Consider the following 57,252-nt stretch of genomic DNA (forward strand, 5'->3'; position numbering starts at 1 on the left):
GATCCGGATTCCATGCTGAACCACTACAAAGAGCTGTTGAGCTGGCGCAATGAGCTCCGCGCGCTGAAAGACGGCGATGTGGCGGAATATGACACCGGCAACAACGGTGTAGCTTCCTACATCCGTATGACGCAGGACGACAGCGTCCTGGTAGCAACGAACCTGACTGGAAACGAAATCACCGTGGAAGTAAAACCGGATGCAGAATTTGGTTCCTTCAGCAAGATCCTGAAGAAATTCAGCGTGGATACCGTTTCGAAGTTGGAAGATGGCATGTTGACGATTGCCCCGTATAGCACCGTGGTACTCTCCGGCGATGTAAAGCCTGGCCAGTACAGCGTGGCATACAGCAAAAATGTGAAGCTCTCTGTGGATGGAGAGGAGCAGAAACTCGCAAACCTGATCGGCCTGTATACGGCGGATGCAGAGGATGGAGTTGTGACGCTGGAATTTGTACCGGCAGTCGAAGGAAAAGAAATTGCCGGCGTCTTGGTCAATGGCGAAAGCGTTGATTTTGACGATAGCGCTGTGTTTACATATGAACTCAATCCCAGCGAACAGATGCATACAACCTTTGCCTTTACAGTTGTTGATAAGCGTGTTCTTCGTATGACCCTGGAGACGGCGCAGAAGGCACTGGATGAGGCGGATAAGGATGCAATGCTCCCCGCTGTACTCGAAGCAATGGAAAATGCAATTGCAGCAGCCCAGGAGATTATTGATAACCCGACCGCAACGCAGACGGAGATTGACCAGGCGTGGAGCGGACTGTTGGATGCGCTGCACTGCATCGACTTCGTCAAGGGAGACAAGACCTATCTGGAAGAATTGGTAGCAATTGCAGAGCAGATCGACCTCAATGAATTCACCTCGGCGTATAACGAGGAATTCAACACCGCTTTCGTAGACGCCCAGGATGTTTTGGCTGACGAAAATGCGATGGAAGACGAGATCAACGCGGCTGCGGATGCACTGGAGCAGGCACTTCTTGGCCTGGTCCGCAGAGCGGATACCTCCGAACTGGAAGCGGTGATTGCAAAGGCAAAGGGCCTGAATCTGGACGAATATATCGAAGCCGGAAAGGCTGAGATGGCTCAGGCGCTGGAAGCTGCAAATGTGATCGTAGAAGATCGGGACGCTACGCAGGAAGACGTGGATAACGCAGCGATTACCTTGACGGAAGCTTTGGCGGCCATGCGTAAGATCGCCGATAAAGATGCTCTGCGTGCACTGATTGCCTCTATGGAGACGGTCGACTTGAGTGGGTTTACAGCAAAGAGTGTAGCAGCATTCCAGCAAGTGCTCAACACGGCGAAGGCTATGGCAAATGACGCGGCCCTGAGCGAAGACGATCAGGACAAGGTTGACGCAATGAGCGATGCCTTGCAGGATGCATATAATAGCTTGGAGAAAAAGGAGACGACTACGCATAACAGCTCTTCTGGCAGCTCCAGCTCCTCAAGCAGCAACAAAACGGCGTTTACAACCGCTACAGCGGTGGCGATCACTGCGGGGCAGAGTGTGGGGACTTCCTCCGCTGTCCGTTCGGTGATCTCTGATACAACCCTTCCCTTTGCTTTGAAACGCGGCAGCGCTTATTGCTTCAAGATGACAGTAACCAACGGTAGCACGGTGATGCCAAGCTTTACAGTTGGCAATGGGGATGTGTTTAAGACTCAGTTTGTAGCGAAGATCGGCAATGACTATTACTTCCGCATTTGGGCGATCGGCGCACCTGGACAGAGCGCTGGCATTTACACCCAGATGCCGGGTGAAGCACCGCAGTGCCATTGTGTGGTAACGGTTGCGTAAGCCATTGGTCGATTGGAAAGAAGCGGGAATGCTTTTTTCCGAACCCGATAAACAGACAACAAGTTTCATTTTCTCTTCATTTTCCTAATCTCTAAGGAAAACATACGATGTTTTTCTCCACCTGAGGAGAACCCCGCAGTTTACAGAGTCACTCCCTGTAAGCTGCGGGGGTTCTTTTTGTGATCGAAAACGATAAAAAAACAGCGCGATATTCCCAATTAGGATTTCGCGCTGTTATAGTCTATGAACCTACCCAATTAGGAACTCGGGCAGTATCAATCCTGAGAAAGGCTCGCGAGCTTTTTCAGACAGTTTTGACAGATGTTGTGTCCGCGGTAGGTTGTAATATTGACGAGGCTGTTGCAAAAGATACATGCCGGTTGATATTTCCGCAAAATGATGTCAGAGTCCTCAACAAAAATTTCCAGAGGGTCCTTTTCTTGAATATTTAAAGTACTGCGCAATTCCTTTGGCAGAACAATTCGTCCAAGCTCGTCAACTTTACGGACAATTCCTGTCGATTTCAAAATAGAATGTCCTCCTTTATGGATGATTTTGGAAGTTTTGTCACTTCCTGTAAAGATGGTAACATTATTTACCATTTTTGTCAATCTATTCAAGCTAAAAAATATACTATCCGTTATTGAAAATGAATACAGATTGGAATAGAACACAACAGGATGGAGGAACCCGAATGCTGAACAAGGTATGGGCGGCGATGATCGCAGTGAGTGTTTTTTGTGCTTTGGCGACCGGCCGCATGCAGCAGCTTTCGGAGGCTGTATTGGCGGGGGCCGGGAATGCGGTGCAATTAATTTTCGGGATGATGGGGATGATGTGCGCCTGGACAGGGCTGATGAAAATTGCAGACGCCGGAGGGCTCACCGCGATCCTTTCGCGCCTTCTGGCGCCGGTTTTGCGCCGTTTATTTCCCGCCTATCCGCCGGAAAGCCCTGCGGCAAAGGCCATCTGTATGAACATTACAGCGAATCTTTTGGGATTGGGGAATGCAGCGACCCCGATGGGGCTCGCCGCTATGAAAGAGATGGCCGCGCAGAATCGCGGTTCGCATGTGGCGGATAATTCCATGGTGATGTTCGTCGTGCTGAATACGGCATCGCTTCAATTGATTCCAACGTTTATGGGGACGCTCCGGGCGCAGTATGGGTCCGCAGCGCCGTTCGACATTTTGCCCGCCGTGTGGATGGTTTCCGCCATCGCACTGGTTGCCGGCCTTTTGGCGGCGAAATTATTGGAGGGCTGCTCCATTGGATAAACTAGGAATATATGTGGTTCCGGTCGCCGTGCTGTTGATGGTGGCATTTGGTGTGGTCCGGCGGGTGCCGGTGTTTGACACCTTTGTAGAAGGGGCAAAAGAGGGATTGCAGTCGTGCTTTTCCATCCTTCCCACATTGGTGGGGCTGATTATGGCTGTCACGATGCTGAACGCATCCGGCGCTTTGGATCTACTGGCTTCGTTCCTTGCTCCCGTGGCAACATTTTTGGGGATTCCAGCAGATGTACTGCCGCTTGCACTCATTAAACCGGTTTCAGGAAGCGGGGCGACTGCGCTGTTGACACAGATCTTTGCAAAGGACGGGCCGGACAGCTTTGCGGGCCGCGTCGCCTCCGTAATGGCCGGGTCAACCGAGACGACCTTTTATTGCATCGCCGTTTACTATGGGGCGGTACAGATCAAAAAAACGCGGCATACTATTCCTGCGGCGTTAATCGCAGATCTAACTGCATTTTTCGTCGCTGGGCTTGCAGTGCGGTTGTTTTTTGGAACTTAATCGGGGAGGAAGGACGCATGCAGGAAGGAGAAAAGAAACTCCGCGTTGTATTGGCAGGAAATCCAAATTGTGGAAAGACGACGTTGTTTAATCGGCTGACGGGGGATCACCAATATGTGGGGAACTGGCCTGGCGTGACCGTTGAGAAAAAGACAGGAGGACGACGGGTTCATGGGGTACAACTCGAAATAACGGATTTGCCAGGGGTATATTCCTTAACGCCCAATTCCCCCGAGGAAATGATCGCGGACCGCCTTTTGCAGAGAGGGGAGATGGAGGTCGTCATCGATGTGGTTGACGCCACGAACCTGGAGCGGAACCTCTACCTCACCATGCAGCTTTTGGAGCGAAGGCTTCCAGTGGTGGTCGCCCTCAATCTGATGGACGAATTGCGGAGGGAGGGTGGAAGTATCAACCGGCCGGCTTTGGAAAAGGCATTGGGGGTTCCGATAATTCCCATTTCGGCAGCAACCGGGGAGGGGATGGAAGAGCTCCTTTCGGGGGTGGTACATAGAGGGGAAATGTCTTCCTCATGTGCGAGGCCATTGTATCCCATTCCAGCACCGGACATGCCTGACTATGAAGAACAATTAGCGAAACGGCGGTACGGTGCGGCGGAATATGCCGTGAAACAGGGACTTCTTTTTAAGAAGCATCCAGGAAAACGTTTGAGTGACCGGGTTGACGCGATTGTCATGCATCGGTTTTTTGCGATCCCCTTGTTCCTAGTGCTGATTTTCCTCGTCTTCTACCTTACCTTTGGCAGCGTAGGGGCCTTTTTCTCGGAAGGGCTGTCAGCCGGGTTTGTAGCGGTTTCGAAGCATGTGGAATGGCTGCTTACAATGGCAGGGGCATCGGAATGGGTGCGCAGTTTGGTCGTAGAGGGCATCCTCGCCGGACTGGGGGCGGTATCGGCGTTTTTTCCACAGATTGTCCTGCTGTTTTTCCTTCTCTCCCTGTTGGAAGACAGCGGCTATATGGCGCGGGCCGCCTTTATAATGGACGCGCCCATGCGAAAGCTCGGCTTATCCGGGAAAGCCTTTGTACCGCTGTTGATGGGGTTTGGATGCACGGTTCCAGCGGCAATGGGAACCCGAATTCTGGAAAACCAGAAGGATCGCCGCCTGACGCTCTTAACGCTTCCGTTTCTATCGTGCAGTGCGAAAATGCCCGTCTATTCGCTGTTTATCGCCACCTTTTTTTCCAGGTGGGGACCGGTTGTGATGTTTGGCGTTTATCTGCTGGGAATTCTGCTGGGAGCGCTGTCGGCGTGGCTTTTCCAAAAGACGGTTTTAAAAGGAGAAGAGGCACCCTTTGTAATGGAATTGCCTCCTTACCGGCTACCCACTTGGAAGAGTTTGCGCATCCATGTTTGGGAGCGCGTCAAGGACTTTTTCAAAAGGGCAGGGACGGTTCTGCTGTGTGCAACCGTTTTCGTCTGGGTTCTGCGTTCATTCTCGCCTCAATTGCAATATGTGACGGATAGCTCACAGAGCATCCTCGCGGTAGTGGGTGGGTGGATTGCTCCCCTATTCCGGCTGTGTGGGTTTGACGATTGGCGTGCCGCCGTGTCCCTGGTGACCGGATTGGTGGCAAAGGAGAGCATTGTCAGTACAATGGGGGTGCTGTACGGCGGGGAGATGGGGCTTGCAGGCGCCTTGGCCGAGGCATTTGCCCCGCTTTCGGCCGGTTCCTTTCTGCTGTTTGTACTGCTCTATACGCCGTGTGTAGCTGCCATTTCCGCGATTCATCGGGAGATGGGCAGCTTCAAATGGACGGCTGTATGCGTGGTTTGGCAGCTGTCCGTGGCGTGGTATGTTTCCGCGCTCTTTTACCAGACTGGTATGCTTCTCCTAAAACTATTTTCATAATAAACAAAGCAGCTTCGTGGAAAACTTCCGTGAAGCTGCTTTTTAATCGCTATTCGGAGTAGAAAAAATGTCAGACCAAGAACCGCCGAAGAAGTGCGGGAAGAACCGAGAACTGGAGCGATAATGCCGGGCATCAAGCAGAATGTCCATCTTCATGTAATGGTCACGGAGGACGAACTGGACTTTGTCCATACGCGGATGGCCGAGCCCGATATCTCCGATATCGGGGCCTATGTGCGGAAGATGAAGCTCAACAGCTACATTCTCCATGTAGAAGAACTTACCCCGGTTAAAGTACTGGTATCCTTGCAGCGCTACTGTTCCAACAATCTTAATCAGGTGGGGATTCACGCCCACACCTACAGGAGGGAGTCGAATGTACTTATAGAATTATCCGCGCTAGTGAAAGATAATAAGGAGGATCAATCTCTGCGAGACAATCCCCTCCTTCTCACTATAATGTTTCTTTTATCAGCCAACCAATAAAATTAATAGGCGAGAAATTAACAGCTTTTTTGGAAAATGTAAAGTCATATTCTGCCTGTAGCTTTATTTGGATTTGTTCAGGCGTACATCTGATACTAACAAAAAAATTACTATCATATTCAATAGTTGCACCATCTTCAAAATCGTATGAAATGATAGAGTAGTTATCTTGAATCCGTTGCATACACCTTTTGTCAAAGTCGCTTTCTTGAAACGGTAACGAGAAAATATAAGATAATGAAGTAACATATAATTTGTCTAATTTACTTTTTACCAACTCATCGAGTTTTTTTGCGTCAGGATTAAAAACCGTTGCTTTAGCCATTACTTTTTCGCAGATACTTGAAGTTGTACTTCCTGATATTTTTTCTACAGATTCATCATACACACCATTTTTGTATTTGGGTATAGGGGACTGCAAATCAAAATCACTCAACGGAACAAAGTTCATCAATATTCCATTAGCTCTCTTGCGAAGTAGTCGTTGTACTTTTTCCCGATTATTCACTAAATCATCTTTTGTAAACCCATCGCAAAATGGGCCAATAGAAATATCAGTTTCTTTGCTTAACCCAAATATGACTTCTGTTAAAATGGGACTTTGAGAAGAGATGATCGTATTTGCGCTGTTTACGTCGATATGTCGAAAATTTTTGTATAATTGTTCCAAAGCACTCTGAATTGATTCGCGAGCATCCAAGTATAAACGCCCTGACAAAGCTGACGGGATACTACAATCATCCAACAGTACAGGGATAATTTGTGGCTTTTTATTCTCGATGTTCTTAGTTAGAGCAATATTTAATTCTTCTGTTACCCAAGGGGATTTACTCGAATTGTGGGAAATAAAAATCATATATATATCTACATTACTTAGCCCCTCTGCTATTGCTGAAATTATATATTCTCCAAGTGAAATATTTTTCACATCCATCCAGATATCAAAACCATTTTTAGCCATCAAACTTGCAAATAGAGAGACTCTTTCTTTATCTTTTTGGCTATAACTTATGAATACCATTTGCTTATTCATACTTTTCCTCCATTCTATGAGCGGTAATTCTTATTAGCTTATCAATAATCACGAAGCAATTTTTTGTATTTCATTAACTTTGCGCACGTGCAAGACATAAGCGAGCGATAGGAGTCCCAAAAGGAGAAGCACGCCTTCACAAATCCATATGTTACTGTATTGTACCAAGAATGTAGCGGCCACATTGAACGCTGTATGGGCGAGCAAGGCGAACAGCCAGTAGCGGAACGAATGCCCGCGATTGACACCGTAGAAAATCAGCACAGAAGCAAAAACATGGAAGAGCACCGCAGAGATGCGCTCCACAATTCCCAAATAGATGCTAGCGGTGGACACGGAGGCCAATGCAGCTGTGATCTGCTGGAGCATCTCAGCGGAGCCTGATGCGGCCGCTCCCAAAGAGCCGCTGTTAATCATCACACAGTAGAGGAGGTTGCCGATGGAGCTAAGGCCCACCAGCAAAACCACCTCGCAGAGCCCATGCCCCAAGCCAAAAGAGACTGCGTCGCGGTAGCTGCGCCGCCCCTTGCAGAAACATTTTGCGCCCAACAGGCGGGCAGATTCTTCAAACAGCCCGGCGGAAGCACTGAGTAAAATGAGATACAAAAGCATCTGTTGTTGCGCAAAAGTAAGGAACCAGCCCTGTGTGGAGAGAATACTTAAAAGCGGGATACGCAGTAGAATCTGTGAAACAAAAAACGCGAGTACACCGATGAACAAAGGGCGTAGCGAAATTGCCCGCCGGATCGCAAGGAGGACCAGAAGTAAAAGGGGGAATAGCACTGTAAAAAAAGAAGAAATTCCAAATGCAATAAGTATTTCTGTTGGAATCATGACGATTCATCTCCTTTGTGCCCCATTTTAGCATGGTTATTATAAAAATACTAGAGGGAATGCGATCGATTGGGCAATTTCCTTTTGATTAAGTTAGCAAACAATTCTCTACATGCGGCCAGCCGATGTAATTTTCCCAAAATCGGTTTCTGCAATCTGAAAAAATGGTGAACTTTTGTAAAAGAAGACAAGTTGGGCCTTGCGTTTTTGCGCAAAATACGATATAATATCCAGGTCAAGGGATGACCCTTGGAGAAGCAAGGCAGGAATTGCGTGTAACAGGATATGCAGGCGGGCGGGCTCTGTGCGACGGAGCGCCGTGAACCATGTCAGGCGGGGAACCGAGCAGCATTAAGCGGAAGAGCCCGTGCGATGCAGGTGGTCCGTTCGTCTGCATATCCCGGTACACGATACCGTCGCGAGGCGGCTGTCCTTGCTTTCCGTTTGTATACGGGCTGTCCGGAAGATACAGGAGGCGGTTGTGCGTCTTAGATTGGCGTATTCTTTTGTGACGAAGGTGTTTGTTTAAGAAGAGCACAGCGGGTTGATAGGCTTCTATTCGCGGAAATCTAGAGAGAGGTGCGCATATGTATAAGGTCTTGTACCGAAAGTGGCGGCCGCAGGTCTTTGCGGACGTAGTAGGGCAGCCACAGGTCACCGTAACGCTCAAAAATGAGCTGATGGCTGGCCGGATTGCGCACGCGTACCTCTTCACAGGATCGCGCGGAACAGGAAAGACCACCTGCGCGAAGATTCTGGCAAAGGCGGTCAACTGTCTCGAGCTGCACGGCGGCGACCCTTGTGGGTCGTGCGAAATCTGCCGCGGAATCGAAAATGGTTCCGTGATGGATATCGTGGAGATTGACGCTGCCAGCAACAACGGCGTGGATAACATCCGTATGTTGCGGGAAGAGGCGAATTTCACCCCGGCTGCCGCCAAATACCGTGTTTATATCATCGACGAAGTACACATGCTGTCCACAGGGGCGTTTAATGCGCTGTTGAAGACGCTGGAAGAGCCGCCAGAGCATGTGATTTTCATCCTTGCAACCACAGAGGTCCACAAGCTTCCCGCCACAATCCTGTCCCGATGCCAGCGGTTCGACTTCCGGCGGATTCCTCCGCAGGAAATCGCCGGGCGGTTGGCCTATGTAGCGGAGCAGGAAGGGGCTGTTTTGGAGGAGCAGGCAGGCTTGCTGCTTGCTCGATTGGCGGACGGCGCTCTTCGCGATGCGCTTTCCCTCTTAGATCAGTGCCTTGGGCGGAGCAAACAGGTTACGCTGGACGTTGTTCAGGAGACGGTTGGGCTTGTTGGGCGCGACCATCTATTTGCCTTATCCGAAGCCGTGCGCAAGCAGGATTCGTCTTCCGCATTGGAGACGATCGACCGCCTGCACAATGCGTCCAAGGACATGGCGCGCCTTTGTGAGGAGCTTTCCTCCCACTACCGCGGGTTGATGTTGATTAAAACGATGAAGGACGCGCGGGGTATTCTCGCTGTATCGGACGATGAATTTGAGCAGATGACCAAGCAGGCGCTTTCCACCCCTCTATCGGAGATCTTACACGGTCTCGATACGCTGCAAGGGGCTTTAGACAAGATGTATCGCGGCGGCGACCGCCGTGTCGAGCTGGAAATGGCGCTGATCAAGCTTTGCTCGCCGGAATTGGATGATTCGAATGCCGCTTTGATCCGGCGGATCGAGGCATTGGAGCGGGGCAATCCCCGCCTAGCGGCTTCGAAGGCAAAGCAGACGGAGCCTATTGTGCAAAGCCCTGAGGAACCAAAACAGGAAGGGCAGCCAAGCGTAGTTCCATTGCCGGACGAGCTTCCCCCCAAAAAAGAGGAAGCTGTTTTACCTCCCCCTATAAGGCCATCGGTTGCGGCCAACCCCCAGAAGCCTCTTGAAGAAGGTGCAACCCGCTTGGCTGAATGGCCGGAGATTTTGCGTATCTTAAAAGAATATTCGGTTGCGATATCAGCGGCGTTCACCGGTTCTTCGGCATATGTCAACGGCGATTATGTGTTGATTGACGCCAAGGAAATGGCCTTTGAGCTGCTCCGCAAGTCTTCGCAGCGCGATAAGATGCGCGAGGCGATCCAGCAGGTCACCGGACGCGTCTATAAACTAGGCCCTTATCGTGCAAAGAAACAGGAAGAGGCCGAAGTTGACCCTCTATTGAAATTGGCTGGAGAAGCGGAAGAGGCGGGAATCCCTGTGACACGGACGTAACTGCGGCCGGACAAACGGGAAATGAAGATGTGTTCTCATCAATTTGATAAAATAGAACGCCCATTTGGGCAAAGAATCTTTTGAAAAGGAGTTTTGATTTATGAAGGCAAGATTACCCCAGGGATACGGCGGAGGCGGAGCAGCAAATATCCAGCAGCTCGCTCGTCAGGCCCAAAAAATTCAGGAGGAGATGGATGCGGCCAGCGCAGAGCTGGATCAGAAGTTATATACAGCGACTTCCGGCGGCGACGCTGTGAAGGCTACAGTCAGCGGCAGCTTGGAAGTACAGTCCATCGAGATTAAGCCTGAAGTGGTCGATCCCGAAGATGTAGAGATGCTGGCGGATCTGGTCCGTGCAGCTGTCAACGAGGCGCTGCGCGCGGCTTCCGAAGAGAAGGCGGAGAAGATGGAAAAGATCTCCGGCGGCTTCAACATGCCGGGCCTCCTGTAAAGAATGCCCTCATATAATGTTGCCCCGCTGTCGCGTCTGATTGAGCAATTTGAGAAATTGCCCGGTATTGGGCATAAAAGCGCTCAGCGGCTGGCCTACTATGTTTTGGGCCTATCCAAAGAAGGTGCAGAGGCATTTGCCAATGCCATTTTGGATGCGCATGAAAAAATCCATTATTGCAAAATTTGCTGCAACTTAACCGATCAGGAATTGTGCCCTGTGTGCCGCAACGAAGCGAGGGACAAGTCCATCATTTGTGTGGTGGAGGACCCGCGTGATGTGATTGCACTGGAGCGCACCAACGAATTCAATGCCACTTACCACGTCCTTCACGGCGTGATTTCCCCGCTCAGCGGGGTGGGGCCAGATCAGCTCTGCATCAAGGAGCTACTGGCGCGCGTTCATGCGGGTGGGGTCCAGGAGGTCATTATGGCCACCAATCCCACGGTGGAGGGGGAAGCGACCGCCATGTATATTTCCCGGCTGCTCAAGCCGCTGGGGGTAAAGGTGACACGCCTCGCATATGGGATCCCGGTGGGCGGCGATTTGGAATATGCGGATGAAGTAACCCTATCCCGCGCGATCGAAGGGCGCAGCGAGATTTGAACAGAATCACTAATCCCCGGCAGGGAAGGAGAAATCCTTCGTTGCCGGGGATTTTTCGATCATAGGACTGATTGCTCGAAACGAAATAATGATAAAGTATAGAAAAAATTGTAAGGGACTAACTTTTGCCAGTGTTCGCCGATCTAAAGAGTAGAAAAAGCAACAGGAAGGAGGGGCATTATGAAGGAGGAGTTACGCGAACAAATTGTTAGCTATTTGCTGGAAAATCAGGATAAATTTTACCGGCTTGCCTTTTCCTATGTCCATAATGCGGATGCAGCCCTCGATATTGTACAGAATGCGATTGTCAAGGCATTGGAGCATTATACCTCGATTCGCAACGCCGACTATGTGAAGACCTGGTTCTACCGGGTTTTGGTCAATGAATGCTTAACCGCGCTGCAGAAGGGAAAACGGGAATATTCCTATGAGCCAGGGGATTTGCAGCGCATTCAAGATACGCCGGTGGAGGAAGACCACCAGGCGATGGAAATTTATGAACAGGTGCAAAAGCTCCCGGAAAAGATGAAAACCGTAGTGGTCCTGCGTTTTTATGAGGATTTCTCCTTGGCAGAGATCGCCAAGGTAACGGGGGCGAAGCTTAGCACAGTGAAATACCGTCTCTATTCGGCGCTGAAACAAATCAAGATGACTTACGAGGAGGGATTGGCATGAACAAAGAAGATCGTATCCGTGATTCCAAAAAGATTTATGATGCGACAGAAATTCCCAGCGAACTTTCAGAGACGGTTCATCAAGCCATACAACAAACACAATTGAGAAAAGGAGGAAACGAAATGCATCTATTCAAACGGTATGGAAAACGAGTAGCGGCTACGGCAGCGTGTTTGGTGATCTGTTTCGTTGCAGCATTGAATGTCAGCGAACCCTTTGCAGCAGCAGTTGCCAAGGTTCCGGTGGTGGGAGGCATTGTCCAAGTCGTCACCTGGAGAAGCTACGTTCAGGAGGACGAGGATAAGACCATTCAGATGGAAGTCCCTCAGATTGAAGGAGAAGAAGACAGCGGCGTTGTAGCCGATGTAAATGCAGAAATCCAGAAGATTGTGGATGACTACAAAGCGCAGGCGGAACAGCAAATCGCGGAGTACAAAGAGGCGTTCATTGCAACAGGAGGCACGGAGGAAGAATTTGCACAGAAGGATATCAAGGTTGATGTTCAGTACGATGTGAAATACCAGTCGGATACGCGCCTTTCTCTGGAACTTACGGCAAACGAGAACTGGTGCAATGCGTATAACGTGCAATATTTCTACAACATCGACTTAAAAGACGACAAGGCGCTGACCTTGGAGGATATCCTGGGAGAGGATTATGTCTCTATTGCGAATGCGAGCATCCGAGAGCAGATGCAGCAGCGTATGGCAGAGGACGAGAATCTGGTTTACTGGGATGGCAGTGACGGAATCGAAGGATTTACCACGGTGGATGAAAATACCAAATTCTATTTGAATGAAAAAGGAAATCCGGTTGTGGTGTTCGCCGCTTATGAGATTGCCCCGGGTGCCTTCGGTGCACAGGAATTTGAAATTGTTCCGTAAAACAAAAATCTTCAGTAGGATTTCTTCCTACTGAAGATTTTTTGCACACTTCTTTCCCTTTCCTCTTTGGATTATGCTATACTGGGTATACAATGTTACGAGGAAAAGGGGAGTGCATATGGAACCGCTTGATCTGCGCTTTTTGGAAGAGACGTTCCCATTTTGGAAAGGGTTGACTCTGCGGGAACAGCAGAAACTTTTATCGCAAACGCGGTGCTATGTGTATCCAAAAGGCAGCCGAATTCACAGCGGTTTGGAGAGGTGTACAGGGGTGCTTGCTGTAAAACGCGGGCAGCTGCGGGCGTATCTGATGTCTGACGAAGGAAAAGAAATCACTTTATATCGCTTGCTCGATGGAGATGTCTGTTTCCTCTCTGCATCGTGCATCCTGAAAAATATTTCCTTTGACATCTATGTGGATACTGAAGAAGAGACGGAACTCTATCTCATCCAAGCTTCCGCCTACGATGCCCTTGGCAAGAGCAATCTGGCGGTGCAGACATTTTTGCAGGAGACCATTTCCGCACGCTTTTCAGACGTGATGTGGGTCGTCGAGCAGATTGTTTTTATGAAGTTCGACCGCCGGTTGGCGATTTTCCTATTGGAACAAGCCGCTCTGGAAGGGAACGACGCCGTCACGCTGACGCATGAACAGATCGCCCACCATATGGGCAGCGCACGGGAAGTGGTGTCGCGCATGTTGAAGTATTTTCAGAACGAAGGGTTGGTGGAGGTCTCCCGCAAGGGAATCCGGCTGTTGGACCGCAAAGCGTTGAATGCACTGGCGAGGGAATGACCATCAGACGGGGATCATCTGCTTGATTTGCTCTTTGGCTTTGAGGCCGACCGATTGGGCGACGATTTTTCCGTCCTGGATGACCAGGAGCGTGGGGATGCTCATGACGCCGAACGCGGAAGCCAGCTCGGGTTCCTCGTCTATATTGATTTTGCAGACCTTGGCAGTACCCTTCAATTCCTGCGCAAGTTGGTCGATCATGGGGGAGACCATGCGGCACGGGCCGCACCACGGGGCCCAGAAATCAATTAAGACCGGCAGGGAGGTATGCAGCACTTCATTGGCGAAGGTTTCTTTTGTAAGATGTAAAACAGACATGTGAATGTCTCCTTTCGTGTAGTTTGTGTTTTGTTGTTCTTAGTATATGGGAGATGCCCAAAAAGTTCTGTGACCAAATCACCGAAGCAAAACACCGCATACGTGCTCCGTATGCGGTGTTTTTGCGTTGACTCTATTCTTTTTTACGCCGGTTCCACCACTTGGAGCGTTTCCCATCGGCCAATCCCTTTTCATAGGCCTTTTGGGCAGCTTTTTCTGGATCGCGTACGGGACGGCTTTCCTCCAAATACTCTGCCAGCCATGCCTCGTCCTCCAAATCCAGGCCGTTTTCACCGGCCAAGGCTTCCACATGATGGCGGAATTCGTGCCGGAGGGTATCGCGCAGCTCACGGCGCAGTTCCAGCGGAGATAAATCTCCGAAGACGGGTTCAAAGGACCCGTAATAGATGACGATGCTTCTACCTAAATAGGGGGCCTGGCAGTATTCGCCCAAAATGTAGAGGTCCTCTCCGGGAAAGTCCGGGTCCAGCTTTGCATCGGGGAGGAGGCAGACGCCGCCGTTGAGTTCTTGAAAGAAGGCTTCCGGAAGCTCGTCCAACAGCTCTGCCAACCATTCTTCTGCTTTTTCGATGGAGATCATATACTTTTGTCCCCTTCCTGTTTTACGGGTCTTTTACGATCAATATGGAAAAGTATCCGGCGGTGTCGCCCGTCTGGGAAAGCGTAGGATAGAGCGCTTCCCCCGGCATCCCGCAGTTCTGCACGACGCTGGTGTGTTCGGAGAGGCCCTTTTCCGTTAAAAGCCGCTTCACATTTGCAAACTGCTTGCCGCTTTTCATCAGGATCTTGACGCCCGGGGCATCGAGCTCCGGTTCCGCACAAGGGTAAGAGGCGGGCAAGATCCGCAGGGGCTTATCCGCTTCGGTCAGGCTTTCGCCCAGCGCTGCCGCGGCCGCACAGAAGGAGGGCACACCGGCGACCATTTGATAGGAAAAGCCCATTGCCTGTATTTGATTTTGTATGTATATGCAGGTGGAATAGATCGAAGGGTCGCCCAAAGTGAGCAGGGCGACGTCCTGGCCGCTTTTCAGAACTTCTGCTACTTGTTCCGCTGCAAGCCGATGGCTTTCCTTCAGCACCTGTGGGTCGCGCGTCATAGGAAGGCGTAGGGAAAGACAGGGCTTCTCCGTGATCTCCGGGATTGCTTGTACGGCAATGCGAAAGGATGTGCTGTCCCGGCCGCCTGGAGCTGCAAGGACCGGGCAACTGCGAATGAGACGTTCCGCCTTGCGTGTGAGAAGTTCCGGATCTCCGGGCCCAACGCCGATACTATATAAAATTCCCGCCATGGTATTCATTCCTCCAATGTAGAACATTTGGAGTTTATGATACCATGACGGGCAAAAAATTGCAAAAGTTTAGGAATCCAGCGCTTTGCGCAGAGAAGCAGTGAAGTGCCCAACCGGTTCCACGCAGTCCTTGCCGGATTCGGCAACCAGTTTCACAATGGCACTGCCCACGATCACGCCGTCGCAGTAGGCGCTGATCGCTTTGGCCTGTTCCGGCCCGGAGAGGCCAAATCCCACAGCGCAGGGGATATGTGCAGATTGGCGGATGGTATGGAAAAATGCATCAAAATCCGTGGTAAACTCCTTGCGCATACCGGTGACGCCGGTGGAGGAAACACAGTACAGGAATCCCTTGGCGGCGCTGGCGATCATCGCAATGCGCTCTTGAGAGGTGGGGGCCACCATGCTGATGGAATACACACCCGCACGGTCCGCGGCCTCTTGGATTTCATCCTGTTCTTCATAGGGCAGATCGGGGACGATTACACCGTCCACGCCGCTCTCGGCGCATAGCTGGAAAAAACGCTCCGTACCGAAGCCGAAAATGCTGTTGATGTAAAGCATCAACAGAAGAGGAACCTGCGTCTTTTCCCGCAAGCGTTTGACCAAATCGAAAATATCAACCAGTTTCGTCCCATTCTCCAGGGAGCGGACGCTGGCTTCCTGGATGACCGGCCCTTCCGCGATGGGATCGGAAAAAGGGACGCCCAATTCGATGATATCCGCCCCGGAAGCCTCCAACTGCAAAACAAGCTGCTCTGTGGTGTCCAGGCCGGCGTCGCCCGCGGTCACAAACGGAATCAGAGCCTTGCGGCCCTGCTCTTGCAATTTCTGAAATGTCGCGTCAATCCTGTTCATTGAGCTTTACCCCCCTGTATCTTGCCACCTGATAAACGTCCTTGTCGCCGCGTCCAGACAGGCAGATGATCATGGTTTGATCCTTGCGCATGGTCGGAGCGATCTTGCAAGCCAGCGCAACAGCATGTGCGGATTCGATCGCCGGGATAATCCCCTCCATACGGGAGAGATATTCAAAGGCACATACCGCCTCTTCGTCCGTGATGGCAAAGTATTCGCCGCGGCCGGTCTTGGCGAGCTGCGCGTGCTCCGGGCCAATTCCCGGATAGTCCAGCCCCGCGGAGAGCGAATAGACCGGCGCAATTTGGCCTTCTTCATTTTGCAGGAAGATGGACTTCATACCATGGAAGATCCCCGCGCGGCCCCTGGAAATCGTCGCCGCCGTCCGGTCGGTGTCCACACCTTCACCCGCTGCTTCTGCGCCGAGCAGTCGGACCGATTCGTCGGGGATGAAGTCGTAGAACATCCCCATGGCGTTGGAGCCGCCGCCCACACAGGCGCAGACGGCGTCGGGCAGCTTGCCTTCGATTTCCATCAATTGGCGCTTGGCTTCCTGCCCAATGATTTTCTGAAAGTCACGCACCATCTGTGGATAGGGGTGGGGGCCCATCACGGAACCGATCAGATAATGGGTGGTTTCCACGTTGGTGGTCCAGTCACGCATGGCCTCGTTGATGGCGTCCTTCAGCGTAGCGGTGCCGCTGTGGACCGGTATCACCTTTGCGCCCAACAGCTCCATGCGGTAGACGTTGAGCGATTGGCGTTCCACATCCGTTGCACCCATATAGACTTCACATTCCATCCCGAACAGCGCGGCGGCGGTCGCCGTCGCCACACCATGCTGGCCCGCTCCAGTCTCCGCAATGATGCGCTTTTTGCCCATGCGTTTCGCCAACAAAATTTGGCCCAGGACATTGTTGATCTTGTGGGAGCCCGTGTGGTTGAGGTCCTCGCGCTTGATATAGATCTTTGCGCCGCCGAGATCCTTTGTCATTTTCTCCGCATAGTAGAGCATGGAGGGCCTTCCGGCATAGTTCTGATAGTACCAGGAGAGCTCCTTTTGAAAATCTGGGTCGTCTTTATATGTTGCGTAGGCGGCTTCCAGCTCGTGTACCGCGTTCATCACGGTTTCCGGCACATATTGGCCGCCGTATTCGCCGTATCTTCCGATTTTACTCATGTTGTCCTTCCTTCCTGCTTGATCCCCTAGGCGTCCTGCAACGCCTGAAATTGTGTAACCACTGCGCGAATTTTTTCCCTGTCCTTGCAGCCACCGGTTTCGATGCCTCCTGAAAGGTCCACCCCGGCGGGATGGACAGCTTCCACTGCTTCGAAAAGGTTTTCCGCCGTCAACCCGCCCGCGAGGAAAAAGGGCTTCTGCGGGTTTGCCTCCCGGATCGCAGGCCAATTGGCCACCTTGCCGCTTCCTCCATAGGCGGTGGGGGAAAAGCTGTCCAAGAGGAGAAGGTCTACGGGGAGCTGTTCCGACCGGCGGATGCTTTCTGCATCCGTGACGCGCACCGCCTTCCAAATGGGCCTTTTTGTACGCTGCCGGAGGGTTTCGATGTAAGCGGCGTCCTCATCCCCGTGAAGCTGCAACACATCCAGTCTAGCACGTTCTGCGATTTGTAGCAAGTGCTCAATTGGTTCATTGACAAATACACCGACGGTTTGAATCCCCGCGCGCAGTCCCTTGGAGAGCGCGGCCGCCTGCTCCGCCGATACCTGCCGTTTGCTTTTGGCAAAGACAAACCCGATGTAGTCCGGCGGGAAGGCGTTCACATAGGAAATATCCTCGGCACGCCGGATGCCGCAGAGCTTGAGCTTCATACGTCCCGCCTCAATTCTTGCAGGGAGCGCCCGATGTCGCCGCTTCGCATCAGCGTCTCCCCGATCAATACGGCGTCCGCGCCATGCTCTCGGACGGCTTTCATGTCGCCGTTATCCCGGATGCCGCTTTCCGAGACGAGTACATGCCCTTCCGGTACCAGAGGGGCCAGCCGTCCGGTGACGGTTAGGCTGACCACAAAGGTTTTCAAATTACGGTTGTTGATGCCAAGCAGGTCGCTGCCAGCGGCCAGGGCGGAGGCGAGTTCTTCCTCGTTGTGCACCTCTGTCAGGCAGGCGAGGCCCAGGCCGTGTGCAATTTCCGCAAACGCCCGGAGGGTTTTGGTATCCAATAGGGCGGCGATCAATAGAATGGCGTCCGCGCCCATGGCGCGCGCCTCATAGATTTGGTAGGGGTCGATGATAAAATCCTTGCGCAGAATGGGGAGTGAGACCGCCGCACGGATGGCGCGCAGATAATCGCTTTTTCCCTGGAAATAGTGTTCTTCCGTCAAAACCGAGAGCGCGTTTGCGCCGTTCTGCTCATAAGCCCTGGCGATCTCCACCGGATGAAAATCCGCGCAAATTAGCCCTTTAGAAGGGGAGGCCTTTTTTACCTCAGCGATTACGGCGAGCCGGTCCCCTTGCAAAGCCTTGGCAAAATCCCGCGTCGGTTCCCGCCGGTTCTGCGCCGCCTTCTGAACGGCTTCGAGCGGCACGGCGGCCATTTCCCGCGCAAGCTGTTCTTTTCGCTTACAAACAATATCGTCTAAAATCATAGGGCGTTCTCCTTATTGGATGGAATGTGTGAAGGCTTTGAATTCGTTCAGCTTCTCCAATGCTTTCCCGGAATCGATGGAATCCTTGGCCAGGGCGATCCCCTCTTCGATGGACGCCGCTTTTTGGATGGTATACAGCGCACAGCCCGCGTTCAGGAGGACAATGTCCCGGCAAGGGCCGGGCTTTCCCTGGAGGATATCCATGGTGATCTGCGCATTTTCCTGTGCGGTGCCGCCGACCACAGAGGACAGCTCCGCCAATTCCATCCCATAGTCACGCGGGTCCAAATCGTATTTGATGAGCTTGCCATCGCGAATCTCACAGACGCGGGTGGTGTTGGAAATGGTGATCTCGTCCAGCCCGTCGTCCCCGTGGACAAGCATGGCGCCTTTGATGCCCAAATTCATCAGCACGCGCGCCATGGGCTCCATCAGGTCCTCGTCATAAACGCCGAGCAGGATATAATCCGCCTGTGCCGGATTTGCGAGCGGGCCGAGAATGTTGAACACAGAGCGCACGCCGATCTCCTTGCGGGGTGCGGCGGCAAAACGCATGGAACCGTGGAACGATTGGGCAAAAAGAAACGAAAGCCCGCAGGTGTTCAGACTTTGTGCAGCCTGGTCGGGCGTCATGGCAATCTTCATGCCGAGCGCTTCTAAAACGTCTGCGGCGCCGCTCCGGCTGGAAACGCTGCGGTTGCCGTGCTTGGCGACGCGCGCGCCAGCGCCCGCGGCGACAAATGCCGATGTGGTGGAGATGTTAAACGTGCCCACCATGTCGCCGCCTGTGCCGACGATGTCGATGGAATCCGAGCATCCCGGCATGGGCTGTGCCTTCTGGCGCATCACGCGGGCAAAGCCGGTGATCTCCGGGATGGTTTCCCCTTTCATGCGCAGTGCGGTTACAAAGGAACCGATCTGCGCGTTTGTCGCGCCGCCGGACATAATGCAGTCCATCGCCTCGATCGCTTCCGCTTCGGTCAAATCTTCGCCCTCGATGATTTTGAAGATATATGGCTTTAAGAGATTGCGCTGCGCCGGAGGGACGGCGGATTCCGTGCGGCCGGTGATGGGCAGATGCGCGATGCGGTCACAGAAATTTTCCAGAATTTTCGGGCCACATTCGGTCAAAATCGATTCAGGGTGGAACTGCACGCCGTAGGTGGGGTGTTCCTTATGGGCGAACGCCATAATTTCGCCGTCTTCGTCCTCTGCAAGGATCTCTAAGCAGGCGGGAAGGGTGTCGCGGTCGGAAATCAGGGAGTGGTACCGGCCAACGGTTACCCTTTCCGGCAGGCCGGAGAAGAGCGGATTTTTGTTTTGGATGGTGATCTCACTGGCTTTGCCGTGCATCAGTGTTTTGGCATGCACCGTCTTGCCGCCGAACGCTTCTCCAATGGATTGGTGCCCTAGGCAGACGCCGAGGATCGGAATGGACCCGCTGAACTTCTGAATCGCAGCGACGGAAATACCGGCGCTTGCCGGATAACCGGGGCCGGGGGAGATAACGATCGCCTGCGGCGCAAGCATTTTGATTTCCTCCAATGTGATTTCATCGTTGCGTTTGACAAGGATGTCCTGGTAGAATTTGCCGATGTATTGATATAGGTTATACGTAAACGAATCGTAGTTATCGATGATTAAGATCATGGCTGTCTCCCTGCCTTTCTCAAAGGTTGCACGCCTGCTCGATGGCGTTGATGACTGCGCGTGCCTTGTTTTCGCTCTCTTCGAATTCCTTTTCCGGCACGGAATCGGCGACAATGCCGCCGCCCGCCTGTACATAAGCCCGGTTGTTTTTGAACAGCACGGTGCGGATGGCGATGCAGGTGTCAATGTTTCCGTCAAAGCCGAGATAACCGACCGTGCCGCCGTACAGTCCGCGTTTGGTGGGTTCCAGTTCGTCGATGATCTCCATTGCGCGCACTTTTGGCGCGCCGGAGAGCGTGCCCGCCGGGAGGACGGAAAGCAGGGCGTCCAATGCGGTTTTGTCGTCCCGCAGCATGCCCTTTACATCGCTGACAATGTGCATCACCTGGGAATAACGCTCCACCTTCATGAAGCTAGTCACTTCCACGGTGCCGAACTTGGAAACCTTGCCTACGTCATTGCGGCCCAGGTCCACCAGCATGGTGTGTTCGGCCTTTTCCTTCGGGTCCTTGAGAAGGTCGCGTTCCAGCTCCTTGTCCTGTGCCTCGGTCAGGCCGCGTTTGGAGGTTCCGGCAATCGGCTTGGTGGAGACGATGCCCTTTGTCACGTTGACGAGCATCTCCGGGGAGGCGCCGACGATTTCATAATCCTTGAGCTTAAAATAATAGAGGTAGGGGGAGGGGTTGGCGGAACGCAGGCAGCGGTACACGTCGAACGCATCCGGCGGATTCGGAACCTCTAGCCGGCGGGAGAGGACCACTTGGAAAATGTCGCCGTCCTTGATGTATTCCTGCGCCCTGCGGATGTTTTCCAGATGCTGCTCCTTGGTGATGTTCGTCTCTACGATGGGAGCTGGGTGGTTGTTCGGCACATGGGGGAGGGGCGTGAATTCTGTGAGATAGGCTCCCAGGCGCTCTGCTTCTGATTCGCAGGCGGCATACCGGTTTGTGAGGTCCTCATTTCGATGAATGTTTTGTATAATGACTGTCTTGTTAGAGAGGTGATCGAAGGCCACCAACTGGTCGTAAAGAAAGAGGTGGCAGTCCGGTAGGTCGAGGTCATCCTTGGGGGGATGGCTCAATTTTTTCTCCATGTAGCGGACAGTGTCATAACCAAAGTAGCCGACCAGCCCGCCGGTCAATTTGGGGCGGTTGGGAAAGCTGGGGGACTTATACCGGTTCAGGATCTCTGTCAGGAAGGAAATCGGGTTGTCGATCGGGGTGTGGGATTCCGAATTTCCTTCCGCAACGGTCGCCAAACCATTTTTGATGCGGATTTCCATCTTCGGATGGATGCCAATGAAGGAGTAGCGGCCCCACTGTGTGTTGTCGACACTTTCCAAAATGAAGCAGGTGTCGCTTTGCTCCTTGAGGGCATTGAAAATGTGGATCGGGGTCATGGAATCGGACAGGACCTCATAAAACACAGGGACAACGTCGTATTCTTCCAAAAGTTCCTGTACTTCCGTCAAAGTGGGGTACAACATATGCGCATCTCCTTTAGCAAGAATGTATTTTGGCAAACAAAAAGAGCCTACCGTCCGTATGGGACGATAGACTCGTGGTGCCACCCAAATTCCGGAACGAAACCGTTCCGCTTTTAACAGGTACATGGCAAAATCAACGAAGGTACGCAGCTTTTGCCTCAATACCCTTTCCCATAACGCGGGAACCACGGCGATGGTTACTCGGAAACCCTTTCTCCATGCTCCTCACAAACCCATTCGCCTGCATCGTATGCTCCGGCTTCCCACCAACCGCCGGTTCTCTGTGCCACCGTTTTACAGGGTACTCACTTTTGCTCGTTGGATTTCAAAATGTTTTATTTTGGTGTCATTATACGCCGGTCAACAGAAATCTGTCAAGTAGTTTTTAAAAATTAATTTTTGCGTGGTAAATCGTTACATCAGCGATTGACCACATCGATGTGCAGGTTTTCCAAGATGTCGAATGCCTTTTCCTGCATGGCAGGGTCGTTGCTGGCCACGCACTGTGCGTCGACGATAATTTGTGCCTCCGGCTGTGCGGCCTTTGCCAAAATCGCATTGGAGATGACGCAGATATTGCTGACAACGCCGACCAGTTCGATCACATCGTAGCGTTTTTCCTCCAAATAGTGCAGAAGGTCGAGGCTACCGAAGGTGTTCTTTTCGAAGAAGGTGCAGTAAGCCAGCTGATAGCGTAGGCGACCGTGCAGCTGCCAGCCCTCGGAACCACACAGGCAATGCGGGATGGGAAGTTTTTTCCCCTCCTGCGTGTCGAGATAATTTTCCCCGTGGGTATCCATGGTGTAGACAACATCGTCCTTTGCGTCGAGATAGTCCTGCACTTTTTTGTGCAGCTTCGGTTCCAGTGCCTCCGCCTCTGGAAACCCGAGGGAACCGGACACAAAATCGTTCTGATAATCCACCACGATCAAAAGCTTTTTCATTTCTTGCCCTCCTTTTTTTCCGCAACAGGTGTTTCTTGTGCGTATTTACAGAATTCACGCATACAGCAAATTTCACATTTCGGCTTGCGTGCGTCGCAGACAGCGCGCCCATGAAGGACCAATCGGTGGCAGAAATCGTTTGCCTCGTCCATCGGCAGGACTGCGCGGAGCTGTTTCTCTACCTTCAAGGGCTCTTTCCCTTCGCTCAGCCCCAAACGCCCACAGATACGGATACAGTGGGTATCCGTTACAACCGCGGGTTTGTGATAAATGTCGCCCACCACGAGGTTGGCGGTTTTGCGGCCCACGCCGGGGAGTTTGGTCAATTCTTCCACCGTGTCCGGCACGACGCCGTTGTAATCGCTGCGCAGTTTGTTGCACATCGCATAAATATCGCGCGCCTTGGTCTTATACAATCCGCAGGAGCGGATGATCTCTTCAATGTCCTCCACAGGCCCGTCGCAAAAGGCATTTAGCGTGGGGAAGCGCTCGAAAAGCGCAGGGGTCACCATGTTGACACGTGCGTCCGTGCACTGCGCGGATAAGCGCGTGGCGATCAGCAATTGAAGCGGTTCTGTATAGGTCAACGAACAAATTGCATCGGGATATTCCTTCTTTAAAGCTTCCACCGCCAGGACCGCGCGTTGCTTTTCTGTCATTCTGCTGCATCTCCTTGTTCCAGATCCATTTCTACCGGTCGACGGAATTCGACTATGAGTTTATTGTATACGAAAACCGAAGAAAGCACAAGTTGACAAACCAAGGAAAAATCCCTATGATGAAGAAAATTTTGGAAATCGAGGAGGGCGGTTATGTCCGGGTTTTGGCTGAAGCTTTTGGCGATGGTTTCGATGTTGATCGATCACGCGGGGATGGTTCTGTTCCCGCAGATGCAGGGCCTGCGGGTGCTAGGACGGCTGGCGTTTCCTTTGTATTGCTTCCTTTTGGCGGAAGGGGCCGTCCACACCTCCAATAGCAAACGCTATCTGGGGCGGCTGCTGGGCTTTGCCTTGCTGTCGGAGATTCCGTTTGATCTGGCGTGTCACAATACCGCCCTCTGGATGCAATCCCAAAACGTCTTTTTTACATTATTTTTGGGATTGGCGGCCTGCGAACTTTTGAAGCGTTTCGCTCCAGAGAGGCCCTTTTGGAGCCTTGTGGGGGTGGCAGGGCTGGCGGGACTCGCAGAGATCTTGCAGACCGATTACGGGGCCTTTGGCGTGGGATTGGTGATTGTCTTTTATATTTGCCGGACGTCTCCCGCGAGGGGAACCATCCTCTTTACCATCCTCAATACCGGCTTTTCGCTGCTCAATCATATGACGCTCCAATTGGCGGCGCCGGTTGCTGTGCTTCCGATCCTGCTTTACAATGGGCAGCGGGGAAGAGCGCTCAACAAATACGTGTTCTATTGGGTGTATCCCATCCATTTGTTGCTTTTGTTTTTCCTGCGCCGGTTCCTGATGTAGTGGGCTTGGAAAGGGCGGCTGGGAAGTTTGTCCGTTTTCTGGATAAAATGGAAAGCTGCGGCGGAAGGTGTTGCGTTTTATCGGCAGAAAGGATATAATGGATAACAAGATACAGGCGGGAGTCGTGCCCAGGACCGGGACGGCTGGCGGCCAATACCAACCAAGGAGAGAGGAACGAAATGTACAAAGATATGATGGACACAATTGGATTTGTGTCTCAGGCGGACCCCGAAGTCGGCGCGGCCATGCAGGATGAACTCAAGCGCCAGCAGCGCAACCTGGAAATGATCGCTTCCGAGAACATGGTTTCCCCGGCGGTGCTTGCCGCGATGGGTAGCGTGCTCACCAATAAGTATGCAGAGGGCTACCCAGGCAAGCGCTACTACGGCGGCTGCGAGTATGTTGACGTTGTGGAAAACATCGCGCGCGACCGTGCTTGCAAGCTGTTCGGCGCCGAGCACGCCAATGTGCAGCCGCATGCGGGTGCACAGGCAAACCTGGGCGTTTATTTTGCCCTGCTCAAGCCCGGCGATACGGTCATGGGTATGAATCTGGCAGAGGGCGGCCATCTGACCCATGGTTCCCCGGTGAATATGTCCGGCAGCTATTTTAACTTTGTCGCCTATGGTGTCAGCCCGGAGACGGGCCGCATCGATTACAACCAGCTTTATGAGCAGGCCATGCAGGTCAAGCCGAAGCTGATTGTCGCGGGCGCCAGCGCTTATCCGCGCGTGATCGACTTTGCAAAGTTCCGTGAGATCTGCGACGCCTGCGGCGCTCTCTTTATGGTGGATATGGCGCACATTGCCGGCCTGGTGGCGGGCGGCGACCACCCCAACCCGGTGCCTTACGCAGACGTAGTGACTACCACCACGCATAAGACCCTGCGCGGTCCGCGCGGCGGCATGATCCTGTGCAAAGAGGAGTACGCCAAGGCGATCGACAAGGCGATCTTCCCCGGCACGCAGGGCGGCCCGCTGATGCACATCATCGCAGGCAAGGCGGTTTGCTTCGGTGAGGCATTGAAGCCGGAATTCAAGCAGTATTCGCACAACATCGTTGCCAACGCTTCCGCATTGGCGGATGGCCTTCTCAAGCGCGGCGTGAAGCTCGTCTCCGGCGGCACGGATAACCATCTGATGCTGGTGGATCTTACCGGCCAGGAATTGACCGGCAAGGAACTGGAGCACCGCCTGGATGAGGTGTACATCACCGCAAACAAGAATACGGTTCCGAACGAGCAGCGCAGCCCATTCACCACAAGCGGCCTGCGCCTTGGCACGGCGGCCATCACGACCCGCAGTTTGACCGTGGCCGATATGGACACCATTGCGGAGTGCATCGCATTGGCGATCAACGACTTCGACAACAGCAAGGAAAAGATTCGCGGCATGGTCACGGAGATTTGCACGCGTTATCCGCTCTATGCATAAGGAAGTCCAAACCTGAATTTATACATTGAAAAAGCCGCACTGTACGAATCAAGTACAGTGCGGCTTTCCGGTAAAGGAGGAACTTTTGATGCGCCCATTGGCGGACCGCATCCGTCCCCAAACGCTGGATGAGATGGTAGGCCAGCGCCATCTGCTGGGGGAAGGGAAACCCCTGCGCAGGATTCTTGCCTCTGGGGTGATCCCCAATCTGATCTTCTACGGCCCATCCGGCGTGGGAAAGACGACATTGGCTTCCATCATCGCAAAGCAGACCAACCGCAAACTCTGCAAATTGAACGGGACCACTGCTTCGACCGCGGACATCCGCGAAGTGGTTGCGGGCCTGGACCGTCTGGACGCAGTGAACGGCGTGCTGCTCTATTTGGACGAGATCCAGTACTTTAATAAAAAACAGCAACAGACGCTTTTGGAATTCATCGAAAACGGGCAGATTACTCTGATCGCTTCTACAACGGAGAATCCATATTTTTATGTCTATAATGCGATTTTGAGCCGGTCCACCGTGTTTGAATTTAAGGCGGTACAGCCGGAAGAAATCTGTCCTGCGGTGGAGCGGGCATTCCATGTGATGGAAGAGGACCTGCACAGCCCGCTGCGCTTGGAGGACGGCGTGGTGAAACACATTGCCGCTGCCTGCGGCGGGGATGTGCGCAAGGCGATGAATGCGGTGGAGCTCTGTGCCCTGTCCTCCCAGGAACAGGGCGATGTGCGGCTTGTAACGCTGGAGGGGGCAAGGGAGCTGACCCAGCGCAGCGCCATGAAGTATGACCGTGAGGGGGACGAGCATTATGACATCCTGTCCGCCTATCAAAAGTCGATGCGCGGTTCGGATCCCGATGCGGCGATCCATTATCTGGCGCGCCTGTTGGAGGCGGGAGATCTGCCATCCGCCTGCCGCAGGCTGTTGGTGTGCGCCAGCGAGGATGTAGGGCTTGCTTATCCGCAGATCATCCCCATTGTCAAAGCTGCGGTGGATACAGCGCTCATGGTGGGCCTGCCGGAAGCGCAGTTTCCGCTGGCGGACGCGGTGCTTCTCGTATGCAATGCGCCAAAGTCCAACAGCGGCCACAATGCGATTCTTGCAGCGAGGGAGGATGTGCGCGCGGGAAAAGCGGGGCCAATCCCACGGCAATTACAAAACAAGCATTTTGACGGCGCAGATAATCCTGTAAAAGGACAATTTTACAAATATCCTCATGATTATCCAAACCACTGGGTGGTGCAACAGTATCTGCCAGAGAATCTGCAAGGGACCCACTATTATGAATATGGGGAAAATAAAACGGAACAGGCTTATCGCGCCTATTGGGAACGTATTAAAAAATCTGGGAATCTTTAGTAGAATCCTGTCCAAAAAGCGGAGCAAATCGGATTTTCTGAAAATAATTTGTAGAAAACGGCAAATTTACCTTGTATCTATCCGCTCTTCGTGGTAACATAGATAAGAATAGGGGCAATGAATGCCCATCGGAGGTGTTTGTTTTTCATGAAGGACGAGACACTTTTCAACCTGTCTTACGGGATGTATGCGATTGGTGTAAAAAATGACAAAAAGGTTTCTGCTTGTATCGTCAATACAGTTTTTCAAGTGACGAATACGCCGAATCAAATTGCCCTCAGCATGAACCGCGACAATTATAGCTATGAATGTATCAAAAAGGAAGGAATCTTCACGGTTTCTGTGCTCTCCGAGGATACCTCTGGTGCGGTGATTGGAGCGTTGGGCTTTAATTCCGGACGGGACACGGACAAGCTCAAGAATGTCCGCCATAAGATCTTGGTGGAAGGGCTGCCCGTTGTGAAAGAGAATATTTGTTGCTGGTTCCTTTGTAAGGTCGTAAACAGTGTAGATACGCCAACACATACGATTTTCATTGCAGAAGTGGTGGCGGGCAGCGACACGTCCAAGGGGAAACCGATGACCTACGATTATTACCACAAGGTCATCAAAGGGACGGCACCCAAAAATGCACCTACTTACCGCGCGACCGAGGCAGTGGACGACCACAACGATGGCGAGGAGTTTATTTGTACCATCTGCGGCTATGTGTATGACGATCCCGACCTTTCCTTTGAAGAGCTTCCGGATGATTGGGTCTGTCCGATTTGTGGTGCGCCAAAGAGCGCATTTAAGCGTCAATAGTTGTAATCTTTAGAGACCACCAGCGGCGTAGGGAAAACGGATAAAAAGTTGGATTTCCTAAGCTGGTTGCGGTTTCTAAGAGGCTCACTCCGAAGCAGATTCGCTGCTTCGGGCGGGCCTTTTTTTTCGGTGAATGCGGTGGAGAAATGGCCTTTTAGGGACAGAAGTGCGCCGCAAAATGGGGGAAGAAGATTATAAAAGAAAGATCTATCTTCGGAGGAATTTTATACTAGAAGGACTTCCCATGTTTTTGAGTGCATTTCTTGGAAAGGGTTTCTCTGACCGATTCATAAATCATATGGTTTTTCCGTCGAAAAATGGTTTGTGCGGAGAAGCCGAAAGGAAATGAGGAGAGTACCATGTCAAGCAAAATTATCCAGGTCAACGAACGGCCGCCTCTCAGCCAGGCCATCCCCTTAAGTATCCAGCACATGTTTGCCATGTTCGGCGCTTCAGTGTTGGTGCCCTCGGTCTTTGGCATTGACCCGGCGATCGTTCTATTGATGAACGGCGTTGGAACCCTGTTGTTCATCCTGATTACCAAAGGCCGTGCGCCGGCATACCTCGGTTCCAGCTTCGCCTTCCTTGCGGCGGGAGGGGTTGTCATTCAGAAGTATGGCTTTGAATATGCCCAGGGCGGCTTTGTGGCCGTGGGCATTTGTGGCTGTATTTTGGCGCTGATTGTCTATAAGTTCGGAACCAATTGGATCGATTACGTATTGCCCCCAGCGGCTATGGGGCCGGTGGTGGCGTTGATTGGCCTGGAGTTGGCATCCAATGCTGCCAGCAATGCCGGCCTGCTGGACGAAACCATCGACATGAAAAACGTTGTCGTGTTCCTGATTACCCTCTGTGTAGCGGTATTCGGTTCAATCCTGTTCCGTAAATTCCTCGCCGTGATCCCGATTCTTATTGCGATCATTGCAGGATATGTTGCAGCATGCATCGCAGGGATTGTTGATTTTCAGACGGTTGCCGATGCGTCGTTCTTTTCGTTGCCGCATTTCCAACTGGCAAAGTTCAATATGGAGGCCATTGTCACGATGCTGCCAGTATTGTTGGTGATTGCCTCGGAGCATATTGGCCACCAGATTGTCACCAGCAAGGTGGTCGGTCGTGATTTGCTGAAAGATCCGGGCTTGCATCGCTCCCTGTTTGCAGATAACTTTTCTACGGCGCTTTCCGGCTTGATTGGCTCTGTCCCGACAACGACTTATGGCGAGAACATCGGCGTAATGGCGATGACCAAAGTGTATAGCGTTTGGGTTATCGGTGGGGCGGCTGTATTCTCTATGGTCTGCGCATTTATTGGCAAACTTTCTGCGCTTATCAGCAGCATCCCAGGGCCGGTTATCGGCGGCATTTCTTTCCTGCTGTATGGGATGATTGGTGCTTCTGGCCTACGTATCCTCGTAGACGCTAAGGTCGATTATGGTAAGGCGAGAAATCAGGCCCTGACTGCGGTTGTATTCGTTACCGGGCTTTCCGGTATTTCGCTGAATTTTGGCGGCGTCCAGCTTACGGGAATGGTTCTTGCCTGTGTCGTCGGCATGATTATGGGCCTGTTGTTCTATATTTTTGATAAGCTCCATTGGACCAATGACCGGGAAGAAGAGGAAGTAGTCGAAGCTTCGGTGGCGTCCTCTCTCGAAAAGAAATAAGATTTTGCCTCTAGAGTAAAAAATGCCCATCGCTATAAAACGATGGGCATTTTTTAACGTCTGGATTTTAAGAAATTTTTTCGATTTTAGTTACCGTAACCCCTTCCGTATCGGTGCCATGAATGGTGCCATCGTAATAGACACGCAGCATGTCCCCAATAATTAGCCCGTCTGGCTCGTTGACTTCTGCACCTTCTTTATTAAAGAGAAGTTCTTTGCCATCTGCCGTTTGGATAGTGATGGTGTTCATCGTTCCATCCTGGAGGACTCCATCGACATAAGTGGGTTCTACACTGGAAGAGGAGGGATTAACAACGGTAAAACCTTCCTTTACTTCCTCCAAAGTAATGGCCATTTTGTCATAAAGCGCTGCTGTTTCCTCGTCGGTGACAGGATTTTCTGTTGGGATATCCGCAAGATAGACGGTGTTAGAAGTCTCTTGGAGCAGAGAAGGAAGCTCCGCGCCGATGGCACTCTGATCGTCCCACCATGCTTTGGGTGCAGCCCAAATAGAGAGCAAAGGCGTGTCGGCATTCCCTTTAAACAGAAAATCTACGTGGCTGTATTCGATATCCTGGGAACTCATCACATCGTCTTTGACTACCTTGACGGTGTAGTCATCCTTACTCCAGCGAGATGGTACAGTAAATGTAAAATCCATTCCATCAAAGCTAAGTGTTTGAGGGACGCTGGATTCGGAAGAGACGGGCGGTTCGCTAGAGGGCAGCATAGAAGATTCATTGCCACCATTGGTGCAGGCGCAGATGGAGATCGCCAAAAATGCGGCAAGGAATAGTACAAGTGTTTTTTTCATAGAAATACCTCCTTAAAAGAGGGGAAGCAGCAAATCTGTACACTTCCCAAGTGTATCGCTTGGCCTTATGACGCACCCATTTTACCGCGAAACGTTGGAAAAAGAAAGAAACAGTTTGTTAACTTTCATGACAATTCTGTTGGAACTTATTTGGCACAAAGTTATTTGGCACAAAGGCGATGCAGATCTTGGACGAATTCCCGAACCGCCTCCTCCGGAGTGGCCCAAGAGGTCACCAGACGGATCGCTTGATGTTCTGCGTCTACACGGCCCCAGGTTTCAAACGCATAATCTTGTGCGAGCGTTTCGATCAGGGAGTCGGAGAGAATGGGGAAAATCTGATTGGTGGGGGAATCGGAGAAGAAAGCGCAGTCTACAGCGCGCAGGCCTTCCCGTAACAGGTCTGCCATCCGATTGGCATGTTCAGCAAGTTTGTAATAGAGGCCGTCTTCAAAAAGCGCTTCAAACTGCGCGCCAAGCACCAGGCCTTTCGCCAGCATCCCACCGCGCTGCTTTAAAATATAGCGGAAGTCCGGCTTTAATGCGTCATTGCAGATGACCAGCGCCTCACCCAGAAGTGCGCCGTTTTTTGTGCCGCCCACATAGAATGCGTCGGTCAGGGCGCCGATGTCCTGCATAGTGAGATCGCTTGCGCACAGGGCGCTCCCCAGACGTGCGCCATCCATATAGAGATAGAGGCCGTTTTCCCGGCAGCAGCGGTTTAAGGCGGCCAGTTCTGCTTTCGAATAGACAGTTCCACACTCTGAAGAATTAGAGAGATAAGCCAGCTTGGGCTTCACCATATGTTCATCCGGATGTTCCGCCAATACGCGCAGGATTCCCTCCGGCGTAAGCTTGCCGTTTACTCCCGGGGTGGTGCAGACCTTATGGCCGGTAGCTTCGATGGAACCGCTCTCGTGTCCGGCGATATGGCCGGTTTCTGCCGCGATCGCTGCTTCATGCGGACGCAAAAAAGCGGTCAACGCTGTCAGGTTTACCTGTGTGCCGCCTTCCAGAAAATGGACATCCACATCCTCCCGGCCAATTTCCTTCCGGAGAAGATCAGCCGCATGCTTGCAGTGCATATCGTTTCCGTAGGCTGCGTTTTGTTTGCTTCCTGCTTGTCTGAGAGCCTCCAACAGTTTTGGATGGGCGCCTTCGCTATAATCGTTTTGAAAACTGTACTTCAATCGGATTCCCGCCTTTTCTATACAAATTATGTGCGGATATTCCCGCAGGACTTTTAGTATAACATATTTTGCACTGCAAGAGAATAGGCGAGCCGCTTTTCAAGTACTCCAGCTAGGTATATAATAGCGAGGAGTGAATAGTGCGGTGGAGGAGGCGCAAATGAAGATTTTAGTAGACGCGGACGCTTGTCCGGTAAAGGAGATCATTGTGCGGCAGGCGAAAAAGCGGAGGATTCCGGTTGTGATGCTGTTAGATACCAGCCACATTTTGAACGACGGGTATAGCACGGTGATTACGGTGGACAAAGGACGCGACAGTGTGGACATCCGGCTGGCGAACCTCCTGGAGGCAGGGGACATCGTCGTGACCCAGGATTTTGGCGTAGCAGCGCTGGCCCTGGGGAAGCGCGCAAAAGCGATCAACCAAAATGGGATGGTCTATGACGACCACAATATGGATCAACTGTTGTTTGAACGCCATCTTGGACAGAAGATCCGGCGGGCTGGTGGAAGGACCGCTGGGGCGAAAAAGCGTACGCGCTCAGATGATGAATCCTTTGAAAGAGCTTTTATAGACATTTTGGAGAAAAACATCTGAAGCAGGACCAGAGACCTATGGATATAGGCTTGTTTTGATGGATTAGAAATAGCGTTAACTTAAAATGATACATACTGTTATGGATAATCTTCAAAATGCTTGACAGAATGAGAAAGACGTGCTTATAATGCCAATGTTTTGCCTATGCATAGACCAATCGGAATGAGGTTGATGATTTGATGTATGATTATGATTTATTGATTATTGGGGCTGGCCCTGCGGGAATTTTTACAGCATTGGAGATGAACCGCCTTGCACCCGAAAAGAAGGTGCTGGTGGTGGATTCTGGAAGCAGCATCGACCACCGGGCTTGCCCGGCCCGCACCAGTGGGCAATGCGCACACTGCAAGACATGCAGCATCATGAATGGATGGGCAGGCGCCGGCGCGTTTTCCGATGGAAAGCTTTCCCTCTCGGAGGAAGTGGGCGGCAACCTGACCGACTATCTTCCGGTGGATACCGTCCGCCAGCTCATTCATTATGCGGATGAGATTTACCTGCAATTCGGTGCTCCAAAAAAGATTTACGGAAAGAGCGATAAGTTTGCGGAAGAACTCGCCTACGAAGCGCACAAGGAGAACATCCAGTTGATCCCTTGCCCAGTCCGTCATATGGGCACGGAATACTCGTTTGAAGTCCTGCGCGCGATGTATCAATATCTCGCCGCTTGCCCGAATTTTACCTTTTGGGAGCATACGACGGCGGAGACGCTGCTGGTCGAAGAGGGAACCGTGCAGGGAGCGTGGCTGACAAATTCCAAAGGGGAACGAAAGCTTGTGCGGGCGCCCTATGTGATTGCGGCCCCGGGACGCGGCGGTGCGGACTGGTTGCACGGCATCGCTCAGCAGAATGGACTTTCCACCAAAAACAATGCAGTAGACATCGGCGTGCGCGTGGAAGTGCCGAATGCGGTGATGGATCGCCTGACCACCCATTTATACGAGGCGAAGCTCGTTTATTACTCAGATACGTTTGAAAACAAGGTGCGCACTTTCTGCATGAATCCCGGCGGGATTGTCAGCGAGGAGCACTACGACGGAGAGGACGGCGGGATCGCGGTCGTCAATGGCCATTCCTATGCGGATGAGGATAAGCGGACGGAGAACACCAATTTTGCCATGTTGGTTTCCACCGAGTTTACCGAGCCGTTTCACCAGCCGATCGAATACGGCCGCTATATTGCCCAGCTTGGAAACATGCTGACGGGCGGGGGAATTATGGTGCAGCGTTTGGGAGACCTGCTGAAGGGCAGGCGGACGGACGTCTCGCGTTTGAAAAAATCCACGACCATACCCACCCTGAAAAATGCGGTGCCTGGCGACCTCTCCTTTGTCCTGCCGCACCGCCACCTGACCAGCATCGTGGAGGCGCTGCGTGCGTTTGATAAACTGGCGCCGGGATTGTATTCGAAAAACACGCTGCTTTATGGGGTGGAAGTCAAGTTTTATTCCTCCAAAATTGCAGTGCAGAGCAATTTTGAAACAGAAGTCAAGAACTTGTATGCGATTGGCGACGGGGCTGGAATCACCCGCGGCCTGATGCAGGCTTCTGTGACGGGAATAGTTGTGGCGCGCGACATCGCTGAAAAAGCCAAAGCGTAAAAGATGGATATTTCCTTTTTCCGGACCATACAATAGGAAGTGGGAAAGTTACCGTTGATGGAAGGAAAGGGGAATCTTTATGCAGAGGCAAGCGATCCACTATTTTGCGAATAGCAATAGTTCGCGCGGATATGTCAGTTTTTATGAATCCAATTTTGGCGCGCTGGAACGCGTGGTCCCGTTGCATGGCTATCCATTAAAACCCTTGGGAAATCTCTTGGAAGACATCTGCGATTGTGCGGCGGAACAGAAACGGCGAGTGGAATGGATTCACAATTGTCTGGACAATACGCCGGAGGGCATCATTTTGCCAGACCTCTCTGCGGGCGTCATCAATATCCCATTCTATGCAGAGCACAACGCTTTGAATTTGCTGGAGGATTACAATATCCGCCAGACACGAAAGGCGTTGGATGAGGCCCATGCATTGTTTGCAGCAGCGCTGCATATTCATGATGAATGGGAAAAGGTTTACATCGGGAAAATGGATTTTCGTGCGGCCGACGAACTGGCAAAGGAAACGGAAGCCAGGTTGATCGGCGACCGCCATACAGAGAAAAAGGGGCGTGCCATTGACCGCTACTTTGGAGCGGCTACAGTCAACGGATCCTTTGATTATATCGCGAATATCACGCAGTGTTTAGGGAAACGGTATTTTATCAAGGGGCGGCCCGGAACAGGAAAATCCACCTTGCTCAAGAAGCTGGTAAAAAAAGCAGTGGACGCCGGATTCGAAGCGGAAGTGTACCACTGCGCGTTTGACCCACAGAGTTTGGATATGCTGGTTGTGCGGGAGTTGGATTTCTGCATCTTTGACAGCACATCCCCACACGAATATTTCCCCTCTTTGCCAACCGACGAGATCATCGATGTATACGAGGCGGCGGTCGAGCCAGGGACGGATGAAAAGAACGCCAAAAAATTGACGCAGTTCCAGCACGATTACAAAGAGCAGGTGGGAAAGGCGACGGAAAAGCTCCGTCTGGCAAAGGAGTCGTATGACCGGGCGCAGCAGACCCATCTTTCCCGATTGGATAAAGCCGCCTGCAAGGAATCCGCCGAGCAGATCAAATCGACTCTCTTTCGAACGTAATAGAGCGATACAGATGAAAAGCGATATGTGCCGATCCAGTGGGCACATACCGCTTTTTTGCTTATTCAATAATCGGAATGGAAATTTTGGTGAGATACTCTTGAGAATCCTGGTTTGTTATTTCGTCCAAGAGGTCGTCCTCATAGGAGTACGGGACTATCGATAACTGGTGATGCCGGATATACGCAGCCAAGCGCTCGTAAGCTTCCGCCATAGAATCATAATCCCCCTTGTGGTATGCAACCACGTACGTCCCAGCCGGCCGGCAATGGAGGAACGAAGGTGGCGTGTCCTCTGAAGCCTGTGAACAGAAATAGTAGGTACAATCTGTAACGTTGCCATCCAGAAGGGCTTTCCAACGAACCACCGTGCCTATGGAATAACTCTGCATCCGATTGTTTCGATTGCATATGCTGAGATATTCCGTCAGGATAGGAAGGTATTCCTGTTCCTCCCAGTTTTGCATCGGTCGGCTCAGGGCCAACCGTCTTTCCGGCTGCTTTTCCAAGAGAATTTTGGTTTCATCCACTTGTAAAGCGTCTTGTGTGGTGGCAATTTTGGATTCCATCATGCGGTGGATCCGTTCCATGTTTTGAAGCGTTTCTTCCAGCTCTCGCTTTTGCTGTGCAAAGAGGCGGATAAACTCCTCCGGGCTGCGGCGGTCGAGATAGGATTTGATTTCCTGGATAGGAGTTCCCATCTCGCGCAGAGTGGCAATCACATTGAATGTTTCAAACTGTAGGTAGGTATAGACACGGTAGCCGTTTTCCAGGACACGCTCCGGCTGAAAAATCCCCACCCGGTCGTAGTACAAAAGCGTTTGTTTGCTGACCCCACAAAGTTTTGCAAATTCTCCCGTTGTAAAGGTCCATTTCATATTTTTCTCAAGCATTGAAAAATCCTCTTGACTATATAGTTACTATATACTTTATCATGGATTTTATCGGGTTGCAATCTAAAAAGAGAGGAGAATTTTTTCGATGAATGCGTTGGCAAGGGAATTTCGCTTTTTCTCCTTGCTGCGGTTTGCAGTGCCTACGATTGTGATGATGCTGGTTTTATCCTTTTATACAGTTGTGGACGGTATCTTTGTATCGCGCTTTGTGGGTTCAAATGCACTGTCTGCGGTCAATATTGCGATGCCATTGGTGAATATTGTTTCTGGAATTGGTGTCATGTTTGCAACCGGCGGCAGTGCGATTGTGGCAAAGGAGATGGGGGAGAATCAAGAGGACCGCGCGAGGGGACATTTTACTTTGATTGTCATTTCGTCCATCGTGGTTGGAATTCTCTTTGCCTTGGTGGGCTTTTTGTTTACAGGGCCAATCGTGCGCGCACTGGGTGCTACGGAACTTTTATATGAGGATTGCTACATCTATTCCTATATCTGCCTGTTATTTGCACCGGCCAATATCGTCAAGTGCCTGTTTGACTACTTCATGGTGACTGCTGGAAAGCCGCAGATCGGCCTGGCGAACAGTGTGCTAGGGGGAGTCATCAACATCGTTTTGGACTATGTCTTTATTGTGCCGATGGGTATGGGTGTGGCAGGCGCGGCCATCGCGACCGGCTTGGGCCAGCTCCTTCCTGCCATTGTGGGAATCCTTTATTTTGTATTTGGCACAAATATCTTACATTTCCAAAAGCCAACCTTTGAGGGGAAGATGTTGGCGCATTGCTGCGTAAACGGCGCCTCGGAGATGGTGACAAACCTTTCGATGGGAATTACCACCTTTCTGTTTAACATGGCAATGCTGCACTACCTCGGCGAAAACGGCGTGGCTGCGATCACGATCGTCCTCTATGCGCAGTTCCTGATGGTTTCCATATTCTTGGGATTTACCTCGGGCGTGGCGCCGGTCATCAGCTTCCACTATGGGGCGCAAAACTGGGAGCAGGAGCGCCGGATCATCCGCTATTGTTACACCTTTCTCATCGCTTGTTCCATCATTACACTGGCGCTGTCCATTCTCTTTGCGCCATTCCTGATGGGCATCTTTTCACCGGAGGGCACGGAGGTATACGATTTGGCGCTGCATGGCTTCTATCTTTTCGTGGGAAGCTTTTTGCCGGTTGGGATCAACATCTTTGCCTCCGGCATGTTCACGGCGTTTTCCAACGGACTGATCTCCGGACTTTTATCCCTGCTGCGCACACTTGTGTTCGTTGTGTTGGGCATTGTACTCCTGCCCTCTTTCCTGGGGTTGGACGGTGTGTGGCTGACAATTCCCGCCGCGGAGCTTGGCGCGATCATTTTCTCCTTGTTTTTTACCTGGAAATACCGCAATCGGTATGGTTACGGGGCAGGGGCGGAACGCTTGAAGAAGGAAAAAGAGGATCTGCAATCGTTACAGGAGGCTTAACAGCCCATATAGGGCAACGAAACAAAGACAAAAAGCCGGATGGAACAACAGACATTCTGTTCTCCATCCGGCTTTTATCGCCGTCATTATTCCGCCAGCGCCCTGGTAAGCCATGCATCCGCAATGTCCATTGCGAGGTAGAGCCCTTCTTTTTCGCTGGTTTTTACAATTTGCTTGCGCGTGCGGATATTGGGGTCGGTATACATCAGCTGTACGGTCACGCGGTCGGCTACGTCCATATCTTTGACTTTTTTCTTGCTCTTGATCTCAAGCTTGACTACGTATTTATCCTTCATGCTGCCGTAATAAATCACATCGCCGCACCGCACAAGCGGTTTTCCCTTATAGGTTGGAAATTTCGGCTGATCCTTCTTTTCACTCATAGCTGCAACCATCCTCTTCGATTCGTATTAATATCATTCGTACGGTGATTTATTCGCCCAGATAGGATTTCAGCAACACCTGAAGCAATTCGTCGCGGTCGATCCGGCGGATCAAGCTGCGTGCGTTGTTATGGGTTGTAATATACGTGGGATCCTCCGATAAGATATAGCCGACAAGCTGGCTGATCGGATTATATCCCTTCTCTTTAAGGGCGTCGTACACGATGGTGAGGATCTGTTTGATGTCGTCCTCCCGATTCTGGCCTAGAGAAAAGGTCATCGTCTTATCGTCAAACATGGAAACACCTCCAATGGTTCATACTTCATCCTTGCATAAAATGGGGATTTTATACAACGTGCACCGAAAACACAATGATATTTATAATATATAATACCGCATATAGACCATAATTTCAAGAAGAAATTTATGAACAATTGCCGAATCCAGGACGGACCGGTGTGAGGGGAAACATCCATATGCGTTTTCAGAAGAGGAAATAAAAAGCAAAGAGCCATGCAAAATTTGCATGGCCCTCTTCCAACGTATTTGCAACATTAGGAACGCAAAACCGCGCCGACCTTTTCCAACTCTTCCATGACTTTTTTCATCACACGGTTGGTCTGCTCGTCGGTCAGGGTGCTGTCGCTCGAACGCAGGACGATGTTAAACGCCACGCTCTTTTTGCCAGCTTCAATCTGCGCGCCCTTGTAGACATCGAACAGCTTGATCTTCTCCAGCAGGTTTCCTGCACCGCGCACGATGGCCTTTTCCAGATCCAATACCGGGATGGCGTCGTCGCACAGGAGGGCCAAGTCGCGTGTGACTGCCGGGAACTTCGGCAGGGGCGTGTAGGTTTTGTCCGTCTTAGCATTGGCAAACAGCATGTCCACATCCAGGGTGAAGCAATATACGCGCTCATCAATCCCATAGTTTTCCGCCACTTCGGGGTGGATTTCACCGATCACGCCCAGGCGCTGTCCGCCGATGGTGAGCACCGCGCAGCGGCCGGGATGGTAACTGTATTCCTCGGAAGAAGCGGCGATGTCATAATTCGTAACGGAGAGCTTTTCCAAAAGCTGTTCCGCCATGCCCTTGACGGTGAAGAAATCTGCGTTGTTGCCGTACATGCCAACCACCAGGGTCGCCTTTTCAACCGGCAATTTGTCCTCCGTTGTGGGGATGTATTCGCTGGCCAGCTCGAAGAGGCACGCGGCCTCGTTGCGGTTGTTGTAGTTGCGGGAGAGGACCTCCAACATGGACGGGAGCGCAACGGTGCGCATGATGCTGGTGTCTTCGCCGAGCGGGTTGGAAATCACAATGGATTTGCGCAGCGGGCTGTCCGCAGGCATCCGGATCTTATCGTAATATTTGGGGCTGATGAACGAATACGTCATGATCTCGCTGGCACCCAAAGCAAACATGGTGTCGCTGATTTTGGAGAGGAACTTCTGACGCGGCGTATATTTACCCTGCGCACCGCCGTTCAGCGAGGTGCCGGGGACCTTATTATAGCCATAGAAGCGCACAATCTCTTCCGCAATATCCGCCTTGTGTTCCAGGTCGGGCCGGAAGGTGGGTACCAAAATGTCGTCGCCATCAAACTGGCAATCGAGCTTTGTCAATGTCGCCTTCATTTCGTCGGCGGAAAGGTTCGTGTCCAGGAAACGGTTGATCCAATCCACATCCAGATGGATTCTGTGGCGCTCTTTGGAGGAATGGTCATCGACGATCACGCCGTCCATGACGTCGCCGGCATCGAGCATCTCCACCAATTCGCAGGCGCGCTCCAATGCAGGCAGGCAGTTGTTGGGGTCCAGCCCCTTCTCGTAACGGGCGGATGCGTCTGTACGCATGCCCTGGTCGCGCGCCGTCGTGCGCACGGAAGAGCCGTTGAAGCAGGCGGATTCAAACACAATCGTAGTGGTGTCGTCCATGATGCCGCTGTATTCGCCGCCCATGACGCCCGCAATGGCAATCGGCTTATGCGCGTCTGCGATGACAAGCTGCTTCTCTGTGAGCTTGCGGTCCACGCCATCCAAGGTGGTGATCGTTTCGCCTGCTTTAGCGCGGCGTACGCGGATGGTCGCATCGTCTACATAGCGCAGGTCAAAGGCGTGCATCGGCTGGCCATATTCGAGCATCACATAGTTGGTGATGTCCACGATGTTGTTGATGGGACGGACACCCATGGCGCGCAGACGCTCGCGCATCCAGCGCGGCGAGGGCTTCACGCGCACATTTTTGACCACTTTCGCCGAATAGATATAGCACAGGTCCGGCTCTTCAATTTTGACGTCCAAAAGCGGCGTGCAATCGCCATGGCCGCCCTTGACAACGGGGGTGTGCAGGTGCAGCTCTTTATCAAAGGTGGCGGCAGCTTCGCGCGCCAGACCAATCACGGAGAAGCAGTCCGGGCGATTGGAGGTGATTTCGAATTCCACCTTGGTGTCGTCAAAGCCAATGGCCTCGCAGATCGGCTTGCCGAGCGTATGGTCGCAGTCATCGCCCAGCACAAAGATCCCGTCCTCGATGGCGTTGGGGAAGTCGTGCTGCGTCAGCCCCAGTTCGCCCAGGGAACAGAGCATTCCGTTGCTCTCCACGCCGCGCAGCTTGCCTTTTTTGATCTTCTTACCGCCCGGCAGCATGGAATTGTGCAGCGCCACCGGGACAAAGTCGTTCTCCTGCAAATTCTGTGCGCCGGTGACAATTTGCAGCGGTTCACCTGCGCCGACGTCGATCTGGCAGATCCAGAGGTGGTCGGAATCCGGATGCCTTTCCAGCTTGAGCACCTGCCCAACCACGACGTTTTCAATCTCGCTGCCTTCTTTTTCCCAGCCCTCTACTTTAGAGCCGCTCATGGTGATCGCTTCGGTGAATGCCCGCATCGGCATTTCATCGAGCGTTACAAATTCTTTCAGCCATCTCATTGAAAGATTCATCGTTCTTTACCACGCTTTCTATATCATCTCAAGTCATCAACCGAACTGTTTGAGGAACCGCACGTCGTTCTCATAGAACAGGCGCAGGTCGTCGATGTTGTAGCGCCGCATGACCACGCGCTCCAGGCCCATGCCGAGCGCGAAGCCGCTGTAGACTTCCGGATCGATGCCGCAGTTGGAGAGCACCTTCGGATGCACCATACCGCAGCCGAGGATCTCGATCCAGCCCTCGCCCTTGCACAGACGGCAGCCTTCGCCGTGGCAGTTGAAGCACTGCACGTCGACTTCGGCGCTCGGTTCCGTAAAGGGGAAGTGGTGCGGGCGGAAGCGGACGACGGAATCTTCGCCGTACAGACGCTTCACGAAGGTTTCCAGCGTGCCCTTCAGATCGGCAAAGGTGATCCCTTTGTCCACCACAAGGCCCTCGATCTGATGGAAGAGCGGGGAGTGGGTCGCGTCCACTGCATCGGAGCGGTAGACACGGCCGGGGGAGATGATGCGGATCGGCGGTTTCTGCTTTTCCATGACGCGCACCTGCACCGGGGAGGTCTGTGTGCGCAGGAGGATGTTTTCGTTGATATAGAAGGTATCCTGCGTATCGCGCGCCGGATGGTCCTTCGGGATATTCAATGCCTCAAAATTATAATAATCATATTCGACTTCCGGGCCTTCTACAATGTCAAAGCCCATGCCGACAAAGATTTCCTTGATCTCGTCCAAAACAATAGAGAGCGGATGCTTCACGCCCAGCTCGCGGTGTTTGCCCGGCAGGGTTACGTCGAGGCGCTCCTCTTCCAAACGTTTCTGGGTCGCCTGCGCCTTCAGCTCCGCGGCGCGCTTCGTCAGGTCGTCTTCGATAAAAGCGCGAACCTTGTTGGCCAGCTCGCCGATGACCGGGCGCTCTTCGGGAGAGAGCTTGCCCATCTGCTTGAGGATGGAGGTTACCTCACCTTTTTTCCCAAGATACTTGACGCGCAGGCTTTCCAGCGCTTGGGAGTCGCTTGCTTCCGCCAGCTCCCGCGCCGCATTCGCGCGGATTTCCTCCAGCTTCTGCTTCATTGCGTAATCATTCCTTTCAAAACGATAAAGTATTGGGACGATAAACAAAAAACGCCTTCGCCCCTTTTCAAACATAAGGGACGAAGGCGTAAAACGCTCCGCGGTACCACCCTGATTCACATCGTTTTGCGCGATGTGCAGCTTTCCGGCCGATAACGGCGCCACCCGTCGCAGCCTACCAGAACACCTTCAGCCGCGCCGCTCCAAAGGGAACTTCCCTTTTCCCATGCACAGGCCCGCTTACAGCCGGTGGCGCGCCCTCTCTGTCTGCTGGAAGAAAAGCTACTTTCCTTTTTCCTCGCGTTATTTTTTAATATAGCATCTTTTTTTTAAAAATACAAGCTTTTTTGCGGAATTTTCGGCGCTTCTTTCTCTGGGCACGGCCCGGTGGATTCCCGGATAATCAATTCGGGCCGCAAGAGCAATTTCCCAATGCTGACGCCGCCGATCAGCTCTTCCAGGAGCATAAAAGCGCTTTTGCCGAGTGAGACGCGGTCCTGCCGGACGGTGGTGAGGGCGGGGCACAGATGCTGGGCGATGGGGAGATCGTCAAACCCGATGACGCTGACGTCCTCCGGGACGCGCTTTCCCAGCCGCTTTAGCTCTGCGATCACGCCGGAGGCGATCAAGTCGCTGGCACAGACGATCGCGGTCGCACCGTGTTCGAGAAAGTGTGCAACGTGTTGTTTGGCGCAGTCCGCGACAAACCAGCCGTTTTGGACAAGGGCGGGGTCTACTGTGAGTTTATGGCGTTCCATCGATTCCAGGAAAGCGTCGTGCCGTTCCTGCGTGACCATGCTGTTCTTTGCGCCGTTTAAGAGCGCAATGCGCTTGTGGCCGCCGTCCGCCAGCAGGCGCACGGCCAGTTCAATTCCCTCGAAGCCGTCCGTACCCACGCTTCCCACATGCCGGTTTTGGATGACATTGTCGAAGAGGACGGTTGGAACGCTTGTCTTATGGACTTGCGCTATGTAATCGTCATGCAAGGAAAATCCGAGCAAAAAAGCCCCGCAAAAGCCATTCTTGAGCATGAAGGAGTCATATTTTTCCTCCGCCTGCATATTGAGATTGGTGGGGAGCACTGTGACGTCAAAGTGACGGCGCGCGGCGGCCAACTTGAATCCAACGATGATTTCGTAGCCAAATTGGTCGATGCTGTTGTACTCCATATTTTCGATTAAAATGCAGACCTTGTGCGTCCCTTTGCGCTGGACACGTTTGACGGCATATCCCATCTCAACGGCAGTATCCAGAACAAGCTGGCGGGTTTCTTCGCTGATATCCTTGGCGCCGTTTAGCCCTTTGGAGACGGTGCTGGTCGCAATACCAAGTTTCTTTGCAATGTCTTTGATGGTTGCCACGACGGTACCTCCTGAAGAATGAAGCCAAATATCGGTTGCGCCGGCCTATGCAGCAGGAATTCCGAATAGGAGAGCGGCGCAATTATAAAAGATTCTGCAGCAAGGCAGATTGTGTGATGGAATCGGACACAAAAAACGCTTAGTTTTTAGTATATCCTGCCAAACGCTGGGTTGCAAGTGCTTTTTCAGAAGCACTATTTGACGGGTGGGAGGGAGCATTGGAAAATCGTTTCCGATGTTTCCAAGAAGATTTGGTTCTGTCTACGGTTGTTCTGGAACAGCAACGGAAGGCTTTTCAAATCACAAACATTCCGCAGCAAGTCCGAAAGAGAGAATCAAACAAAAACAGCCATAATTCACAACAAATTCTAACGAAATGCCTCTATGTTAGTTGACATTACCAAGAGGATTTGGTATCATATCATGCGGTGAGATTTCGAATATTTTCGTGATTTAGGTGATTTTATGCCAAATAAGAGGAAAGAATTGCCCCGCGGAGCGGGGATTTTGCTGCCGGTCAGCAGTTTGCCGTCCCCTTATGGGATCGGCGCATTGGGAAAGGCAGCCTTTGCGTTTATCGACTTCTTAAAGGAGGCCGGGCAGAAATACTGGCAGGTGCTCCCAGTGGGGCCGACCAGTTTTGGCGACAGCCCCTATCAGTCGTTTTCTGCGTTTGCGGGCAATCCCTATTTTATCGACTTAGATACTCTGCGGGAAGAAGGCTTGCTGGAACAGGCGGAGATCGACGCCTTTGACTGGGGAGACGCCCCGGACGATGTGAATTATGCAAAGATTTATCAATCCCGGTTCCAGGTGCTGCGGTCGGCTTTTCAGAGAAGCCGCCACAGGGATACGCAGGAGTATCGGGCGTTTTGTGAAGCGCAAGCCCTATGGCTGGAGGATTATGCCCTATATATGGCGTTGAAGGATTCCTTTGAGGGCCATGAATGGCTCCGTTGGCCGGAGAAGATCCGTCTGCGCGATGCAGAAGAGGTGGAGCTCTGGTCTGGGTTGCTGGAAGAGGAGCGGGATTTCTGGAAATTCTGCCAGTATAAATTTTTTGAACAGTGGGACCGCATCCGGACATATGCCAAACAAAACGGCGTGCAGATCATCGGCGATATCCCGATCTACGTCGCGTTGGACAGCGCGGACGTGTGGGTCCATGGGGAGTTGTTCCAGTTGGATGAGCAGCGCAGGCCCACCTGCGTGGCCGGCGTTCCGCCGGATGCGTTTTCCGAGACGGGCCAGCTTTGGGGCAACCCACTCTATGACTGGGAAGAGATGGAGCGCACGGATTTTGCCTGGTGGAAAGCGCGCATGGCGCATTCCGCCCGTTTGTACGACGTGATCCGCATCGATCATTTCATCGGCACCGTGCGGTACTATGCCATCCCCTACGGGGCGACAACCGCTGCGGTGGGCGAGTGGCGGCAGGGGCCCGGCATGAAGCTTGTGAAGGCGATGGACTCCGCGGTCGGCAAGTCGAAGATCATTGCGGAAGACCTGGGGGCATTGGTCCCCGAGGTGCGCAAAGTGCTGAAACAGGCGGGATACCCCGGCATGAAAGTGATGCAGTTTGGGTTCGATTCGGATGCGCAAAACGAACACCTTCCGCACAATTATTCGCAGAACTTGGCCATTTACGGCGGCACGCATGACAATGAGACGCTGGTGGGACGTTATGTGGAGAACCTATCGAAGGATTCCCGCTATGCCATGCGCTATTTGCAGGTACATCGCCGCAAGGATATCCCCAAGGCGATGGTCGTGGCGGGCTATGCGAGCGTGGCCAATACGGTTCTCTATCAGATACAGGATCTTTTGTTCCTGCCGAACAGCGCGCGGATGAATTTCCCCTCCACGCTGGGGGGCAATTGGCGCTGGCGGTTGGTGGACGGCCAGTTGACCGTCGAGCTGGCGGACTGGCTGCGCGGGCTGACGGAGATTTATGGAAGATAACCAGGAGGATTTGAGGGATGAACACCTTTAAGTATGATATCTGTGAGGCGTTGGAGCTGGACTATGGAAAGACCATCCAAGAGGCCAGCACAGTGGAGCTGTACGACGCGGTTTCCAAAGCTATGATGAAGGCGGTCGCCGCCGATTGGAGGAAGCCTTATGAAGGCAAACAGGCGTGCTATTTTTCCGCAGAATTTCTGATTGGCCGCCTCATTTACAACAACCTGCTCAATTTGGGCTTGCTGGACCAGCTCGCGGAGCTGTTCAATGAGAATGGGATTGAGCTTTCAATCTTTGAGGACATCGAGGACCCGGCGTTGGGCAACGGTGGTTTGGGACGCTTGGCCGCCTGTTTCCTGGATTCAGCTGCCACACACAACATCCCGCTGAATGGCTACGGGATTCGCTACAAATACGGCCTGTTTAAGCAATATTTTGAGAACGGATTCCAGCGGGAGACGGCGGACGATTGGCAGCGGTTTGGCGACCCGTGGTCCATCCGGCGAGAGAGCGAAAAGGTGCTGGTCGAGTTTAAGAACCAGCAGGTATATGCGGTGCCGTACGATATGCCGGTCATTGGGTACGGCGGAAAGCGGATCAATACGCTGCGCCTCTGGCAGGCGGAACCCGTCAATGGATTCGATTTCCAGCTGTTTAACGAGCAGAAATACGACCGTGCGGTGCGGGAGCGCGACGAAGCAGAGGCGATTTCCAGCGTGCTGTATCCAAACGACGACACGGACAAAGGGAAGCGCCTGCGTTTGAAACAGCAATATTTCTTCTCCAGCGCATCCCTCCAGGATATCCTGCGCCAATACAAACAGAAGCATGGGAATGATTTCGCAGCGTTCCCGGAGGAATATGCCATCCAGTTGAACGACACCCATCCGGTGGTCTCTATCGCAGAGCTGGTGCGGCTCTTGGCGGAGGAGGGCGTCCCGTTTGGCCGCGCTTTGAAGATTGCGCGGCAGACCTTTGCCTATACCAACCACACCATCATGGCGGAGGCCCTGGAGAAGTGGGATGTGCGCCTGTTTAAGTCGGTGATCCCGCAGGTGTACCGCTATGTGGTGATGATCGATAAAGCCCTGCAAAAGGAGCTCGACGGCAAGGGGATTCAAGGGGAAGCCCAGGCGCCCTATCGGATCATCGACGGAGGGATGATCCACATGGCGCGGATGGCGATCTTTGCCACGCATTCCACCAACGGTGTGGCGAAAATCCACACGGAGATCCTCAAGAACACGGCGCTCAACGAATGGTACCGCTTGTATCCGGAGCGCTTCAACAATAAGACCAACGGCATTACCCAGCGCCGTTGGCTGGCCCTGTGCAACCAGGAGCTTTCCGGGTTTATCACCGGCAAAATCGGCAGCGGCTGGATTACGGATCTCACAAAGCTGAAGGGACTGGAAGCGTTCCAGGAGGATGCGGAGTTCTTGCGGCAATTTGCAGAGATCAAACAGATGAAAAAACAGGAGCTGGCGGCGTATGTGGAGAAGCACGACGGCGTCCGCCTGGACCCCAATTTCCTCTTCGATATTCAGGCAAAGCGCCTGCACGAATATAAGCGCCAGCTTTTGAATGCGTTTTCCATCTTGGACATCTATTTTGGCCTGAAGGATGGACGGATCAAAGATTTTTATCCGACGGTCTTCCTCTTTGGAGCAAAGGCAGCGCCGGGGTATTTCCGCGCCAAGGGCGTGATCAAATACATCAATGAGATCGCCAAGCTGGTCAACCAGGATGAAGAGACCAAAGACCGCTTGCAGGTGCTGTTTGTGGCCAATTACAATGTTTCCTATGCGGAGAAATTGGTCCCCGCGGCGGATGTCTCCGAACAGATTTCCACTGCCGGGACCGAGGCTTCCGGTACGGGCAATATGAAATTTATGCTCAATGGCGCCGTGACGCTCGGAACGTATGACGGCGCGAATGTGGAGATCGTTGAACAGGCGGGCAAGGAGAACAACTATATCTTTGGCGCCAGGGTGGAGGAGCTCGGGCAGATAGAAGCGGTTTATGATCCGAAAATGGTCTATGAGGCCTATCCGCGGATCCGCAGGGTAGTGGACACCCTCGTGGACGGGACCTTCAGCGACGGTGGGACTGGGATGTTCCAGGAGCTTTACGATTCCCTGCTCAAGGGCGCAAGCTGGCATAAGCCGGACAATTACTATCTCCTGCTCGATTTCCTGCCGTATTGCGACGCAAAACTCCAGGCCAATGCCGACTATCGGGACGACCGCATGGGTTTTACCCGCAAATGTTTGATCAACACCGCAAATGCGGGGAAATTCTCCAGCGACCGCACCATCCTGGAATATGCCAAAGAGATTTGGCAGGTGGGCGAGTGATGTCTTTGGACAGCAAGGATGTTTTTCCGGCAAAATCGGACGAGATCAAAAACCAGGAATTGTAAAAAGCGCTGGAATATGGTACAATAATACAACTAGACTGTATTACCGGTGCAACCCCTGTGTTGCACCGGTTGTACGAAGATAGGCAGGGTACCGCGCATGCTCATGGTGGGGATCGATCTGATTGAGATCAAGCGAATCAAAAAATCGATGCAAAATCCGCGTTTTTGTAAAAGGGTATTTGGACCCAGCGAATGGGCCTTTTTGCAGGAGCGCGGATTTTCCGCGCAAAGTGCGGCGGCCTCTTTCTGCGCAAAAGAGGCGTTTGCAAAGGCGCTGGGAACGGGAGTGCGCGGCTTTTCCCTTGCGGAAGTGGAGTTGCTGCGCGGAAGCTTGGGGGAACCGAGCCTGCATTTAAGCGGGGCAGCACGGCGCATTGCACAAGAACGCGGCCTTACGTTTTCGGTGAGCGTGACGCACACCAAGGAGTATGCGGCGGCCGTCGTGATTGGCCAGCGCCAAGAGGATTCCTGCTGTTCATAGAGCAAAAATGCTTCTATTGTGCCCGGAGCAGTCCGGATAAAAAGGAGAGGTACATAGATGAAGGTATTGAATGCGGAACAGACCCGCAATCTGGAAAAGAACGCCGTCCGGTCGGGAATCAGCTATTTGCAGTTGATGGAAAACGCAGGCGCGGCCGCCGCGCGCTTTATCAAGAAGCGTTTCCCGGTTGACCAGAAGCACATTGTGGTGCTTTGCGGAAAGGGGAACAACGGCGGGGACGGCTTTGTCGCTGCGCGCCATCTTGCGGAACTGGGGGCAAAGGTGATTGTAGTCCTCACCGAGGGACAGCCCGGCACCGAGATCGCACAGGAGATGTTTGAAAAGCTCTCTGGCACAACGGTCAAAACAGTGAATTATCTGGAAACTCCGGAGATCATTGCGCCGATGCTTTCTTCTGCGGACTATATTGTGGATGCAATCTATGGGATTGGCTTCCACGGTTCGGTTCCGGAATATTTGCATCCGCTGTTTATCGTGGTAAAGAGCTGCACGGCGACCGTGATCTCCCTGGATATTCCCAGCGGCGTGATCTGCGACACTGGCGGGATTGAGGGAAAATGCATCCGTGCAAATTACACGGTTTCGTTTACCACCTTAAAGAACGCGCACCTCTTACAGCCCGGAAAGACGTACTGCGGGCAAGTAGCCGTGGTCCCGGTGGGCATCACGGCTGCGATGGTCAACCGCCAGCCGACCACCTTGGAGGTGACGGAGCAGAATGTGGCGCGCGCCATGGTGAAGCCGCGCAAGCCGGAGAGCAACAAGGGCAGTTATGGCCGCCTGCTTTGTGTATGCGGCAGCGTGGGCATGGCCGGCGCAGCGGTTTTGAGCGCGAAGGCAGCCATCCGCTGTGGAGCTGGGTTGGTAAACGTCGCATTGCCGTCGGCGATTTATCCCATTGTGGCGTCCCAGGTGGTCGAACCGGTCTACACGCTCCTGAACCACTTGCCGAACGGTTCGCTCTCTGGGGAGAGTGAGCGCAACTTGCTGTCCTTCCTCTCGCGTTCGACGGCCTGCTTAATTGGCTGTGGACTGGGGAAATCCGCTGCTTCGGTGGCGCTGGTGACCAAGCTGCTGGCGACGGCAAAATGCCCCCTGGTGATCGACGCGGATGGCATAAATATCATCGCGGAGCATATAGATATTTTGAAAACAGCAAAGGGGCCGGTCATCATGACGCCGCATCCCGGCGAGATGGCGCGCCTTCTCAAGACCAATGTCGCGGATGTGCAGGCGCACCGCTTGGAATATGCGCGGAGCTTTGCGGCGGAACACAATGTAACCATGGTGCTCAAAGGCGCCGGGACCATTGCGGTTTCTCCGGAGGGAAAGGCGTTCCTCAATATCACAGGAAACCCCGGCATGGCAAAGGCGGGCAGCGGCGATGTGCTGGCTGGCATGATCGCTTCGTTTGTCGCCCAGGGGGTGCAGCCGTTGACAGCAGCTGCTGGCTGCGTATACCTGCATGGCATGGCCGGAGACCGCTGTGCGCAGCGGCTTTCCAAGTGCGCGATGCTCCCGTCGGACATGATTGGAAAGCTTCCGGAGCTGTTTTTAGAAATCGAACGATAGACCGGAGGGATGCCCATGCGCAGGGCAGCGCTGTTCCTACTCCCATTGCTCGCTTGTTTGCTGTCCGCTTGTACGGCTGCGGTCCAACCGCTGGAACCCGCGGACTTGGTGTTCCATTTTTCGTGTAAGGCGGAGATCACTTCGGGGGAAACGCAGGTTTCCTGTGAGGTGGACCGCACCGGGCCGGGAATCCTGCGCGTGTCCATTGTGGAACCGGACGATCTATCCGGCATGGATTACTATTGGAGCGGCGAGGGATTCAGCGTCGCCTATGCTGGGTTGGAGGCGCAGAGCGATGCTTGTACGCTTCCACAGAACAATTTTGCTTTAATTTTGCAGCAGACCTTGGATTACGCTTGCCGCCCGGATGTGCTGACCGCGGGGCAGGACGGCGTATTCAGCGGGAGCTTTGATGGATGTGACTTTTCTCTGACGGCAAACGCGGAGACGGGGCAGATCGAGTCGCTCTCCATCCCACAGAAGGAGTTTACAGCGCAGTTCCTTTACGACCCGCCAGCAGAACGGACGTTGCTTGTAAAATGAACATAGAAACATATGACCCGCTGTTCGGAGAAATCCGGGCAGCGGTTTTTGCTTTCGGCCGGCAGCTATTTTCTGCGTAAATCCCAAATTTGTTTTTGTGTCCATGGCCTTCCTCTCCTAATATTATGATAACGAGCTTGACAAGTTTTTTGGCAGAGATTTTTTGAATGCGAATAAACGTGGAACCCACTGTCAAAAATACGAATAAGCTCATGAGTGGTAATGATCCTTATATTTGGAGAGTGAAAAGCGTGAACATTAGAAGAGGCGATATTTATTATGCCGATTTGAGCCCTGTTGTCGGTTCGGAACAGGGTGGGGTGCGCCCGGTCCTAATTGTTCAAAACGATGTTGGAAACCGGTTTAGTCCGACCGTCATCGCGGCGGCCATCACCAGCCAGCGGGCAAAAGCAAACCTCCCCACGCATATTATGCTGCATTCGGAGGACACCGGGCTGGCGAAGGATTCGGTGGTCCTATTGGAGCAAGTGCGCACCATTGATAAGCATCGTTTGAAGGAGCGCATGGGACGCATCGACCGCCGTTCCATGGAACAGGTCGATCAGGCACTCAGCATCAGTTTTGGGCTGGGCGGCACCGAAACAGTTCGACGGGCTACATAGAATCTTGCGCATGGACGGCGCAAGGTAGCCCGATTAGAAAAATTTGAATCCATTCGATCGCGTATAATACCGGTACAAATATGGGAAAATAAAGGACATGCTACCGCTATTGCGAGTGGCGCCAAAAGAAGCAAGGTTCGGAAAAGAGCCGCAGAGATCGCGCTGCCAAATACTCGGCAACGCCATAAGAGAAGGGATGTGTTCCAAATGGCATTGACAGAAAAAGAACTTTCTGCCATTGAAGATCAGCTGAGCTGCGAAAAGTTGCTGATTGCGAAGTGCACGGCCTATGCACAGCAGTGCACAGACCCGGAACTCAAGCAAAAGTGCAATGCAATTGCAGGAAAGCACCAGACCCATTATGAAAAGCTCTTGAGCTTTTTGAACTAGGGAGGGATCGACGATGGCCATGCAGGAAAAAGAAGTATTCGACGATGTTTTGACATCGCAGAAGTTTATTACAGAAACGTACAACACGTACGCCAACGAATGTGCAACGCCGGATATCCGCGATGAATTCATGAACATCCTGAACGAAGAACACCAGATTCAGGCGGATGTGTTTGATGAGATGAAGAAGCGCGGTTGGTATCCGACGCCGCAGGCACAGCAGCAGAAAATTCAGCAGGCAAAGCAAAAATTTCAAAATGCAAATCCGCAGTCCTAAAAGATTGCAGCGGCAGGGCCGGTTCGAAGGGAGAACTTCGAGCCGGCCCTGCCCACGTTTCCGCCAAAGGAAATGGAAAAGCTCCCTCTGTTTTTGACAGAAATAGCAAAAACAAACCGCTATAATGAAAGAGCGCTGGAAATGACCGCCTTGGAAAGAAAAAAGGGGGGATGGGACACACGCAAACCGTTTATCTGGATGTATTGATTGGAGTAAACCTATTCATCAATTATTTTTTGCTGCTTGCGGTTGCACGCTTCTTACATATCCCGGCAAAGCGTGGACGGATGGTTGCAGGGGCTGTCTTGGGTGCCTTTTACGCTTTGAGCATCTTTCTGCCGGAGTTGCATCCGGTTCTATCCCTCCTCGTCAAACTGCTGATGTCCGCGACCATCGTTTGGCTGGCTTTCCCCATACAGAGCTGGAAAATGTTCCTGCGGGCATTGGCGGGATTTTATCTGACGAGCTTTGCATTCGCTGGTTTTATGCTCTGCCTCTGGTATTTTGTGGCGCCGCAAGGCCTTCTGATCAAAAATTCCGTTGTTTACTTTGATGTTTCTCCACTGTTTTTGCTCTGTGCAACCGTGGCCTGCTATTTCGCCATCCGGCTAGTCCAGCGGATCACTGGAAGGCAGCGCCCAGAGGCGCTGTTTTGCCCGATCACGATCCAACGAGGCGGGCAGGAAAGCCGCTGCACCGCAAAAGTGGACACGGGAAATACCCTGACCGAACCGTTTTCCGGCTTTCCGGTGGTCGTGGTGCAGGAAGAGGCGGTCCAGGCGGTGGTTCCTCAGCAGCAGGAACAGACAGCTTTCCGCCTGGTGCCCTATGGAGCGGTCGGGGGTGGGGGCGTCCTTTCCGCATTCCGGCCGGAAAAGCTGGTGATCTCCGCAGGCAAACGGGTTATAGAGACGAGAGACGTATATATCGCGGTGAGCCAAGAGCCGCTTTCCAATGGGGAGTTCCAGGCGTTGCTTCATCCGGACCTATTGTCCTGAATCCTCCTTTTGTCTAAATTTGGCCGTGGACAAAAGGATGCAGTGTTCTATGCCGAACGGCAGCGGCAAAAGGGGAGTATGTGTTTCTAAAAAAAGCAGGCAACCTGATCCAATGGTTGCGCGAAAAAGGGTCGTTCTGGTTGCTCCGATTCCGCGTGCGGGGGGAAATCCACTATATCAACGGGCCGGAGACTTTACCGCCGCCCCTCACGGCGGAGCAGGAAGCGGCCGTGATGGAAAACATCCTTGCAGGGAAGAAAAATGCCCGTGAACCGCTGATTACCCACAACCTGCGCCTGGTGGTATATATTGCAAAGAAGTTCGAATCCAGCACGGCAAATGTGGAGGATCTGATTTCCATCGGGACCATCGGCCTCATCAAAGCGGTGAATACCTTTTGCCCGGAGCGCAAGATCAAGCTGGCGACGTATGCATCCCGTTGCATTGAAAATGAGATTTTGATGTATCTACGCAAAAGTTCCCAGCAGAAAAATGAGATTTCGATCGACGATCCGCTGAATGTGGACTGGGATGGCAATGAGCTGCTTCTCTCCGATATTTTGGGCAGCGAACAGGATACCGTGAACCATGGGCTGGAGCAGGAGGTGGAGCGCGATCTGCTGCTGAATGCGGTGGATCATCTGGCGCCGCGCGAAAAAAAGATCATGCAGCTCCGGTTCGGGCTAAACCACACCAAGGAGCACACCCAGAAAGAGGTAGCCGATAGCTTGGGAATCTCACAGTCCTACATCTCGCGGTTGGAAAAACGCATCATCGAACGGCTGCGCAAAGACCTGGAACGGGTCAGCTGACAAAAAATAGGTACATAAAAACCACTCGCACCACATGAAAAATGGGTGCGAGTGGTTTTTATTTCATACCATCAATAGATTTCCCAGTATGCAGCGCTGTAGGGAGGAAGCTTGCTGCCGCCGCCGAAGTCGTGTGTTTGGCCGGTCAGCAGATCGCGGGCCCGGCCTGCGTTGGCATTGAAGTGTGCATCATAGGCCTCTCCGTCCGCATTGACCGCCACCAGCACACGCTGTCCCTCAAAGGAACGCTCAAAGATGAACTGCTTATTGGTCAGCATCAGAGATTTGAAATCGCCATAGCAAAGCGCTTTGCTTTCCTTATGCGCTTTTGCGCATGTGGCGATCCATTCGGTTAGTGCATTGCACTGCGGCGCTTCAAAGCAGGGGCGGAGGGAGTCGTCGCTGCCATGCTCTTTTTTTCCTTCAGCGCCCCATTCGCTGCCGTAGTAGATGCAGGGGATACCGGGCATGCCGAAGAGCAGCGCGTAAATGAGGGGAAGATGCTTTTCGTTGTTCAGGTTGCTTGCGATGCGGACGACGTCGTGGTTATCCACAAAGTTGAGCAAATGCTTTCCCTTGTAGAGCGTCCAGTTTTCCGGGCCGAATTGGCGCAGAAGGGAATGGCCGATCTCGAACAGGTTCATGGAATTTAAGCTCGAATAGAGCCCTTTATAGCATTCATAGTTTGTTGCGCTATGCAACATCTGGTCGTTCATAATCTGGTTGTAATCCCCGCCGAGAATTTCGCCAACCAGGAAGAAATCTGGCTTTAAGGTGTCGCAGAAGCTGCGCAGGCGGCGGAGAAAGTCGCGGTCCACGCAGTAGGCCACGTCCAACCGCAGGCCGTCGATGTCGAATTCTTCGACCCAGCTGCGAATACAGGAGAAGAGATGCTCAATCACCGCTTCATTGCGCAGATTCAATTTCACTAGCTCATAGTGGCCTTCCCAGCCCTCATACCAGAGGCCATCGTTATAACCGTCGTTCCCACCAAAGTTGATATGGAACCAATCCTTATAGGGGGAGTTTTCCCGATTCTTTAATACATCTTGGAAAGCCCAGAAACCACGCCCCACATGGTTGAATACGCCGTCGATGACCACCTTGATTCCGTTTTGGTGGAGCGCCTTGCTCACGGACGCAAAATCCTCGTTGGTACCGAGGCGGCAGTCGATTTTGCGGTAATCGCGCGTATCATAGCCGTGCGCATCGGATTCAAAAATCGGAGAGAAATATATGGCATTTGCACCGCAGTCCAAAATATGAGGAATCCAGTCCTGCACTTTTTGAATGCGCGGTGTGAGGATCCCGTCGTTTTGTTTTGGCGCCCCGCAGAAACCAAGGGGATAGATTTGATAGAAAACACTTTCGTAAGCCCACATCTGAAAAAACTCCAATCTCCGCTGAGTAAGAATAAAATAAATAAGAAAAGGAAGAAGAGAGCCCGTTTTCAGCGGCAAACAAAGCTCATATTGCACAATAAAGTAGAAAATATTTTGAATTGAACTGTCATTATTATACAATAAAATGAAACAAATGTCACGCAAAATTTCGAAAATTTTTGTAGCAAAACGAATGAACCCCCTTCCGTTTCAAACCTGGAAGGGGGTTTATTCAATCCTTTGTTTCGGAACATAGACCCGGCAAAATGGAGTATGCCTCAACAAGCCGCGCGTATGTATAGTGGCGGCAATTCGCCGGGCTGGTGGATGGAAGTGAAACCGCGGGAAGCCTGGTAGAAGGCAGGCACAGACGTTTATAGAGAGCGGCGGCCTTTGTCCCCGTTGTACAGATGGTGTGGATATGGGTCTCCTGTAGGAGTGAGGATAAGTCGTTCGCAACCGGCTGCCGGATGCTTCCGTCGTCCGCTCCTTCTATGGCACAGCTCCGCAGAACATCCCACAGAGCAATGTGGTTGCGCAAGCAGAATGCTGCTTTCTCTTCCTTAGAGACGGGGAGAGCTTGCTGAAATACATCGGCGAGCACGCGCCAAAAGCGATTTTGCGGATGGGAATAGTAGAAGCCAATGGCACGGCTTTTTGGGGAGGGCATGGTGCCAAGGATTAGCACACGCGACTCCCCGTCATACAAGGGCTCCAATGTATGTGTAACGTATTCGGCCACGGCGTTTATCCCTCCGTTCCCTTCCGAGAGAATGCCAGCTGTTTTGCCAAAGGAAGAAGGGATTCCAACCGGTTTTCGCAGCGGTTTTCCAAGACCGAATCCAGTAATTCCTGCAACAAGCGGCCCACCTCCGGTCCCTCTGGAACGCCTATTTGGAGCAAGTCCTTTCCGTGGATTGCAAGGTCCTTCAATTGAAAACAGGATTGCTCTGCGAGAATGTGATCGAGAACGGCAGCTTCCCGGTCGATCATATCCATGCGGAGGGCTGCGGCGGGGGAGTGTGCAGCTGTATCCGCGCGGTTGACCGCGAGCAGCATACGAAACAGCGGTTCACCAAGCCGGTTTAGCCAGCGTTTGACGCGGACCTCCTCGTCGGTGATCGATACATCGTGGTACTTGACCAGGGTTGCTACGGTGCGGATGGTTTCTTTGCTGAATCGCAGACGTGTCAATACGGTTTTTGCGATTTCTGCCCCGAGGTTCTGGTGCCCATAAAAATGGCCGATCCCTTTGGCATCCATGGAAAAACATCGCGGCTTTCCGATATCATGAAACAGGATGGCGAGGCGCAACTCCAGCCTTGGCGCAATGGCGGAGATTGCATGAAGCGTATGCTCCCATACATCATATATGTGATATGGGCTGTGTTGTTCCAATCCGACCATGGGGGTAATTTCCGGAAGAAAGACGGCAATGACACTTTGGTACTTCCGCAAAATGCGCTCTGCGTCCTTGCCGCACAGCAGCTTGCCAAATTCAACTTGAATCCGTTCTTCGGAGATCTGATGCAGCAAGTTTTTTTGCTGGAACATTGCATAGGCCGTCTTCTTTTCGATGGTGAATCCCAAGGTAGAAGCAAAACGAAGCCCGCGGAGAATCCGCAGGGCGTCCTCCTGAAAACGCTGTTCCGGGATTCCGACACAGCGCAGAGTGCGGCTGTGCAAGTCGTGTAATCCGTTGTAGGGGTCCACAAGCCCTTTGCTGGGATGGTAGGCGATTGCATTTACCGTAAAGTCGCGGCGTGCCAAATCGTCCACCAAATTGCGGGAGAAGGTGACGGAGTCCGGATGCCGTCCATCGGAGTAGGTGCCGTCCACACGGTAGGTGGTGATCTCTACGGGCATACCGTCCGCGACTACGGTGACGGTCCCGTGCTGTAGGCCGGTGGCAAGGACCTGGTAGCCGGGCAGAGCTCGTATGGTTTCCTCCGGAAGGGCAGAGCAAGTGAGATCCCAGTCGTTTGGGGAAAGCCCCAGAAGGCTATCCCGTATACATCCGCCAACGGCATAGGCCTCATATCCTTGCCTTTGCAGCAATTCCATCAGGCGCAGCACCTGCTTCGGTGGATGGATGGGAGGGGAATCGTTCTTTTTTCGGGATGCGCAGCGCCTGGACGATGGCATATGGTTCACCTCTTTTCGTATTTTATTATAACTGAAAATTTACCAAAGGGATAGCCCTTCGCGGCACAAGGACAAAATTTTGTCGGTCTCTTAGGGAGAAAGATCCCTTTGGACGCGGTTATGTGATGCCTCCTGCCGTTACATTCCTAGCGCAATAGATGAAGAGGGAAATCGGCCAAGCTGCAATGAACGAAAATCAGCAAATGGAAACACAAGAGAAACAAAAAACAGCGCGGAGAAGCTTCCGCGCTGTTTATCTGCTGTTGGGAAAAGCTTATTTAATCATGTTGGCAACTTCGTCTGCAAAATTGTCCTCGCGCTTCTCAAGGCCTTCGCCCTTCTCAAAGCGGACAAATGCAACGATCTTGATGTCGCCGCCAAGCTCTTTTGCCGTGTTTGCAGTATACTGCTGAACGGACAGATCGCCGTCCTTCACATATGCCTGGTCGACCAAGCAAACTTCCTTGAAGAATTTGCCGAGTCTGCCAACAACGATCTTCTCAGCGATATTGGCCGGCTTGCCGGACTCAATCACCTGCTCGGTGAGAATTTTCTTTTCATGCTCCACAACGTCAGCCGGGACGGAAGCCTCGTCCAAATAGGACGGGTTGATTGCAGCAACCTGCATAGCGATGTTCTTTGCATACTCCTCGAAGCCCTCTTTTGCAGCAACTTCCGGAGAAGTCTCAAACTTCACCAAAACACCGATTCTGCCGCCGCCATGGATATAGGAAACAACCGTACCCTCATAGCGCTGGAAACGGCGGATCTTGATATTCTCGCCGATGGTCAGGATCTTTTCCTTCAGCAATGCATCGACGGTCATGTCGGTGCCTGCCGCCTTGCAA

At 52.5% G+C, this 57,252-nt stretch carries 54 protein-coding genes, 1 other RNA gene, 1 pseudogene and 2 other annotated features (1 of these 58 only partly in view); of the genes and pseudogenes, 30 read left to right on the plus strand and 26 right to left on the minus strand.

The features are described 5' to 3' along the window. Positions 1-1,812: pseudogene (locus tag I2G69_RS04745) on the plus strand (FIVAR domain-containing protein); the annotation flags it as partial. A 275-nt stretch (positions 1,813-2,087) separates the two neighbouring features. On the opposite strand, the gene I2G69_RS04750 reads toward I2G69_RS04745, so the two are convergent. Continuing rightward, entirely contained in the window at positions 2,088-2,339 is a 252-nt protein-coding gene (locus I2G69_RS04750; RefSeq protein WP_054323025.1) for an AbrB/MazE/SpoVT family DNA-binding domain-containing protein, read from the minus strand. A gap of 167 nt (positions 2,340-2,506) precedes the next feature. On the opposite strand from I2G69_RS04750, the gene I2G69_RS04755 reads away from it, so the two are divergent. From I2G69_RS04755 to feoB, 3 genes are read left to right on the plus strand one after another with little or no spacing between them, the layout of a single operon-like run. After that, the gene (locus tag I2G69_RS04755; protein WP_087233172.1) at positions 2,507-3,088 is read left to right on the plus strand and encodes a nucleoside recognition domain-containing protein; all 582 of its coding nucleotides are present in this window, start codon (positions 2,507-2,509) and stop codon (positions 3,086-3,088) included. Next, the gene (locus I2G69_RS04760; RefSeq protein ID WP_195450791.1) at positions 3,081-3,605 is read left to right on the plus strand and encodes a spore maturation protein; all 525 of its coding nucleotides are present in this window, start codon (positions 3,081-3,083) and stop codon (positions 3,603-3,605) included. Before I2G69_RS04755 ends, I2G69_RS04760 begins: the two co-directional genes overlap by 8 nt. A 17-nt stretch (positions 3,606-3,622) precedes the next feature. Further along, positions 3,623-5,476, plus strand: a complete 1,854-nt coding sequence (feoB, locus tag I2G69_RS04765; RefSeq protein WP_191521221.1) for a ferrous iron transport protein B — start codon at positions 3,623-3,625, stop codon at positions 5,474-5,476. Positions 5,477-5,930: 454 nt separating this feature from the next. On the opposite strand, the gene I2G69_RS04770 is transcribed toward feoB, so the two are convergent. Continuing rightward, the gene (locus tag I2G69_RS04770) at positions 5,931-6,995 is read right to left on the minus strand and encodes a toll/interleukin-1 receptor domain-containing protein (RefSeq protein WP_195560321.1); all 1,065 of its coding nucleotides are present in this window, start codon (positions 6,993-6,995) and stop codon (positions 5,931-5,933) included. Between the two features lie 48 nt (positions 6,996-7,043). After that, positions 7,044-7,829, minus strand: a complete 786-nt coding sequence (locus I2G69_RS04775) for a YhfC family intramembrane metalloprotease (protein WP_195560322.1) — start codon at positions 7,827-7,829, stop codon at positions 7,044-7,046. A gap of 293 nt (positions 7,830-8,122) precedes the next feature. On the opposite strand from I2G69_RS04775, the gene ffs reads away from it, so the two are divergent. The 7 genes from ffs to I2G69_RS04810 all read left to right on the plus strand — a co-directional run bounded on the left by ffs (position 8,123) and on the right by I2G69_RS04810 (position 13,475). Next, positions 8,123-8,221: signal recognition particle sRNA small type (gene ffs, locus I2G69_RS04780), an RNA gene on the plus strand. A 195-nt stretch (positions 8,222-8,416) separates the two neighbouring features. Continuing rightward, complete coding sequence (gene dnaX, locus I2G69_RS04785) at positions 8,417-10,063, plus strand: DNA polymerase III subunit gamma/tau (protein WP_087233181.1); 1,647 nt, start codon at positions 8,417-8,419, stop codon at positions 10,061-10,063. 100 nt (positions 10,064-10,163) lie between these two features. Further along, positions 10,164-10,514: a YbaB/EbfC family nucleoid-associated protein gene (locus tag I2G69_RS04790; RefSeq protein ID WP_087233184.1), complete on the plus strand. Its 351-nt coding sequence runs from the start codon at positions 10,164-10,166 to the stop codon at positions 10,512-10,514. A 3-nt stretch (positions 10,515-10,517) separates the two neighbouring features. Further along, positions 10,518-11,120, plus strand: coding sequence for a recombination mediator RecR (gene recR, locus I2G69_RS04795; protein ID WP_087233187.1), 603 nt, complete (start codon positions 10,518-10,520; stop codon positions 11,118-11,120). A 180-nt stretch (positions 11,121-11,300) separates the two neighbouring features. Further along, positions 11,301-11,795 carry an RNA polymerase sigma factor gene (locus I2G69_RS04800; RefSeq protein ID WP_191362775.1) on the plus strand — a complete coding sequence of 165 codons (495 nt, stop codon included), beginning with the start codon at positions 11,301-11,303 and terminating at the stop codon, positions 11,793-11,795. Next, positions 11,792-12,679 (plus strand): RsiV family protein, encoded by an 888-nt coding sequence (locus I2G69_RS04805; protein WP_191362776.1) that lies wholly within the window; start codon positions 11,792-11,794, stop codon positions 12,677-12,679. The genes I2G69_RS04800 and I2G69_RS04805 overlap by 4 nt, the downstream gene beginning before the upstream one ends. A gap of 118 nt (positions 12,680-12,797) precedes the next feature. Next, complete coding sequence (locus tag I2G69_RS04810) at positions 12,798-13,475, plus strand: Crp/Fnr family transcriptional regulator (RefSeq protein ID WP_191395489.1); 678 nt, start codon at positions 12,798-12,800, stop codon at positions 13,473-13,475. 3 nt (positions 13,476-13,478) lie between these two features. On the opposite strand, the gene trxA is transcribed toward I2G69_RS04810, so the two are convergent. From trxA to nth, 11 genes are all read right to left on the minus strand, one after another. Beyond that, a complete protein-coding gene (gene trxA / locus I2G69_RS04815) occupies positions 13,479-13,793 on the minus strand; it encodes a thioredoxin (RefSeq protein WP_087233198.1) in 315 nt (104 codons plus the stop codon). A 133-nt stretch (positions 13,794-13,926) separates the two neighbouring features. Continuing rightward, on the minus strand, positions 13,927-14,394 hold the full coding sequence (locus I2G69_RS04820; protein WP_195560323.1) for a metallopeptidase family protein: 468 nt from the start codon (positions 14,392-14,394) through the stop codon (positions 13,927-13,929). A 22-nt stretch (positions 14,395-14,416) separates the two neighbouring features. Next, entirely contained in the window at positions 14,417-15,103 is a 687-nt protein-coding gene (gene cobI, locus I2G69_RS04825; protein WP_195560324.1) for a precorrin-2 C(20)-methyltransferase, read from the minus strand. Between the two features lie 69 nt (positions 15,104-15,172). Then, on the minus strand, positions 15,173-15,961 hold the full coding sequence (gene trpA / locus I2G69_RS04830; protein ID WP_195450796.1) for a tryptophan synthase subunit alpha: 789 nt from the start codon (positions 15,959-15,961) through the stop codon (positions 15,173-15,175). Beyond that, a complete protein-coding gene (gene trpB / locus I2G69_RS04835; RefSeq protein ID WP_191441766.1) occupies positions 15,948-17,141 on the minus strand; it encodes a tryptophan synthase subunit beta in 1,194 nt (397 codons plus the stop codon). Before trpB ends, trpA begins: the two co-directional genes overlap by 14 nt. A 26-nt stretch (positions 17,142-17,167) precedes the next feature. Beyond that, entirely contained in the window at positions 17,168-17,791 is a 624-nt protein-coding gene (locus I2G69_RS04840) for a phosphoribosylanthranilate isomerase (protein WP_195450797.1), read from the minus strand. Further along, entirely contained in the window at positions 17,788-18,567 is a 780-nt protein-coding gene (gene trpC, locus I2G69_RS04845; RefSeq protein ID WP_195560325.1) for an indole-3-glycerol phosphate synthase TrpC, read from the minus strand. The genes I2G69_RS04840 and trpC overlap by 4 nt, the downstream gene beginning before the upstream one ends. Before the next feature lie 12 nt (positions 18,568-18,579). Further along, the gene (locus I2G69_RS04850; protein ID WP_330610122.1) at positions 18,580-20,352 is read right to left on the minus strand and encodes a bifunctional anthranilate synthase component II/anthranilate phosphoribosyltransferase; all 1,773 of its coding nucleotides are present in this window, start codon (positions 20,350-20,352) and stop codon (positions 18,580-18,582) included. After that, positions 20,237-21,703, minus strand: a complete 1,467-nt coding sequence (gene trpE, locus I2G69_RS04855; protein ID WP_191405594.1) for an anthranilate synthase component I — start codon at positions 21,701-21,703, stop codon at positions 20,237-20,239. The genes I2G69_RS04850 and trpE overlap by 116 nt, the downstream gene beginning before the upstream one ends. A gap of 56 nt (positions 21,704-21,759) precedes the next feature. Continuing rightward, positions 21,760-22,031 (minus strand) — a binding site (T-box leader). A gap of 91 nt (positions 22,032-22,122) precedes the next feature. Further along, entirely contained in the window at positions 22,123-22,647 is a 525-nt protein-coding gene (locus I2G69_RS04860) for a cysteine hydrolase family protein (protein WP_191395483.1), read from the minus strand. Next, on the minus strand, positions 22,644-23,306 hold the full coding sequence (nth, locus tag I2G69_RS04865; protein WP_191362784.1) for an endonuclease III: 663 nt from the start codon (positions 23,304-23,306) through the stop codon (positions 22,644-22,646). The genes I2G69_RS04860 and nth overlap by 4 nt, the downstream gene beginning before the upstream one ends. 153 nt (positions 23,307-23,459) lie before the next feature. Between nth and I2G69_RS04870 the strand changes: the two genes are divergently transcribed. From I2G69_RS04870 to uraA, 5 genes are all read left to right on the plus strand, one after another. Beyond that, complete coding sequence (locus I2G69_RS04870) at positions 23,460-24,116, plus strand: TraX family protein (protein ID WP_195560327.1); 657 nt, start codon at positions 23,460-23,462, stop codon at positions 24,114-24,116. Between the two features lie 179 nt (positions 24,117-24,295). After that, positions 24,296-25,549 (plus strand): serine hydroxymethyltransferase, encoded by a 1,254-nt coding sequence (gene glyA, locus I2G69_RS04875; RefSeq protein ID WP_195560328.1) that lies wholly within the window; start codon positions 24,296-24,298, stop codon positions 25,547-25,549. Between the two features lie 88 nt (positions 25,550-25,637). Continuing rightward, positions 25,638-26,909, plus strand: coding sequence for a replication-associated recombination protein A (locus I2G69_RS04880; RefSeq protein ID WP_195560329.1), 1,272 nt, complete (start codon positions 25,638-25,640; stop codon positions 26,907-26,909). A gap of 147 nt (positions 26,910-27,056) precedes the next feature. Then, on the plus strand, positions 27,057-27,713 hold the full coding sequence (locus I2G69_RS04885) for a flavin reductase (RefSeq protein ID WP_087233236.1): 657 nt from the start codon (positions 27,057-27,059) through the stop codon (positions 27,711-27,713). 359 nt (positions 27,714-28,072) lie between these two features. Next, the gene (uraA, locus tag I2G69_RS04890; protein ID WP_087233239.1) at positions 28,073-29,374 is read left to right on the plus strand and encodes a uracil permease; all 1,302 of its coding nucleotides are present in this window, start codon (positions 28,073-28,075) and stop codon (positions 29,372-29,374) included. Between the two features lie 67 nt (positions 29,375-29,441). Here the strand turns inward: uraA and I2G69_RS04895 are convergent, their stop codons facing one another. Both I2G69_RS04895 and I2G69_RS04900 read right to left on the minus strand, forming a co-directional pair. Continuing rightward, entirely contained in the window at positions 29,442-30,188 is a 747-nt protein-coding gene (locus I2G69_RS04895; protein ID WP_087233242.1) for a hypothetical protein, read from the minus strand. Positions 30,189-30,349: 161 nt separating this feature from the next. Beyond that, positions 30,350-31,378 carry a threonine aldolase family protein gene (locus I2G69_RS04900; protein WP_191362787.1) on the minus strand — a complete coding sequence of 343 codons (1,029 nt, stop codon included), beginning with the start codon at positions 31,376-31,378 and terminating at the stop codon, positions 30,350-30,352. Positions 31,379-31,538: 160 nt separating this feature from the next. On the opposite strand from I2G69_RS04900, the gene I2G69_RS04905 reads away from it, so the two are divergent. From I2G69_RS04905 to I2G69_RS04915, 3 genes are all read left to right on the plus strand, one after another. Then, positions 31,539-31,976 carry a YaiI/YqxD family protein gene (locus I2G69_RS04905; RefSeq protein WP_195560330.1) on the plus strand — a complete coding sequence of 146 codons (438 nt, stop codon included), beginning with the start codon at positions 31,539-31,541 and terminating at the stop codon, positions 31,974-31,976. A 179-nt stretch (positions 31,977-32,155) separates the two neighbouring features. Then, complete coding sequence (locus I2G69_RS04910; RefSeq protein WP_087233251.1) at positions 32,156-33,577, plus strand: NAD(P)/FAD-dependent oxidoreductase; 1,422 nt, start codon at positions 32,156-32,158, stop codon at positions 33,575-33,577. Between the two features lie 79 nt (positions 33,578-33,656). Then, the gene (locus I2G69_RS04915; protein ID WP_191405598.1) at positions 33,657-34,670 is read left to right on the plus strand and encodes a hypothetical protein; all 1,014 of its coding nucleotides are present in this window, start codon (positions 33,657-33,659) and stop codon (positions 34,668-34,670) included. Positions 34,671-34,731: 61 nt separating this feature from the next. Here the strand turns inward: I2G69_RS04915 and I2G69_RS04920 are convergent, their stop codons facing one another. Beyond that, positions 34,732-35,562, minus strand: coding sequence for a MerR family transcriptional regulator (locus I2G69_RS04920; protein ID WP_191405599.1), 831 nt, complete (start codon positions 35,560-35,562; stop codon positions 34,732-34,734). 88 nt (positions 35,563-35,650) lie between these two features. Here I2G69_RS04920 and I2G69_RS04925 point away from each other — a divergent pair, with 88 nt between their 5' ends. After that, positions 35,651-37,033 (plus strand): MATE family efflux transporter, encoded by a 1,383-nt coding sequence (locus tag I2G69_RS04925; RefSeq protein ID WP_191405600.1) that lies wholly within the window; start codon positions 35,651-35,653, stop codon positions 37,031-37,033. 86 nt (positions 37,034-37,119) lie between these two features. On the opposite strand, the gene I2G69_RS04930 is transcribed toward I2G69_RS04925, so the two are convergent. The 5 genes from I2G69_RS04930 to I2G69_RS04950 all read right to left on the minus strand — a co-directional run bounded on the left by I2G69_RS04930 (position 37,120) and on the right by I2G69_RS04950 (position 42,776). Then, the gene (locus tag I2G69_RS04930; RefSeq protein WP_191362792.1) at positions 37,120-37,416 is read right to left on the minus strand and encodes a hypothetical protein; all 297 of its coding nucleotides are present in this window, start codon (positions 37,414-37,416) and stop codon (positions 37,120-37,122) included. Between the two features lie 49 nt (positions 37,417-37,465). Next, positions 37,466-37,714, minus strand: a complete 249-nt coding sequence (locus I2G69_RS04935) for an IreB family regulatory phosphoprotein (protein WP_054322992.1) — start codon at positions 37,712-37,714, stop codon at positions 37,466-37,468. 257 nt (positions 37,715-37,971) lie between these two features. Further along, a complete protein-coding gene (pheT, locus tag I2G69_RS04940; protein ID WP_195560331.1) occupies positions 37,972-40,356 on the minus strand; it encodes a phenylalanine--tRNA ligase subunit beta in 2,385 nt (794 codons plus the stop codon). A gap of 36 nt (positions 40,357-40,392) precedes the next feature. Beyond that, positions 40,393-41,415: a phenylalanine--tRNA ligase subunit alpha gene (pheS, locus tag I2G69_RS04945; protein ID WP_087233264.1), complete on the minus strand. Its 1,023-nt coding sequence runs from the start codon at positions 41,413-41,415 to the stop codon at positions 40,393-40,395. Positions 41,416-41,488: 73 nt separating this feature from the next. Next, positions 41,489-41,723, minus strand: a binding site (T-box leader). 21 nt (positions 41,724-41,744) lie between these two features. Next, the gene (locus I2G69_RS04950; protein WP_191362795.1) at positions 41,745-42,776 is read right to left on the minus strand and encodes a LacI family DNA-binding transcriptional regulator; all 1,032 of its coding nucleotides are present in this window, start codon (positions 42,774-42,776) and stop codon (positions 41,745-41,747) included. Between the two features lie 465 nt (positions 42,777-43,241). Here I2G69_RS04950 and malQ point away from each other — a divergent pair, with 465 nt between their 5' ends. The 10 genes from malQ to sigE all read left to right on the plus strand — a co-directional run bounded on the left by malQ (position 43,242) and on the right by sigE (position 52,877). Next, positions 43,242-44,738, plus strand: a complete 1,497-nt coding sequence (gene malQ, locus I2G69_RS04955) for a 4-alpha-glucanotransferase (protein WP_195560332.1) — start codon at positions 43,242-43,244, stop codon at positions 44,736-44,738. Positions 44,739-44,755: 17 nt separating this feature from the next. Further along, a complete protein-coding gene (locus I2G69_RS04960) occupies positions 44,756-47,095 on the plus strand; it encodes a glycogen/starch/alpha-glucan phosphorylase (RefSeq protein ID WP_191395476.1) in 2,340 nt (779 codons plus the stop codon). A gap of 162 nt (positions 47,096-47,257) precedes the next feature. Continuing rightward, complete coding sequence (gene acpS, locus I2G69_RS04965) at positions 47,258-47,641, plus strand: holo-ACP synthase (protein WP_087233276.1); 384 nt, start codon at positions 47,258-47,260, stop codon at positions 47,639-47,641. Between the two features lie 57 nt (positions 47,642-47,698). After that, positions 47,699-49,234, plus strand: coding sequence for an NAD(P)H-hydrate dehydratase (locus tag I2G69_RS04970; RefSeq protein WP_195560333.1), 1,536 nt, complete (start codon positions 47,699-47,701; stop codon positions 49,232-49,234). Between the two features lie 15 nt (positions 49,235-49,249). Beyond that, complete coding sequence (locus tag I2G69_RS04975) at positions 49,250-49,777, plus strand: hypothetical protein (RefSeq protein ID WP_195560334.1); 528 nt, start codon at positions 49,250-49,252, stop codon at positions 49,775-49,777. 212 nt (positions 49,778-49,989) lie between these two features. After that, positions 49,990-50,400, plus strand: a complete 411-nt coding sequence (locus tag I2G69_RS04980) for a type II toxin-antitoxin system PemK/MazF family toxin (RefSeq protein WP_207738202.1) — start codon at positions 49,990-49,992, stop codon at positions 50,398-50,400. 207 nt (positions 50,401-50,607) lie between these two features. Then, the gene (locus I2G69_RS04985) at positions 50,608-50,790 is read left to right on the plus strand and encodes a spore coat protein (protein WP_087233288.1); all 183 of its coding nucleotides are present in this window, start codon (positions 50,608-50,610) and stop codon (positions 50,788-50,790) included. A 13-nt stretch (positions 50,791-50,803) separates the two neighbouring features. Continuing rightward, positions 50,804-51,067, plus strand: coding sequence for a spore coat protein (locus I2G69_RS04990; protein WP_087233291.1), 264 nt, complete (start codon positions 50,804-50,806; stop codon positions 51,065-51,067). A gap of 170 nt (positions 51,068-51,237) precedes the next feature. Then, positions 51,238-52,065, plus strand: coding sequence for a sigma-E processing peptidase SpoIIGA (locus tag I2G69_RS04995; RefSeq protein WP_191405313.1), 828 nt, complete (start codon positions 51,238-51,240; stop codon positions 52,063-52,065). Positions 52,066-52,172: 107 nt separating this feature from the next. Next, a complete protein-coding gene (sigE, locus tag I2G69_RS05000) occupies positions 52,173-52,877 on the plus strand; it encodes an RNA polymerase sporulation sigma factor SigE (RefSeq protein WP_442856116.1) in 705 nt (234 codons plus the stop codon). Between the two features lie 71 nt (positions 52,878-52,948). Here the strand turns inward: sigE and I2G69_RS05005 are convergent, their stop codons facing one another. The 4 genes from I2G69_RS05005 to tsf all read right to left on the minus strand — a co-directional run. Further along, on the minus strand, positions 52,949-54,259 hold the full coding sequence (locus I2G69_RS05005) for an alpha-amylase family glycosyl hydrolase (RefSeq protein WP_195560335.1): 1,311 nt from the start codon (positions 54,257-54,259) through the stop codon (positions 52,949-52,951). Between the two features lie 232 nt (positions 54,260-54,491). Then, positions 54,492-55,001, minus strand: a complete 510-nt coding sequence (locus I2G69_RS05010; RefSeq protein WP_195560336.1) for a DNA-deoxyinosine glycosylase — start codon at positions 54,999-55,001, stop codon at positions 54,492-54,494. 5 nt (positions 55,002-55,006) lie between these two features. Continuing rightward, complete coding sequence (locus tag I2G69_RS05015; protein ID WP_195560337.1) at positions 55,007-56,404, minus strand: CCA tRNA nucleotidyltransferase; 1,398 nt, start codon at positions 56,402-56,404, stop codon at positions 55,007-55,009. Positions 56,405-56,678: 274 nt separating this feature from the next. Beyond that, positions 56,679-57,252, minus strand: the 3' portion of a protein-coding gene (gene tsf / locus I2G69_RS05020) for a translation elongation factor Ts (protein WP_087233343.1). It continues 344 nt past the right edge of the window; 574 of the gene's 918 nt are visible here — the last part of the coding sequence; its start codon lies off the right edge, out of view; the stop codon is at positions 56,679-56,681.

This window comes from Anaeromassilibacillus sp. D41t1_190614_C2, from assembly GCF_015558525.1.
GTDB classification, from domain to species: Bacteria; Bacillota; Clostridia; order Oscillospirales; family Acutalibacteraceae; genus Anaeromassilibacillus; species Anaeromassilibacillus stercoravium.

What these genes read in the sequence shown, in the direction of transcription:
- I2G69_RS04755 (WP_087233172.1), top strand. Translation starts at nt 2,507, where the DNA reads ATGCTGAACAAGGTATGGGCGGCGATGATCGCAGTGAGTGTTTTTTGT.
- feoB (WP_191521221.1), top strand. Translation starts at nt 3,623, where the DNA reads ATGCAGGAAGGAGAAAAGAAACTCCGCGTTGTATTGGCAGGAAATCCA.
- I2G69_RS04770 (WP_195560321.1), bottom strand. Translation starts at nt 6,995, where the DNA reads ATGAATAAGCAAATGGTATTCATAAGTTATAGCCAAAAAGATAAAGAA.
- I2G69_RS04775 (WP_195560322.1), bottom strand. Translation starts at nt 7,829, where the DNA reads ATGATTCCAACAGAAATACTTATTGCATTTGGAATTTCTTCTTTTTTT.
- dnaX (WP_087233181.1), top strand. Translation starts at nt 8,417, where the DNA reads ATGTATAAGGTCTTGTACCGAAAGTGGCGGCCGCAGGTCTTTGCGGAC.
- I2G69_RS04790 (WP_087233184.1), top strand. Translation starts at nt 10,164, where the DNA reads ATGAAGGCAAGATTACCCCAGGGATACGGCGGAGGCGGAGCAGCAAAT.
- recR (WP_087233187.1), top strand. Translation starts at nt 10,518, where the DNA reads ATGCCCTCATATAATGTTGCCCCGCTGTCGCGTCTGATTGAGCAATTT.
- I2G69_RS04800 (WP_191362775.1), top strand. Translation starts at nt 11,301, where the DNA reads ATGAAGGAGGAGTTACGCGAACAAATTGTTAGCTATTTGCTGGAAAAT.
- I2G69_RS04805 (WP_191362776.1), top strand. Translation starts at nt 11,792, where the DNA reads ATGAACAAAGAAGATCGTATCCGTGATTCCAAAAAGATTTATGATGCG.
- I2G69_RS04810 (WP_191395489.1), top strand. Translation starts at nt 12,798, where the DNA reads ATGGAACCGCTTGATCTGCGCTTTTTGGAAGAGACGTTCCCATTTTGG.
- trxA (WP_087233198.1), bottom strand. Translation starts at nt 13,793, where the DNA reads ATGTCTGTTTTACATCTTACAAAAGAAACCTTCGCCAATGAAGTGCTG.
- I2G69_RS04820 (WP_195560323.1), bottom strand. Translation starts at nt 14,394, where the DNA reads ATGATCTCCATCGAAAAAGCAGAAGAATGGTTGGCAGAGCTGTTGGAC.
- cobI (WP_195560324.1), bottom strand. Translation starts at nt 15,103, where the DNA reads ATGGCGGGAATTTTATATAGTATCGGCGTTGGGCCCGGAGATCCGGAA.
- trpA (WP_195450796.1), bottom strand. Translation starts at nt 15,961, where the DNA reads ATGAACAGGATTGACGCGACATTTCAGAAATTGCAAGAGCAGGGCCGC.
- trpB (WP_191441766.1), bottom strand. Translation starts at nt 17,141, where the DNA reads ATGAGTAAAATCGGAAGATACGGCGAATACGGCGGCCAATATGTGCCG.
- I2G69_RS04840 (WP_195450797.1), bottom strand. Translation starts at nt 17,791, where the DNA reads ATGAAGCTCAAGCTCTGCGGCATCCGGCGTGCCGAGGATATTTCCTAT.
- trpC (WP_195560325.1), bottom strand. Translation starts at nt 18,567, where the DNA reads ATGATTTTAGACGATATTGTTTGTAAGCGAAAAGAACAGCTTGCGCGG.
- I2G69_RS04850 (WP_330610122.1), bottom strand. Translation starts at nt 20,352, where the DNA reads ATGTACAGGCGGGCGGCGGCATTGTCGCCGATTCCGTGCCGGAAAAGG.
- trpE (WP_191405594.1), bottom strand. Translation starts at nt 21,703, where the DNA reads ATGTTGTACCCCACTTTGACGGAAGTACAGGAACTTTTGGAAGAATAC.
- I2G69_RS04860 (WP_191395483.1), bottom strand. Translation starts at nt 22,647, where the DNA reads ATGAAAAAGCTTTTGATCGTGGTGGATTATCAGAACGATTTTGTGTCC.
- nth (WP_191362784.1), bottom strand. Translation starts at nt 23,306, where the DNA reads ATGACAGAAAAGCAACGCGCGGTCCTGGCGGTGGAAGCTTTAAAGAAG.
- I2G69_RS04870 (WP_195560327.1), top strand. Translation starts at nt 23,460, where the DNA reads ATGTCCGGGTTTTGGCTGAAGCTTTTGGCGATGGTTTCGATGTTGATC.
- glyA (WP_195560328.1), top strand. Translation starts at nt 24,296, where the DNA reads ATGTACAAAGATATGATGGACACAATTGGATTTGTGTCTCAGGCGGAC.
- I2G69_RS04880 (WP_195560329.1), top strand. Translation starts at nt 25,638, where the DNA reads ATGCGCCCATTGGCGGACCGCATCCGTCCCCAAACGCTGGATGAGATG.
- I2G69_RS04885 (WP_087233236.1), top strand. Translation starts at nt 27,057, where the DNA reads ATGAAGGACGAGACACTTTTCAACCTGTCTTACGGGATGTATGCGATT.
- uraA (WP_087233239.1), top strand. Translation starts at nt 28,073, where the DNA reads ATGTCAAGCAAAATTATCCAGGTCAACGAACGGCCGCCTCTCAGCCAG.
- I2G69_RS04895 (WP_087233242.1), bottom strand. Translation starts at nt 30,188, where the DNA reads ATGAAAAAAACACTTGTACTATTCCTTGCCGCATTTTTGGCGATCTCC.
- I2G69_RS04905 (WP_195560330.1), top strand. Translation starts at nt 31,539, where the DNA reads ATGAAGATTTTAGTAGACGCGGACGCTTGTCCGGTAAAGGAGATCATT.
- I2G69_RS04910 (WP_087233251.1), top strand. Translation starts at nt 32,156, where the DNA reads ATGTATGATTATGATTTATTGATTATTGGGGCTGGCCCTGCGGGAATT.
- I2G69_RS04915 (WP_191405598.1), top strand. Translation starts at nt 33,657, where the DNA reads ATGCAGAGGCAAGCGATCCACTATTTTGCGAATAGCAATAGTTCGCGC.
- I2G69_RS04920 (WP_191405599.1), bottom strand. Translation starts at nt 35,562, where the DNA reads ATGCTTGAGAAAAATATGAAATGGACCTTTACAACGGGAGAATTTGCA.
- I2G69_RS04925 (WP_191405600.1), top strand. Translation starts at nt 35,651, where the DNA reads ATGAATGCGTTGGCAAGGGAATTTCGCTTTTTCTCCTTGCTGCGGTTT.
- I2G69_RS04930 (WP_191362792.1), bottom strand. Translation starts at nt 37,416, where the DNA reads ATGAGTGAAAAGAAGGATCAGCCGAAATTTCCAACCTATAAGGGAAAA.
- I2G69_RS04935 (WP_054322992.1), bottom strand. Translation starts at nt 37,714, where the DNA reads ATGTTTGACGATAAGACGATGACCTTTTCTCTAGGCCAGAATCGGGAG.
- pheT (WP_195560331.1), bottom strand. Translation starts at nt 40,356, where the DNA reads ATGAATCTTTCAATGAGATGGCTGAAAGAATTTGTAACGCTCGATGAA.
- pheS (WP_087233264.1), bottom strand. Translation starts at nt 41,415, where the DNA reads ATGAAGCAGAAGCTGGAGGAAATCCGCGCGAATGCGGCGCGGGAGCTG.
- malQ (WP_195560332.1), top strand. Translation starts at nt 43,242, where the DNA reads ATGCCAAATAAGAGGAAAGAATTGCCCCGCGGAGCGGGGATTTTGCTG.
- I2G69_RS04960 (WP_191395476.1), top strand. Translation starts at nt 44,756, where the DNA reads ATGAACACCTTTAAGTATGATATCTGTGAGGCGTTGGAGCTGGACTAT.
- acpS (WP_087233276.1), top strand. Translation starts at nt 47,258, where the DNA reads ATGCTCATGGTGGGGATCGATCTGATTGAGATCAAGCGAATCAAAAAA.
- I2G69_RS04970 (WP_195560333.1), top strand. Translation starts at nt 47,699, where the DNA reads ATGAAGGTATTGAATGCGGAACAGACCCGCAATCTGGAAAAGAACGCC.
- I2G69_RS04975 (WP_195560334.1), top strand. Translation starts at nt 49,250, where the DNA reads ATGCGCAGGGCAGCGCTGTTCCTACTCCCATTGCTCGCTTGTTTGCTG.
- I2G69_RS04980 (WP_207738202.1), top strand. Translation starts at nt 49,990, where the DNA reads ATGAGTGGTAATGATCCTTATATTTGGAGAGTGAAAAGCGTGAACATT.
- I2G69_RS04985 (WP_087233288.1), top strand. Translation starts at nt 50,608, where the DNA reads ATGGCATTGACAGAAAAAGAACTTTCTGCCATTGAAGATCAGCTGAGC.
- I2G69_RS04990 (WP_087233291.1), top strand. Translation starts at nt 50,804, where the DNA reads ATGGCCATGCAGGAAAAAGAAGTATTCGACGATGTTTTGACATCGCAG.
- I2G69_RS04995 (WP_191405313.1), top strand. Translation starts at nt 51,238, where the DNA reads ATGGGACACACGCAAACCGTTTATCTGGATGTATTGATTGGAGTAAAC.
- I2G69_RS05005 (WP_195560335.1), bottom strand. Translation starts at nt 54,259, where the DNA reads ATGTGGGCTTACGAAAGTGTTTTCTATCAAATCTATCCCCTTGGTTTC.
- I2G69_RS05015 (WP_195560337.1), bottom strand. Translation starts at nt 56,404, where the DNA reads ATGCCATCGTCCAGGCGCTGCGCATCCCGAAAAAAGAACGATTCCCCT.